The sequence below is a fragment of the Pseudomonas sp. DE0157 genome (assembly GCF_007678615.1).
Lineage (GTDB): Bacteria > Pseudomonadota > Gammaproteobacteria > Pseudomonadales > Pseudomonadaceae > Aquipseudomonas > Aquipseudomonas parafulva_B.
The window spans coordinates 228,536-285,558 of record NZ_VEJN01000001.1 but is presented as its reverse complement, the minus strand read 5'-3'; the positions used below and the strand labels follow the sequence as shown (position 1 = coordinate 285,558).

The following is a 57,023-nucleotide window of genomic DNA, read 5'->3' as shown; positions in this document are numbered from 1 at the left end:
CCAGGGTTTTGGCGTCAGCGCCCGAACCCTGGGGCCACGTCTTGGGCCATCACGCCTGCAGCGGCGTGGCCAACAGCTGGCCCATGCGCACCGCCGAGGCGGCGCCCACGTGGTCGGCCCATTTGACCTGGTCGGGGCCGAACAGCACGATCGCCGTCGAACCCAGCTTGAATCGACCCAGTTCGGCGCCTTTTTCCAGGTGAATTGGCGCACGGCTGGCATCGTCGTAGCGGAAGGTCTTGAGCTCGCGCTTGGGCGGCGTGACCAGCCCTGCCCAGACGGTCTCGATGGAGGCCACGATCATGGCACCGACCAAGACAACCGCCATCGGGCCGCGCTCGGTGTCGAACAGGCAGACCACCCGCTCATTGCGAGCGAACAGTTCAGGCACGTTTTCTGCGGTGGTCTGGTTTACCGAGAACAGCCGCCCCGGCACGTAGACCATCTCGCGCAGCGTGCCTGCCAGCGGCATGTGCACGCGGTGGTAGTCCTTGGGTGAGAGGTAGACAGTGGCAAACTCGCCGCCCATGAAGGGGGCTGCCAGGGCCGGGTCGCCGCCCAGCAGTTCCTGTGCGCTGTAACTGTGGCCCTTGGCCTGGAAGATGCGGCCGTGCTCGATCGGGCCAACCTGGCTCACTGCACCGTCGGCCGGGCACAGGATGGCGCCGGGGGTCTGGTCCAGGGGGCGTGCGCCTGGTTTCAGGGCGCGGGTGAAGAATGCGTTGAAGTGCTCGTAGGCGGTCAAGTCTTCGACCAGCGCTTCACGCATGTCGACCTGGTAGCGCTTGGCAAACCAGGCGGTGAAGGCGTTCTTGAACCAGCGGGCGCGGCACTCGGCAACGCAGCCGGCCAGGCGCGACAGCAGGTGATGCGGCAGCAGGTACTGGCTGATGATGAACAGACGGGATTTCATTCAGGTTCCTTAAACTTCGACAGGCGTGTCCGGGTGGTTGCCCCACTCGCTCCAGGAGCCAGCGTACGCTTTGACTCGCGGGTAGCCCAGGGCCTTTGCCACCAGATAAGTGAAGCCGGAGCGGCGATGCGTCTGGCAGTGGGTGATCACTTCCTTGTCAGGCGTGATGCCAAGGGACTGCAGCACTTCGGCGATGTCCGGGCGGATGCGCAGATGGTCATTGAGATCCATGCCGGCGGTCCATTCGAAATTGACCGCACCAGGTATGTGCCCGCCTTTGGCCGCGAGCATTTTTTCGCCGGTGAATTCCTGTGGGGCGCGAGCATCCCAGATGGCCAGGTCATCGGCGCCCAGGCGGCTTTGCAGGTACTCGCGGGTGGCGGTGGGTTCCGGATGCAGTTGCAAACTCACCGGCCGGGTACCCTTGGCAGGCACATCGGTACTGAGCCGGTCGGCCGGCCAGGTCTGGATGCCACCGTTGAGATAGTGGTACCGGGTGTGACCGATCACATCGAGCAACCAGATGAAGCGGCCAGCCCAGCCACCGCCATCATCGTCATACACCACGTAGACCGCATCGCTGCGGTGGCCCAGTTCGCCGAACAGCTTTTCCAGGTCGCTCTGCGGCGGTAGCAGCCCAGGCGCAGGCGGCTGGCCGAGCTGGGTCCGCTTGCCCTCGACGAAATGCGCGCCCGGGATATGCCCGCTGACGTAACGATTGGCGCTGCTGAGGTCGACCAGGATCAAGTCGGGCGAGCCCAGGCGTGGCAACAGGTCGGCGGCTTCGATCACCAGCGGCAGGCCGGAAAAGTCGGTCATCCACGGTCTCCAGTGTGCAAAGGGGCGATTGTAGCGCAAGGCTCAGCCGTTGCGGTTGGCAAACACCCACAGCGCCCGTTCGATGCATTGCGAGGTTTTGCCAAAAGCCTGCACGCTGATGTCGGCCAAGGGCCGGCACCCCTGGTCGGCCACCAATAACATGACCACCTGGTCATTGACCGCCAGCGAGCGCAGCAGGACATGCTCGCCTCGGAACAGGGCACGCAAGGGCGGCGGCAACAACGAGGCGAACTGCGTGTGGTTTTCGGGCGTGATGCGCAGTTGCCCGGCCTTGGACATCAGCTTTTGCAGCAGCTTGTTCGCCGCCACCGGCAATACCAGGCTGGTCGCCTCTTTCGCTAGCCCGGCCGCCTGTTGCACGCGCAGGCAGTCATTGGCCCGGTCCAGGCCAAGCAGCAGCAGGCGTTGCATGCCGCACGCCAGTACCGCCTCACGGGCTTGGGCCGCCAGGTGCACGGTATTGGTGAAAGGGCTGGGCTGGGCCAGCAAGTCCTGGCAGAGCGACCGCCAGCGCGCCAGTTCATCGGCGGTGGGGGGCGGGGGCGCCAGCATTTCCGGGTGGGGGCGGCGTTGATGCCATGGCCAGATCAAGGCCTCGGCTGGGTGGAACAGTGCCAGGCGCGCATGGCGCCTGGCACTGGCCGCGGCTTGCTGGTGCACCTGCTGTTGTATGTCTTCGAGCGAGGTCTGCAGGTAGAGTGCGGTCAGCAGTTGCCAGCGCAGCAGATGGGGATTGTCCCAGCCCACCTGGGCTGCCAGCGCCAGGTTATTGGCCAACAGCACGGTATTGGCCGGTTGGTTGAACCAGCGGCGCAGACCGGGCTCGGCATCGAGCCGATGTTGTTGGTTGAGCAGGTCTTCGTCCCGGGCGATGTTCAACACCTGGGCAAGCTGCTCGCGCTCTTCGAGCAGCAGACGGTAACCCTGGGTCACCCATTGCGGCAGGCGCCACTGCTGGGCAATGGCCTGGCACAGCGCCATGATGCGAACACCGAATAGCTCCTGCTCGACAATGGCGGCGTCTTCTCCTTTATGGATGACCCGCAGCTCCCAGGTGTCGAGCAGCTTCGGGTGGGCCAATGCCAGCGGCCATAATGGGGACAGAAACAGCAGGCTACCCCAGTGGATTTCCTGCCACAGCCGCGCCAGTCGGCTGGCGAACAGGCCACTGGCCTGCTGCGAGGCATGCTGGCTGATCATCTGGAACTGGCGCAGCACCGGCGGGATGTCTTCCATCGGCAGCGCTGGCAGGCGCTTGAGCAGCAGTGCGCTGCGCTCAAGGCCCAGGCGATTGAGCGCAATTTCCAGGCTTTCGGCCGGCTCGGCCTGGCTGGCGTTGGTCGGGTGGTTGGCTTCGCGCATCACCGACAGCACCAGGGCCGGGCTGTCCTGCATCAGCTCGGCGATGTCGCGCAATGAACGCCGGTTATCGTTGATGGCCGCCATGACCCGGTCGTAGCTGTGCTTGGGCACAGGAATGCGCACACTCTCCAGCAGCTTCACCCAGGCTTCTAACGTACGTGGGGCCTGGCCGGATACCTCGGTTTCAATTGGCATTTTGACATCAGTCCGAACTGGCTTTTCGCTTTTAGTGGCTATAGTCTGGCGCAGTTCTGCCGATAAGGAGAAGAAGAGTTTTGACGCTCCCGCCTCTTTCCCTGACCACGACAGCAAGTGCTTTGAATCTATGGCTAAAATTATCGGCATCATCGTCGTATTCGCGAGCGTACTCGGCGGCTACGTCCTTTCCCACGGCAAGATTGCGGCGCTGATCCAGCCGTTCGAAGTGCTGATCATCGGCGGCGCGGCCTTTGGTGCGTTTCTGCAGGCCAACCCTGGCTACATGACGATGCACGTTCTGAAGAAGTCGATGAAGATGTTCGGCTCGCGCTTCACCCATGCCTATTACCTGGAAGTGCTGGGACTGGTCTATGAAATTCTCAACAAGAGCCGCCGCGAAGGCATGATGGCCATCGAGGCCGACATCGAAGACGCCTCGGCCAGCCCGATCTTTGCCAAGTACCCGACCGTACTGGCCGATGAGCGCATGACCGCGTTCGTCTGCGACTACCTGCGCATCATGTCCACCGGCAACATGGCCCCCCACGAACTCGAAGGTCTGTTCGACATGGAGCTGCTGAGCATGAAGGAGGAGCTGGAGCATCCGTCCCACGCGGTCACTGGGGTCGCAGACGGCATGCCAGGCTTCGGTATCGTTGCAGCCGTATTGGGTATCGTCGTCACCATGGCGTCGCTGGGCGATGGTGACCAGGCAGCCATCGGTATGCACGTGGGCGCCGCCTTGGTGGGTACCTTCTTCGGTATTCTCGCCGCCTACGGTTTCTTCGGCCCACTGGCCAAGTGCCTTGAGCACGATGCCAAGGAAGAACTCAACCTGTACGAGTCGATCAAGGCCTCGCTGGTCGCCTCGGCCTCGGGCATGCCGCCGTCGCTGGCCGTGGAGTTCGGGCGCAAGGTGCTGTACCCCAAGCATCGCCCCAGCTTCTCCGAGCTCGAGCAAGCGGTACGCGGTCGCTGAGTCATGGAGAACAATCAGCCCATCATCGTCAAGCGCGTAAAGCGCTTTGGCGGCGGCCACCACGGTGGCGCCTGGAAGATCGCCTTTGCCGACTTCGCCACGGCCATGATGGCGTTCTTTCTGGTGCTGTGGTTGCTGTCGACCGCAACCCCTGAGCAGAAGATCGCCATCGCCGGGTACTTCAAGGACCCGATCGGCTTCTCCGAGAGTGGTACACCCTACGTCATCGACCTGGGCGGCTCGCCCGAGCTGGCGCCGGAGAAGACCATCAACCCCGAGGTGAAATCGGAGCCGACCCCAGACACCAGCATCGAACTGAACAAGGACCAGGTGGAAACCATGGCCGAGCAGGTCGAGCGCGAGCGCCTCGAGCTGCTGCTGCAGGAGTTGCAGAACAAGGTGGAGGAGAACCCGCAGCTGCAGAAGTTCAAGGACCAGATCCTGTTCGAGATCACCCAGGACGGCCTGCGCATCCAGATCATGGACGCCGAGAACCGGCCCATGTTCGACATCGGCAGTGCACGCTTGCAGCCCTATTTCGAGGACATCCTGCTGGCCATGGCCGATACCATCAAGACCGTGCCCAACAAGATCAGCGTCAGTGGCCATACCGATGCCAAGCCGTACGCAGGCGCTGGCGAGTTCGGCAACTGGGAGCTGTCGGCCAACCGTGCCAACGCTGCGCGGCGGGCCCTGGTGGCAGGGGGTTATCCAGATGGCCAGGTGGCACGGGTGGTGGGGTATGCGTCTTCGTCGCTGTTCGATCGCAAGAACCCGTTCAACCCGGTAAACCGTCGGATCGACATCATCGTGCTGACCAAGAAGGCCCAGCGTGATATCGAAGGCGAGCAGGGCGCCGCGCCACCGCCGGCGCAAGCCCCTACCGGGGCGCAGCCACCTTCAACGACTGCACCGGCACCCTCGGCGGCCGATGACCATACGCCCATGCAACCACGTGAGTTGCGCCAGAAGCTCAACATCTTCGAGGACGGCACGTTGAAGATGGATGAGGCCAAGGAACAGTAAGGGCTTGGCAGCCCCGTTGGGCTGCCGGTCACTGCCGGGGCGGACAAGGTACCCCGCCTGCATTGGGCATGCAGGGTTGATCAGTAGGTTTCTTCCGGCAGGCTGGCGATGATCGAGCGGTAGCTGTTCATCCGCTGTGGCTTGATTCGCCCGTCTTCCAGGGCCTTGAGCAGCGCGCACCCAGGCTCGCGATCATGTTTGCAGTCGCGGAAGCGGCAGGTGCCGAACAGGTCGCGGAACTCGATAAAGCCCTCTTCCACATCGGTGCGGCTGACATGCCCCAGGCCGAACTCACGGATGCCCGGCGAGTCGATCAGGTCGCCCCCGTTGGGGAAGTGGTACAGGCGGGCGGTGGTGGTGGTATGGGTGCCCTGGCCTGACCATTCCGACAGGTCACCGACCCGGGTACCGGCCTGTGGCAGCAGGCTGTTGACCAGCGACGACTTGCCCACCCCCGACTGACCGACGAAGACGCTGATGTGTCCATCCAGTGACTGCTGCAGGCGCTGCATGCCATCCCCTTGATGCGCCGACACTTCCAGCAGCGGGTAGCCCAGTTCACGGTAGACGTCCAGGAGCGCTTGCAGGCCTGGCCCGTTCTCGTCATTGACCAGGTCAGCCTTGTTCAGCAGCAACAGGGGCCGCAGGCCGGCATGCTCGGCGGCCACCAGGTAGCGGTCGATGAGGTTGGGGTGCGGTTCCGGCGCCGGTGCGAAAACGATGACGATAAGGTCGACATTGGCCGCCACTGGCTTGAGCTGGCCATGGTTGTTGGGCCGGCACAGTTCGGTTGCACGGGGCATCTGCGCAACGATGACGCCGATCCCCTGGTTGCCGGCACGCCAGACCACGCGGTCGCCAGTGACCAACGCAGGAAGGTTGGCGCGCAGGTGGCAGCGAAACACCTGGCCTGCGGTGTCGCCATCCTGGGCTTCGACTTCAACTTGTACACCGAAGTGCGCGATCACCAGCCCCAGCTGCTCGGGCCCAAGGTCGCCGCCTTCCAGTTCCTGCAAGGCATGCTGCTCGCGCTTTGCCGCACGTGCAGCGCGCTCGTTCTGAATCTTTTCGATACGCCAGTTCTGGCGACGGTTGAGCTGGCGTTTGGCCATGAACGCTCCGTAGAAGGCCCCGTGCGGGGCGTAGAAAACGACTGGCAGTCTAGCATGCCGGGCCTGAACGCTGTCCGCTTCACTTTGGTTCGTGGGGGTGCACTGCGCTAATATAGGCCTCCATCGGAGGAGTGCCTGCATGCAAAACCCACAGAACCTGATCTGGATCGACCTGGAGATGACCGGGCTGGATCCGGACAGCGATGTCATCATCGAGATGGCCACCATTGTCACCGACAGCGACCTCAATACGCTGGCCGAGGGCCCGGTCATCGCCATCCACCACAGTGATGAAGTGCTGGCGCGCATGGACGACTGGAACACCCGCACCCACGGCGCCTCCGGCCTGACCCAGCGTGTGCGTGAAAGTCAGGTGAGCATGGCCCAGGCCGAGGCCCAGACCATCGCCTTCCTCGAGCAGTGGGTACCTAAAGGCAAATCGCCAATCTGCGGGAACAGCATCTGCCAGGACCGTCGATTCCTGTACCGGCACATGCGTCAGCTGGAAAATTACTTCCACTACCGCAATCTCGACGTCTCCACCCTCAAGGAACTGGCAGCGCGCTGGGCCCCCGAAGTGCGAGACAGCTTCAGCAAGGGCAACACGCACCTGGCGCTGGACGACATTCGCGAATCCATCGCCGAGCTGCGCCACTACCGCGAACACTTCATCAAATTCTAAAAAAACGCAGCTCACGCGCTTCACGCGGCCATTGGCGCACGGCCCCCGGCACTTCTGCCCGGGGCCGTACGCTGATGGTCGCTTGAGCGGGTGATCGGTGTGGGTCTTGCTCATGTTGCTGATGCTTTATCTGATCGCCATCACCGCCGAAGCGATGACCGGTGCGCTGTCTGCCGGCCGTCGTGGCATGGACTGGTTCGGGGTGGTGCTGATCGCGTGCGTGACCGCATTGGGCGGTGGCTCGGTGCGTGACGTGCTGTTGGGGCACTACCCGCTGACCTGGGTCAAGCACCCGGAATACCTGGTGCTGACCAGCTGTGCGGCGCTGTTGACCATTTTCATCGCGCCGATGATGCGCCGCCTGCGCTCCCTGTTTCTGGTACTCGACGCCTTGGGGCTGGTGGCCTTTACCCTCATTGGTTGCATGACCGCGCTGGAGATGGGGCAGGGCATGCTGGTGGCGTCCATCAGCGGTGTGATCACGGGGGTCTTCGGCGGGATTTTGCGGGATATCTTCTGCAATGACATTCCGCTTGTGTTCCGCCGGGAGCTTTACGCGAGCGTGTCGTTCGCTGCGGCCTGGTTCTACCTGGGCTGCGACTACTTCAAGGTGCCCGCAGAGCAAGCCATGCTGCTGACCTTGTTCGGTGGCTTTCTGGTGCGGTTGCTGGCTATCCGCTTTCACTGGGAGATGCCCAAGTTTCATTACAATGACCAGCAGTGAGGTTGGGCGCCCGCACCAGGCTAGCGGGCCCTGGCTTTGTGCTACACCGCAAAGGTGCAGAGGCAGCTATGCGGCCTATCGCGACCTCCCCTTTAGGGTCATGCCACCCCGTGCCGGGCAAGCGCCCATTCCACGTGTTCCCTCACCAGTGGCGAGGCATCGTCGCGTCGCGCCTTGAGGGCTTCGATGACCGGGATCGTGGAGGGGGCGTTGCCCAGACCAACGGCCAGGTTGCGCAGCCAGCGCTCATAACCGGCACGGCGCAGAGGTCCGCCTTCGGTCTTGCGCAGGAAAGTAGGCTCATCCCACCGAAACATCTGCGCCAGTTCCGCATTCTCCAGGCCGTGGCGGGGCTGGAAGTCCTGCTCGCGGGTGGGCTTGGCGAAGCGGTTCCAGGGGCAGACGATCTGGCAGTCATCGCAGCCGAACACCCGGTTGCCCATCATCGAGCGCAACTGCACCGGGATCGGCCCCTTGAGCTCGATGGTCAGGTAGGAGATGCAGCGGCGGGCATCGAGCACGTACGGGCCGACGAACGCCTGGGTTGGGCAGATGTCCAGGCAAGCCGTGCAGCGGCCGCAATGTTCGCTGGTGGTGGCCTGGTCCACCGGCAGGGGCAGGTCGACGAACAGTTCAGCCAGAAAGAAATAGCTGCCGGCCTTGCGGTTGAGCAACAGGGTGTTCTTGCCGATCCAGCCAAGCCCGGCTTGTTCGGCCAGCGCCTTTTCCAGCACCGGCGCGCTGTCGACGAAGGCTCGGTAGCCAAAGGGGCCGATGGCCTGCTGGATGCGGTCGGCCAGCGACTGCACACGCTTGCGCACCAGCTTGTGGTAGTCCCTGCCCAAGGCATAGCGGGATACGTAGGCCTTTTCCGGTTGGGCCAGGCGCTGCGCCATTTGCGTGTCGCCGGGCAGATAGTCCATGCGCAGCGAGACGACGCGCACGGTGCCTGGAATCAGCTGCTCTGGGTGGGCGCGCTTGCTGCCGTGTGCCCCCAGGTATTCCATCTCCCCCTGATAACCGGCGTCCAGCCAGCGCTGCAGGTGATGCTCGTGTTCGCCCAGGTCGATACCGGCGATGCCGACGTGGGCAAAGCCCAGTTCCTGGCCCCACAGCTTGATGTTATGGGCCAGTGCGTCGAGGTCAGGAGTGAAGGCGGACATGGATGGGCAAGCAATACGGGCAGAGGTGCGTATAATTCTGCCAGACATTGGAGCTTTTGACCCCATGCAACAGACCAGTAACCCCGTACACGCCCCCACAGTGCTGAGCAGCCTGACCGTTGCCCGCCTGCCGCCACGCCCTGCTCAGGCCCATAAAGGTGACTTCGGCCATGTGCTGGTGGTCGGCGGCGACCTTGGCACCGGCGGCTCCGTCCTGCTCAGCGCCGAAGCCGCGTTGCGCTGCGGCGCGGGGCTGGTGAGCGTAGCCACGCGGCCGGAGCACGTGGCCGCCGGGCTGACTCGCATGCCCGAAACCATGTGCCTGGGCGTGCAGTCGGCCAACCAGTTGATGACCGTGCTGGGCCGCGCTTCGGTGGCGGTCGTGGGGCCTGGCCTGGGGCAGGCGGCATGGGGGCGCAGCCTGCTGTCCGCTGTGGCCAACGCCGAGGGCGCGCAGGTTTGGGATGCCGATGCCCTGAACCTGCTGGCAGCCTCGCCCCTTGCGCTGCCCAGTGGCAGTATCCTGACCCCGCACCCAGGCGAAGCTGCACGGCTGCTGGGTATTTCCACCGAAGCGGTGCAGGCGGACCGCCCGGGTGCAGCGCGCAAGCTGGCACGCCGCCACAACAGTGTGTGCGTGCTCAAAGGCGCAGGTACCTTGGTCGCCGACCCCGAAGGGCGGTTGGCGCGCTGCGACCGTGGCCATCCAGCCATGGCGGGCGCAGGCCTTGGAGATGTGCTCAGTGGTGTGTGCGGCGCGCTGCTGGCCCAGGGGCTTGGCGCCTGGGACGCCGCAGGCCTGGGCGTCTGGCTGCATGCCTGTGCTGGCGAGCGCCTGGGTAGCGGCGGCCGGGGGTTGGCGGCCAGTGATCTGATACCTGTGATTCGTGCGTTGTTGGAGGAGCATTCAGCGTGTCTGGCTTAAACCTGTTTCTGGCCGATGAAGCGGCCATGGTTGCCTTTGGCGGCCAACTGGCCGGTGTGACCGGTGGGCGCGGGATCATCTTCCTGGAAGGCGACCTCGGCGCTGGCAAGACAACCCTGTCTCGCGGCCTTATTCGTGGGTTGGGCCATACGGGTGCAGTGAAAAGCCCTACGTTTACCGTGGTAGAACCCTACGAGATTGGTGATGTCCGAGCTTTTCACTTCGACCTCTATCGGCTGGTCGATCCAGAGGAGCTTGAGTTCATGGGCATTCGTGACTATTTCGAGGGTGATCCACTGTGCCTGTTCGAGTGGCCACAAAAGGGTGCGGGCGTTTTGCCAAAGCCTGACCTGACCATTACCATAAGCCCCCAGGCGAGCGGACGCTCGCTTGTACTTTCGCCGCAGGGGGCTCGCGGCGACGCCTGGTGCGTGGCACTGGCCGAATACTATAAACAGCAAGCGGGGTAGGTATGCGCATACGCGCACTGGTCGCCATCGTTGGGCTTTTGCTGACAACGGTGACCGTTGAGGCTCTGGCCGTCACTCAAGTCAAGAGCGTGCGCCTGTGGCGTGCGCCGGACAACACCCGGCTGGTCTTCGACCTGTCTGGCCCTGTGCAGCACAGTGTCTTCACATTGAGCGCACCCGATCGGCTGGTCATCGACATCAACGGCGCAACCCTGGGCGCACCCTTGAAGGTGGCGACGTCCAATACGCCGATCAGCAGCGTGCGCTCGGCCCAGCGCACGCCGACCGACCTGCGGGTGGTCGTGGACCTGAAGAAATCGGTCACGCCCAAGAGCTTCACCCTGGCGCCTAACGCGCAATACGGCAATCGCCTGGTGGTCGACCTGTACGATCAGGAGGCGGACGCCATTGCCGCCAGTGCCCCACCGCCTGCGCCGCCACCGGTGCAAACGCCAGCCACCACGCCAGCGGTGCCCGTCACGCCAACCCAGCCAGCCATCAAGCTGCCACCGGTGCCCAGTGGCAAGCGCGATATCGTGGTGGCCATCGATGCCGGTCACGGTGGCGAGGATCCAGGCGCTTCGGGCTCCAGCGGGCAGCATGAAAAAGACATCGTCCTGCAGATCGCCCGCGAACTGCAGCGCCAGATCAACAGCGAGAAGGGCTTTCGCGCCGAGCTGACGCGCACCGGCGACTACTTCATCCCGTTGCGCAAGCGCACCGAGATCGCCCGCAAGAAAGGCGCCGACCTGTTCATCTCCATCCACGCCGATGCTGCCCCGTCGCGCGCTGCCTTCGGCGCCTCGGTGTTCGCCTTGTCCGACCGCGGTGCCACCTCCGAGACCGCACGCTGGCTGGCCGATACGGAAAACCGCTCTGACCTGATCGGCGGTGCCGGCAATGTCAGCCTCGATGACAAGGACCGCATGCTGGCCGGGGTGCTGCTCGACCTGTCGATGACGGCCACGCTCAGCTCCAGCCTCAACGTCGGTCAGAAGGTGCTGGGCAACATGGGGCGTATCACCTCGCTGCACAAGCAGCGCGTGGAACAGGCCGGCTTCATGGTGCTCAAGTCCCCGGACATTCCCTCGATCCTGGTAGAGACCGGCTTCATCTCGAACAATGCAGAAGCCGCCAAGCTGGCCACACGCAGCCACCAGCAGGCATTGGCGCGCTCCATTCACACCGGGGTTCGCCAGTACTTCCAGCAGAACCCACCGCCAGGCACTTACGTGGCGTGGCTGCGCGACAGCGGCAAGATCGCCCAGGGCCCGCGTGAACATACGGTGCGGCCCGGCGAAACCCTGGCCATGCTTGCGGTGCGCTATCAGGTCAGCGTCACCAGCCTGCGCAGCACCAATAGCCTAAAGACCGATGAGCTGAAGGTCGGCCAGCGCCTGGACATTCCTGCCACCACGTTGGCTTCACAATGAGCGGCGGCTCACGTATCCAGCTGCTCAGCCCGCGGCTGGCCAACCAGATTGCGGCTGGCGAGGTGGTGGAACGGCCGGCATCGGTTGCCAAGGAGCTGTTGGAAAACAGCCTCGACTCCGGTGCTCGCCGAATCGACGTCGACGTCGAGCAGGGTGGCATCAAGCTGCTGAAGGTGCGCGACGATGGCAGCGGCATCTCTGCCGACGACCTGCCGCTGGCGCTGGAGCGCCATGCCACCAGCAAGATCCGCGAGCTCGAAGACCTTGAAGGCGTCCTGAGCCTGGGGTTTCGCGGTGAAGCCTTGGCCTCGATCAGCTCGGTCGCCCGGCTGACCCTGACCTCGCGCACGGCCAACGCCAGCGAAGCCTGGCAGGTGGAAACCGAAGGGCGCGAGATGACTGCGCGGGTGCAGCCTGCTGCGCACCCAGTCGGCACGTCCGTGGAAGTGCGCGACCTGTTTTTCAACACGCCGGCGCGGCGCAAGTTTCTCAAGGCCGAGAAAACTGAATTCGACCACTTGCAGGAAGTGATCCGGCGCCTGGCACTGGCCCGGTTCGACGTGGCCTTCCATCTGCGGCACAACGGCAAGAGCATTCTGAGCTTGCACGAGGCACGCGAGGAAGCCGACCGTGCCCGGCGGGTGGGCGCCATTTGCGGTCCGGGTTTCATGGAGCAGGCCCTGCCCATCGACGTGGAGCGCAACGGCCTGCGCCTGTGGGGGTGGGTCGGGTTGCCGACCTACTCGCGTAGCCAGGCAGACTTGCAGTACTTCTTCGTGAACGGGCGCGCGGTGCGCGACAAGCTGGTGGCCCATGCCGTACGCCAGGCTTACCGGGACGTGCTGTTCAACGGTCGTCACCCCACCTTCGTCCTGTTTCTTGAGCTTGAGCCCAATGGCGTGGACGTCAACGTTCACCCGACCAAGCACGAAGTGCGCTTCCGTGAGGGACGCAGCGTCCACGACTTTCTGTACGGCACCTTGCACCGTGCCCTGGCCGATGTGCGTCCCGAAGACCAGTTGGCTGCCCCGGCTGCTTTGCCTGAGGCGACCCGCCCGACGGGGCAGCAGGCAGGCGAGTTCGGGCCCCAGGGCGAAATGCGCCTGGCTGCGGCCGTGCTCGAGCAACCGCGTGCTGCGCCGTCTCCTGTTGCCGGCAGTGGCAGTGGCGCGGGTTACCAGTATCAATACACACCCAGGCCGTCGCAGCCATTGCCGGCTGCCGAGGCCCAGGCGGTCTATCGCGAGTTCTACAAGCCCTTGAGCGAAGGCGCCGCTGCGCTGCCGGAAAGCCAGGGCGACATCCCCCCGCTTGGCTTCGCGTTGGCCCAGCTCAAGGGCATCTACATCCTGGCCGAGAACGCCGCAGGCCTGGTGCTCGTCGACATGCATGCCGCCCATGAACGGATCATGTACGAGCGGCTGAAGGTGGCCATGGCCAGCGAAGGTCTTAGCGGTCAGCCATTGCTGGTGCCCGAAACGCTCGCCCTGAGCCAGCGCGAGGCCGATTGCGCCGAAGAACACGCCGCCTGGTTCCAGCGCCTGGGCTTCGAGTTGCAGCGCCTTGGCCCGGAAACCCTGGCGATTCGCCAGATTCCTGCGTTGCTCAAGCAGGCTGAAGCCAACCGCCTGGTACAGGATGTGCTGGCGGACCTCATGGAGTACGGCACCAGCGACCGTATCCAGGCACACCTGAACGAATTGCTCGGCACCATGGCCTGTCACGGTGCCGTGCGTGCCAATCGGCGCCTGGCGATCCCGGAAATGAACGCCTTGCTGCGCGACATGGAAAACACCGAGCGCAGCGGCCAGTGCAACCATGGCCGTCCCACCTGGACCCAGATGGGCCTGGATGATCTGGACAAACTATTCCTGCGCGGTCGATGAAATGAGTGGCAAGCCCCCTGCAATATTTCTGATGGGCCCGACGGCATCGGGCAAGACCGACCTCGCCATCGAGCTGAGCAAGGTCTTGCCTTGCGAGCTGGTGAGCGTCGATTCCGCCCTGGTCTATCGGGGCATGGACATCGGTTCGGCAAAGCCTTCCAAGGCTGTGCTGGCTGCCCATCCGCACCACCTGATCGACATCCGCGACCCGGCCGACGCTTACTCGGCTGCGCAGTTTCGTGCCGACGCCTTGCGCGTGATGGCCCAGATCACCGCCCGCGGCAATATCCCGTTGCTGGTGGGCGGGACCATGCTTTATTACAAGGCGTTGACCGAAGGGCTGGCCGACATGCCGGCGGCCGATGCCCAGGTCAGGGCCGAGCTCGAGGCCCTGGCCGAGGCCGAGGGCCTGGTGGCGCTGCACCAGCAACTGGCTGAGGTCGATCCGGAGTCGGCCGCGCGCATCCATCCCAACGATCCGCAACGGTTGATCCGGGCGCTGGAGGTGTACCGGGTCAGCGGGCAAAGCATGACGGCCCATCGACAGCGTCAATTGGCTGAAAGTAGCTGTGCAGACGCAAGCGCCTGCGGTCATTTGTCCTATACTGTCGCCAGTCTTGCGATTGCGCCTACAGATCGTCACATTCTGCACCAGCGAATTGCGTTACGATTTTCACAGATGTTGGAACAGGGCTTTGTCGACGAGGTCCGATTGCTGCGAGCCAGAAGTGACTTGCACGCCGGACTGCCGTCTATACGGGCAGTGGGCTATCGGCAGGTCTGGGATTACCTGGACGGCCAGCTGACTGAGAATGAGATGCGTGAACGCGGTATCATCGCGACCAGGCAGTTGGCCAAGCGGCAATTCACCTGGCTGCGTGGCTGGCCAGACGTGCATTGGCTCGACAGCCTGGCCTGCGACAATCTGTCCCGCACCTTGAAATACCTTGGGGCCATCTCCATATTGAGCTGAGTCCCTGCTGATTGCCGTCTATCCTTGTGAAAGCCGGCCTTACTTATCGTTTTTTCAGATTTTCCAATTATTTATCCTTACAGGAGTGCGGCATATGTCAAAAGGGCATTCGCTACAAGACCCTTACCTGAATACCTTGAGAAAAGAAAAGGTCCCGGTTTCGATCTACCTGGTAAACGGCATCAAGCTGCAAGGCTCGATCGAATCGTTCGACCAGTTCGTGGTGCTGCTGAAGAACACCGTCAGCCAGATGGTCTACAAGCACGCCATTTCCACTGTTGTACCTGCCCGCCCGGTTCGTCTGCCAAGCCCGTCCGATTCCGATCACGGCGACAGCGAGCCAGGCAACGCCTGATAGGAGCCTGCATTGTTCTTTGAGCGCCACGGTGGTGGTGAACGCGCGTTGCTCGTTCACTTGGAAGGTCAGAACCCTGAGGCGCGCGAAGACCCGCAGGAGTTTCAGGAACTCGCGTTGTCGGCCGGTGCCGACATCGTCTCGCTGGTAACGGTCTCGAGGCATCAGCCCTCGGCCAAGTACCTGATTGGCAGTGGCAAGGTCGAGGAGTTGCACGACCGTGTCCATGCCGAGCAGGTAGACCTGGTGATTTTCAATCACACCCTCACGCCCAGTCAGGAGCGCAACCTCGAACGCGTGTTCGAGTGCCGTGTGCTCGACAGGACCGGGCTGATTCTGGATATCTTCGCCCAACGGGCACGTACCCACGAAGGCAAGCTGCAGGTCGAACTGGCCCAGCTTGAGCACATGAGTACGCGGCTGGTACGCGGTTGGACCCACCTTGAGCGACAAAAAGGGGGTATTGGCCTGCGGGGGCCGGGTGAAACCCAGCTCGAAACCGACCGTCGCCTGCTGCGCGTACGCATCCGGCAGATCAAGTCCCGCCTCGAGAAAGTACGCAGCCAGCGTGAACAGGCGCGTCGCGGGCGCAAGCGCGCGGACATTCCGTCGGTCTCGCTGGTGGGCTACACCAACGCCGGCAAGTCCACGTTGTTCAACGCCCTGACCCAGTCCGAGGTGTACGCCGCCGACCAGTTGTTCGCAACCCTCGACCCGACGCTGCGTCGGCTTGAGCTCAACGACCTGGGGCCTATCGTGCTGGCCGATACCGTGGGCTTCATTCGCCACCTGCCGCACAAGCTGGTCGAGGCGTTTCGGGCTACGCTCGAGGAGTCGAGCAACTCCGACCTGCTGCTGCACGTGATCGATGCCCATGAGCCTGAGCGCATGGAGCAAATCGAGCAGGTGCTGGCCGTGTTGGGCGAGATTGGCGCCGAAGGCTTGCCGATCCTCGAGGTGTATAACAAACTCGACCTGCTCGAAGAGGTCGAGCCGCAGATCCAGCGCAATGCCGACGGCAAGCCCGAGCGGGTCTGGGTTTCGGCACGTGACGGGCGTGGCCTGGAGTTGGTTGGCCAGGCGATTGCCGAGCTGCTGGGTGATGATCTGTTTGTCGGCACCTTGTGCCTGGAGCAACGTTTTGCCCGCCTGCGCGCGCAATTCTTTGACCTGGGCGCGGTGCAGAGTGAAGCGCATGATGAAGAAGGGCGCAGCCTGCTGAGCGTGCGTCTGCCCAGGGTAGAACTCAATCGCCTGGTCAGCCGTGAAGGCATGGAGCCGCAAGTGTTTGTCGAGCAACACACTTTGCAATAAATGCCCTACGAGGTCGTCGGGCAGCAGTGACAGGCATTCTGTAGCATTGGACGGCGCGCCGTGGGCGCGTCTTTGCTTTATCAGATGGAGAGCGCTATGGCTTGGAACGAGCCGGGTGGCAACTCGAACAATCAGGATCCCTGGGGCGGCCGCCGCGGTGGCGGTGGTGGCGGCGACAAAAAAGGTCCGCCGGATCTGGACGAGGCCTTCCGCAAACTGCAGGACAGCCTCAACGGCATGTTCGGTGGTGGCAAGAAACGGGGTGGCGGTGACCGCAATGTCGGCAAAGGCGGCGGCCTCGGGCTGCTTGCCATCGGCCTGGCAGTGCTGGCGGCCATCTGGCTGTACAGCGCCGTGTATGTCGTCGACGAGCAGGAGCAGGCCGTTGTGCTGCGCTTCGGCAAGTACTATGAGACGGTCGGTCCCGGCCTGAACATCTACTTCCCGCCGATCGATCGCAAGTACATGGAAAACGTCACGCGTGAGCGGGCCTACACCAAGCAGGGCCAGATGCTGACCGAAGACGAGAACATCGTCGAGGTACCGCTGACCGTCCAGTACAAGATCAGCAACCTGCAGGACTTCGTGCTCAACGTTGACCAGCCTGAGGTCAGCCTGCAGCATGCGACCGACAGCGCCCTGCGTCACGTGGTGGGCTCTACGTCCATGGACCAGGTATTGACCGAAGGTCGTGAACAGATGGCCGTGGACATCCGCGAACGTCTGCAGCGTTTCCTCGACAACTACCGCACCGGCATTACCGTTACCCAGGTCAACGTGCAGAGCGCGGCAGCCCCGCGTGAAGTGCAGGAAGCCTTCGATGACGTGATCCGGGCGCGCGAAGACGAGCAGCGTGCCCGCAACCAGGCCGAGTCCTACGCCAATGGCGTGGTGCCCGAAGCCCGTGGTCAGGCCCAGCGCATCATCGAAGACGCCAACGGCTACCGCGATGAAGTCATTGCCCGGGCCAAGGGTGAGGCCGACCGCTTCACCAAGCTGGTCACCGAGTACCGCAAGGCACCTGATGTGACCCGCGAGCGCTTGTACCTGGAAACCATGCAGGCGGTGTACAGCAATTCGAGCAAGGTCATGGTGGCAACCAAGGATGGGCAGAACAACCTGCTCTACCTGCCACTGGACAAGATGGTCGAAGGCAGCCGCAACTCGTCCGCACCTGCGAGCGGTGTATCGTCGGCCAACGACGCTGCCGCCGCGCGCTCGGCGCAGGACACGCAACAGCAACAGCAGCCGCTGCGCACTAGGGAGAGCCGCTGATGAGCAACCGATCGCTGATCGCCCTGATCGCCGCCGTGGTTCTGGCCATCGTGGCCTGGAACAGCTTCTACATCGTGGCCCAGACCGAGCGGGCAGTATTGCTGCGCTTCGGCAAGGTGGTTCAGGCCGATGTCCAGCCAGGGCTGCACGTGAAAGTGCCGTACGTGAACCAGGTACGCAAGTTCGACGCCCGCCTGATGACCCTCGACGCCCCTACCCAGCGGTTCCTGACCCTGGAGAAGAAAGCGGTGATGGTCGACGCCTATGCCAAATGGCGCGTCAAGGATGCCGAGCGCTTCTATACGGCCACTTCCGGCATGAAGCAGATCGCTGATGAGCGTCTGTCCCGTCGTCTGGAAAGCGGCCTGCGTGACCAGTTCGGTAAGCGCACCCTGCACGAAGTGGTGTCCGGTGAGCGTGACGCGTTGATGGCCGACATCACCGCTTCGCTGAACCGCATGGCCAACAAGGAGCTGGGTATCGAGGTCATCGACGTCCGCGTCAAGGCCATCGACCTGCCCAAGGAAGTCAACCGCAGTGTGTTCGATCGCATGAGCACCGAGCGTGAGCGCGAGGCGCGCGAGCACCGGGCCAAGGGTAATGAGCTGGCCGAAGGTATTCGTGCCGACGCCGATCGCCAGCGCCGTGTGCTACTGGCCGAGGCCTATCGCGAATCTGAACAGACCCGCGGTGAGGGTGATGCCCAGGCGGCGGCTATCTACGCCAAGGCCTACACGCAGGACGCTGATTTCTACGCGTTCTACCGTAGCTTGCAAGCCTACCGCGAGAGCTTCTCCAGCAAGAGCGACGTGCTGGTCCTGGATCCGAAGAACGAGTTCTTCCGCTTCATGGACAAGAGCAAGCCCTGAGGCGAATTCAGGCAGGCGCCCCGCCTGGCAGCTAAAACGCCAGGCAGGGTGCATCCCGAATCAAAAGGGGTGTATGATGAGTCAGCCGGGAAATTTCCCGGCTTTTTTGCGTCTGCAAGGTTGATCGGCTTGGTGTCGGTTCGCCTTTGACACGTTTGCAAGGCAATTCGAGGGTATCGGGTACGGTGGCTGCGCTGGGATCAGTGCTGCCCGTTGCTGTGCGCGATACCTGCTTTACTGACGGCCGGCTTGCTGGCGGCCGCCCGGACCAGAGGGGAAAAGGCGTAATGGCAACGGTAGACCGCTGGCTGCTGCCAGATGGCATCGAGGAAGTACTGCCACCTGAGGCCGCGCGCATCGAGATCGCGCGTCGCCAGGTGTTGGACCTGTTCCAGAGTTGGGGTTACGAACTGGTCGTCACCCCGCATATCGAGTACCTGGAGTCGCTGCTTACCGGCGCTGGCCAGGACCTGGATCAGCGTACCTTCAAGGTAGTGGACCCGCAGTCCGGCCGCTTGATGGGCTTTCGTGCCGACTTCACGCCGCAGGTCGCGCGCATCGACGCCCATACCCTGCGCCGTGAAGGCCCAAGCCGGTTGTGTTACGCCGGCAGTGTGCTGCATGCCCAGCCGCGTGCTTTGTCTACCTCGCGCAGCCCTATCCAGCTGGGTGCCGAACTGTATGGCGATGCCAGCCCCACCAGCGATGTGGAAGTCATCAGCCTGATGCTCGCCACACTGCAGTTGGCCGATGTGCCTGATGTTCACATGGACCTGGGCCATGTGGGCATCTACCGTGGCCTGGCTCGGGCCGCCGGCCTGTCGGGCGCGGTCGAGCAGCAGCTGTTCGACGCCCTGCAGCGCAAGGCGGTCGACGAAGTGCAGGCGCTGACGGCCGACTTGCCAAAGGATGTGGGCAACATGCTGCGAGCCCTGGTCGAGCTGTGCGGCGGCAGGGAAGTTCTGGCCGAGGCCCGCGTACGCCTGGGTCGTGCACCTGCCAGCGTGCTGGCGGCCCTGGACGATTTGCTGGCCATCGCCGACCGGTTGGCCGCTCGTTATCCGCAGTTGCCGTTGTACTTCGACCTGGGTGAACTGCGCGGTTACAACTACCACACGGGCGTGGTGTTTGCGGTGTTCGTGCCAGGTGAAGGGCAGTCGATTGCCCAGGGCGGACGCTATGACGACATCGGCGCCGACTTTGGCCGGGCGCGCCCGGCTACCGGTTTCTCCACGGATTTGAAGACCCTGGTCACACTGGGGCGAGCGGAGGTCGTACTGCCCACGGGCGGCATCTGGATGCCGGACAGTGGCGATGCGGCCCTATGGCAGCATGTCTGCCAGTTGCGCAACGAGGGCCAGCGTGTGGTCCAGGCCCTGCCTGGTCAGCCGCTGAGTGCTGCCCTTGAAGCGGATTGTGATCGTCAATTGATTCAGCAAGACGGGCGCTGGCAGGTTCTGCCGCTGGCCCAGTGAGTTTCTGCGTCGGCAACAGGCCGGCAACCAAGTTTGCGTGAATGAGGACCAATGTAATGGGTAAGAATGTCGTCGTCCTGGGCACCCAGTGGGGTGATGAGGGCAAAGGCAAGATCGTCGATCTGCTGACCGAACATGCTGCCGCCGTCGTGCGCTACCAAGGTGGCCACAACGCGGGCCACACCCTGGTGATCAACGGTGAAAAGACCGTTCTGCACCTGATTCCATCCGGCATCCTGCGTGAAGGCGTGCAATGCCTGATCGGCAACGGTGTGGTCGTTGCACCCGATGCGCTGATGCGCGAGATCACCAAGCTGGAAGAGAAGGGCGTACCGGTGCGCGAGCGCCTGCGCATTTCCCCGGCTGCGCCGCTGATCCTGTCGTACCACGTCGCGCTGGACCAGGCCCGTGAAAAAGCCCGTGGCGAAGCCAAGATCGGCACCACCGGCCGTGGTATCGGCCCAGCGTACGAAGACAAGGTCGCCCGCCGTGGCCTGCGCGTGGGCGATCTGTTCCACCGCGAGCGTTTTGCCGCCAAGCTGGGCGAGCTGCTGGACTACCACAACTTCCAGCTGGTCAATTACTACAAAGAGCCTGCCATCGACTTCCAGCAGACGCTGGACGAGTGCATGGCCTATGCCGAACAGCTCAAGCCGATGATGCTCGACGTCACTGCCGAGCTGCACAAACTGCGTCGTGCCGGCAAGGACATCATGTTCGAAGGCGCGCAAGGCTCGCTGCTGGACATCGACCACGGTACCTACCCGTACGTCACCAGCTCCAACACCACCGCTGGCGGTATCTCGACCGGTTCCGGCGTGGGCCCGATGTACCTGGACTACATCCTGGGCATCACCAAGGCCTACACCACCCGCGTAGGTTCGGGCCCGTTCCCGACCGAGCTGTTCGATGACACGGGCGCCACCCTGGCCAAGCGTGGCCATGAGTTTGGCTCCACGACCGGGCGTGCCCGTCGTTGCGGCTGGTTCGATGCCGTCATCCTGCGCCGCGCCATCGACGTCAACAGCATCTCGGGCATCTGCCTGACCAAGCTCGACGTGCTGGACGGCCTGGAGACCATCAACATCTGTGTAGGTTACAAGGATGCCAATGGCGAAGTGATCGAAGCCCCGACCGATGCCGACAGCTACATCGGCCTGCAGCCTGTGTACGAAACACTGCCGGGCTGGAGCGAGTCGACCTTGGGTGCCAAGACCCTGGAAGCGCTGCCTGCCAATGCGCGTGCCTACATCACCCGTATCGAGGAGCTGATCGGCGCTCCGATCGACATCATCTCCACCGGCCCGGACCGCAACGAGACCATCGTGCTGCGTCATCCGTTCGCCTGATCTGCCCTGCAGGCTGATCTGACGCCGTGGCCCTGAACAGGGGCCGCGGCGTTTTTCATTGTGGGTATGAAACGCGCATTGCTTGGACTTGGCGTTTATCCCCGCTGCTACCGGCATAACCCTTGCTGTAAGAAGTGTCTATCGATGCCATCAAAGTAATGGCGCCAGAAAACACGAGGGTTTCACCGTGTCTGCCATCCTTTCGCTGTTACGAAGCCGCCTGTTGCGGCCTGTTTTTGTGGCCTTGGGTATCGCCCTTTTGGTGCAAGTGCTGGTGGCCGTTGCCCTGACACGAAGCACCGTTTCGGCCCTTGAGCGCGAACTGGCCGAACGCCTGGGGCATGACAGCCAGCAACTCACGATCGATCTGGAGCAAGCCGGCCAGGAGGTGCGCGCAGGCCTCGATGGCCTGTCTGCCAGCACGCGCCAACGCTTGAGTGCAGGGCTCTCGACGCGCCTGCAGGCCGAGCAGCAGCAACTGCGCGAAACTCTCGAAGGCACGCTGAAGGAGTCCGCCAACGACATGGCAGAGTTGCTGGCCTCGGTGGCGCCGCGCGCCATCTGGGACAAGGATGTGCCGGTGCTGTCGGATTTCGCCCGACGGGCGCAGCGCAATCCCAACGTTCTGTTCGTGATTTATGACGATGCAGAAGGCCAGCACCTGACCCGCTACCTGAACCGACAGAACCCGATCAACCAGGCATTGCTCGAGAAGGGCCAAGGGGAGCGCGCGCTGGACAAGGTGATCGAGGCCGCTCGCCGTGATCCTGCCGTGTACATGGTCGAAGCGTCGATCAACCCAAACGGGGCGGAAATCGGCAAGGTTCTGCTGGGCGTGTCAACCGCCGGTATCGATCAGCAACTGGCCGCGCTGGATCAGCGTTTCGCAGCCTTGATCACCAGCAGCGAACAGCTGGTTGGCGACAGCCTGGTAGGGGCGGCTGCCGATAGTGGCAAGACCCTGCGTGAACGCCTTGAGGCCGCGCAAGGCAGCGCCGCGGCCATGCAGAACAATACAGCGCAAACCGTGCGCGATGCGGCGGCTGAATTGCGTTGGCGCATCGGGCTGGGCCTGGTGCTGGTAGGGTTGGGCGTGCTGTTGGTGGTGGCCGTGGTGCTGGGCCGGCGTGTAGTGAGCAAGTTGCGCCTGTTGATCGCGGCGCTCGATGACCTGGCGGCGGGCGAAGGCGACCTGACCAAGCGGGTACGGCTGGACAGCTGCGACGAGATTGGCGACATGGCCTCTGCAGTCAACCGCTTCGTCGACAAGCTGCAACCTATCGTGCGCGAAGCCGGTGACGTGGCCCAGCGCACCGGTGTGGAAATCGACGCCATGGCCCAGCGCAACGCCGGCGCCGATGCCGCCGCTGCGTTGCAACGTGATGAAGTGGCGGCCAGCCTGAGCGACCTGTCGAGCATGGCTGAAGAAGCCCAGGCCGAGAGCTACGCCATGCAGGCCGCCTTGCAGCAAGTGGTGGACATCCGCCAGGCCACCGACGAAAACAGTCGAACCTCGACGCAACTGGCCGGGCTGATCGAAAACCTGGCTGGGCAGGTGGACGCAGGCTCCCAGGTCATTGAGCGCCTGGCCAAGCAAAGTGAGCAGATCGAGATGGTACTGACGGTGATCCATGGCATTGCCGAGCAGACCAACCTGCTGGCCCTCAATGCCGCCATCGAAGCCGCCCGTGCCGGTGAGACGGGGCGTGGCTTTGCCGTAGTGGCGGACGAAGTGAGGGCGTTGGCGAGCAAGACGCAGCGCTCCACCGGTGATATCCAGGCGCATATTGCCGCGCTGCAGGCAGGGGCCAAGGAGGCGGTAGCCACGATCAGCCAAGCGGGTGCAAAGGCCAGCGAAGGGCTGCTGGTGCTGCGTGACAACGAGCGTCGCCAGCAGTCGGTACAGGCTGCCGTCGAGCAGGTGCATGCGGCGATAGGCCTGGCTACCCGTGCCGCCGAACAGCAAGCCAACGGCGCGCAAGCGGTGCGCGGCAGGGTGCAGAACATACATACCCAGGCCGAGCGTTCAGCCGAAGTGGTGATGCAGACCACGGCAAGCAGCAAGGTACTGGACGATCTGGCGGCGCAGCTTCGGGCGAGTCTAGGCCAGTTCCGGGCTTGATGCGTTTGAGGCCATCACGCCCGGTTCAGGTACATCCGCGTTGTCAGCAGGTACACCGGCAACCCCGACACCACAATCAACAACGCCGCATACGGGGCTGCGGCCGCGAACTCCACATTGGCCGTGTGTGCCCAGACTTCGGTGGCAAGGGTCGTCATGCCGGTCGGGCTGAGCAGCAACGTTGCCGTCAATTCCTTCATGGCGTCCAGAAACACCAAGGCGAAGGCCGCTGCCATCGCCGGGAAGATGATCGGCAGGGTCACTTTGCAAAACGCGGCAAAGCTGCTTGCTCCCAGGGTGCGGGCCGCTTCTTCCAGCGTAGGGGAGGCCTTGTTCAAGGCCGTGCGTACAGGGGACTGGGCCAGAGGCAGGAACAACAGTGCATAGGCCAAAAGCAGTAACGCCGTGGTCTGGTACAGCACCGGCACGTAGTGCAGGGCGAAGAACACCAGCGTCAGGGCAATGACCAGGCCGGGCAGGGCATGCAGCAGGTACGGCAAGCGTTCTGCCCAAATGGCCAGGCGCCCCTTGTAGCGCACCACCAGGAAGCTGATCGGCAGAGCTAGCACGACGCAGAAGCCGGCGCCGCCTAGCGACACGGACAGCGAGGTGAGCAGTGCACTGGAAATATCCGCAATGGGGAACGCTGCGGAGGAACCCACGCTGAGCCAGTAACCGAGCATGGCCAATGGAATACCGCTGCCCAATACTGCCAGGCCCAGGCAGAACAACTGAGCAGGTATTGCCCAGCCACGCAGCTTTATAGGCTGAGCGCGGCGTGCCACGCCCTGGCCGATGCGCACATGCCGGGCCTTGCCGCGTACCCGCAGCTCCAGCCAGAGCATGACCAGGCACATGGCTAGCAGTACGGCAGAGAGCATGGCCGCGTTGGCGTTGCTGAACTCCAGCTCGAACTGTTGGTAAATGGCGGTGGTGAATGTCTGCAGGCCTAGAATCGACAGCGCGCCGAATTCCACGAGCATGTGCAGGGCAATCAACAAGGCGCCCCCGAGCATCGATGGCCACAGCAGGGGCAGGGTGACTTTCCGGTACACGCTCCAGCGGCTACAGCCCAGGGTGCGCGCCGACTCCTCGAGTGAGGTGTCCAGGTTGCGCAAGGTGGCGGCCACTGGCAGGAAGATCAGCGGGTACTTGGACAGGGCCATCACCAAAATGGCGCCGCCCAGGCCCTCGAAGTCAGCGCTCAGCGAGACCCAGGTGAAGCTGCTGACGAACGACGGCACGGCAAAGGGCAGGCACAACACCACCCCCCACAGCCTGCGACCGGGCAGGTCGCTGCGTTCGAGCAACCAGGCCAGCGCCAGGCCCACCACCATGCAAGTCAGGGTTACCCCGACCATCAACAACAAGGTATTGCGCATCAGCCCCCATACATAGGGGCGCCACAACAGATACAGCGCCTCTCGCCAGCCGGCTTCCCAGGCTTTGATGGCCACGTAGAGCAATGGCAGCACGCTCATCGCCACCAGGAAAAGCACGGGCAGCACCACCCAGATCGAGGGGCGCCTGCGGCGCGGTACGAAACGTACCGGCACCGGCTGGGTCAGGGCGGCAGTCATTAGAGCAGACCGACCTCACGTTCCAGTTCGATGGCTTCCTCGGCATTGCCCAGGTCGGCAGGCGAGATCTTGGGCGGGCGCAGGTCTTCAAACGGCTTCAGGCCCCGGTCGGAGACCATGCCCTTGTGCAGCGGGTACTCGGCTGTCGTCTGGGTGATGACGCGCTGACCTTCTTCGCTGGCCATCCAGTTGAGCAGGGCCTGGGCTTCCTTGGGGTGCTTGCTGGCCTTCACGGCCGCGGCACCCGAAATGGTCACCAGGTTGCCGGCATCGCCGTCGGCCAGGTAGTACAGCTTGGAATCTAGCTTGCCACGCTCGCGCTCCAAGGCGTACCAGTAGTAGTTGTTGACCAGCACCGCGTCCACTTCACCTTTCTCCACGGCCTTGAGGGCGACCATGTTGTTGGTGTAGGTCTTGCCGAAGGCCTTCAGGCCGGTCAGCCATTCTTCCGTTGCCTCGCGACCATGCATCTTCAGGATGGCTACCGCCTGCTCCTGGAAAGCCCCGCTGGTGGGCACGAAGCCAACACGCCTGTCCCATTCAGGGTTGGCGAAGTCCATCACCGTGGTCGGCAGGTCCTTCTCGTCGATTTTCTTGGGGTTGTACACCACCACCCGGGTCCGCGCGGTCACGCCCATCCAGGTGCCGTTGGCGGCGACGTATTCCTTGGGCAGCATGTTGAGCGTGGCATCATCGATCTTTGCCAGCAGGCCCAATTCACCCAGGTTGTTCAGGGGTGGCGACTCTTCGGTATAGATGATGTCGGCCGGCGAGCGCTCGCCTTCTTCGATGATCTGGCTGGCCAGCTGGTTGCTGCTGCCCTTGCGAATATTGATATGGATGCCGGTCTTGGCTTCATAAGCCTTGGCGATGGCCTCGCCGATTTCCTTGTGCTGACCGTTGTACATGGTCAAGGTGACCGGCGCGTCTGCCATGGCGGCCGGAGCGCCGATGACCAGGCTCAATACGGCGGCGGCCAGGGTGCGCATCAGCGGTTGCGGGCGGATCGTCATGCGGGTACTTCCTCGCTTACGGCTACATATTCGGAAACAATGGTAAACGAAATCGTTTCTCATGTGGCGAGGTGACGATAAATTCATTGAGCGGGTTACGTGGGCTTATGCATGCATCGAAAGGGGCGGGGCGTTGGGTCTTGTGCACCGTCTTGCAGAAGGCCGAAAGCACGGGAGGGCGCGGCCAAGGTGCTGAATTTCAGGCAAGAAAAAACCCACTAGCAAGCTAGTGGGTTTTTGTATGGTGCCCAGGAGAAGACTCGAACTTCCACGACCGTTAAGTCACTGATACCTGAAACCAGCGCGTCTACCAATTCCGCCACCTGGGCAAAGCTTTACATCATCTGATGAAGGCGACTATTGTTCGCTTCACACAGTAGTAACAGATCCTTGGTCATCTATTACTTGAAAATTTTGGTGCCCAGGAGAAGACTCGAACTTCCACGGCCGTTAAGCCACTGATACCTGAAACCAGCGCGTCTACCAATTCCGCCACCTGGGCACACATTCGAGATAAAAGATGCTTTACAGCGCCGCTCATCTCTACTACAACTTCGGGGTTGTCCGTCGTCGTGGTGCGCACTATACGGATGCTCCCAAGGGCTGTAAAGCCCTCGATCAAAAAAAATCTCAAAAAATTCAACTTGTTGATTTCATGGGCCTATTGCCGATTGCCGAGCGCTCCTCAGGGGGCTGTCCAAGGCTGACATTTCCGGTTTCAATACGCCTATGCCAGAATTCCTATCTATATACCCCAAGGTGAACCCCTTCTGATGGCCGATTGGCAATCCCTCGATCCCGAGGCCGCTCGCGAAGCGGAAAAATACGACAACCCCATTCCCAGCCGTGAGCTGATCCTGCAGCGCCTTGCCGACCGTGGCGAACCGGCCGCGCGCGAGGAGCTGGCGGCAGAGTTCGGTCTGCACGAAGAAGACCAGATCGAAGCACTGCGTCGCCGCCTGCGGGCCATGGAGCGCGACGGCCAGCTTATCTACACCCGGCGCGGCACCTATGCCCCGGTGGACAAGCTGGACCTCATCTGCGGTCGCGTCTCCGGCCACCGCGACGGCTTCGGCTTCCTCATTCCCGACGACGGTAGCGAAGACCTGTTCCTGAGCCCGTCGCAGATGCGCCTGGTATTCGATGGCGACCGCGCCCTGGCTCGCGTATCTGGCGTCGACCGCCGTGGTCGCCGCGAAGGCGTACTGGTAGAGGTTGTCTCCCGCGCCCATGAGAGCGTGGTCGGCCGCTACTTCGAGGAGGGCGGCATCGGTTACGTGACCCCCGACAACCCGAAGATCCAGCAGGAAGTGCTGGTCACGGCCGGGCGCAACGGTGGCGCGAAGATCGGCCAGTTCGTCGAGATCAAGATCACCCATTGGCCGACGGCGCGGTTCCAGCCACAAGGCGATGTGGTGGAAGTGGTCGGCAACTACATGGCGCCGGGCATGGAAATCGACGTTGCCTTGCGCAGCTACGATATCCCACACGTTTGGCCCAAGGATGTGATCAAGGAGGCCCGCAAGTTCCGCTCCGAAGTCGAAGACAAGGACAAGGAAAAGCGCGTCGACCTGCGCCACCTGCCTTTCGTGACCATCGACGGCGAGGACGCGCGCGACTTCGACGATGCCGTTTACTGCGAACCGCTGGGCAAGCTGCGGATGTTCTCCGGTGGCTGGCGCCTTTATGTGGCCATCGCCGACGTGTCGAGCTACGTTCGCCTGGGCTCGGCGCTGGATGTGGAAGCCCAGCAGCGCGGCAACTCGGTGTACTTCCCCGAGCGCGTGGTGCCCATGCTGCCCGAGGAGTTGTCCAACGGCCTGTGCTCGTTGAACCCGCATGTCGATCGACTGGCCATGGTCTGTGAAATGACCATGAACAAGGCCGGGCAAATGGTCGACTACCAGTTCTATGAAGGGGTCATCCACTCCCACGCCCGCCTGACCTACAACAAGGTCAGCAGCATGCTCGAGCATTCACGCACCCGTGAAGGCAAGGCGCTGCGCGAGGAATACAAGGAAGTCGTCCCGGACCTGAAGAACCTCTACAACCTGTACAAAGTCCTGCTCGAGGCCCGTCACACCCGCGGTGCCATTGACTTCGAGACCCAGGAAACTCGCATCGTCTTCGGCGAAGACCGCAAAATCGCGGAAATTCGCCCGACCGTGCGCAACGATGCGCACAAGCTGATCGAGGAATGCATGCTGGCCGCCAACGTGGCCACGGCAGAGTTCCTGCAAAAACATAACGTGCCGGCCTTGTACCGCGTGCACGACGGCCCACCACCGGAGCGCCTGGAAAAGCTGCGCGCGTTCCTGGGCGAGCTGGGGCTGTCCCTGCACAAGGGCAAGGATCCGTCGCCCAAGGACTACCAGGCACTGCTGGCGAGCATCGCCGCCCGCCCGGACTTCCACCTGATCCAGACCGTGATGCTGCGCTCGCTCAGCCAGGCGGTGTACAGCACCGACAACAACGGCCACTTCGGCTTGAACTACGAGGCGTACACTCACTTCACCTCGCCGATCCGCCGTTACCCTGACCTGCTGGTGCACCGCGCCATCCGCAGCGTGATCCGCTCCAAGGTCGATACCCCGCACGTCAAGCGTGCCGGTGCCATGAGCATTCCCAAGGCGCGTATCTACCCGTACGACGAGAACACCCTCGAGCAACTGGGCGAGCAGTGTTCGATGACCGAACGTCGGGCTGACGAAGCCACCCGTGACGTGGTCAACTGGCTCAAGTGCGAATACATGAAGGACCGCGTGGGCGAGACGTTCCCGGGTGTGATCACTGCGGTGACCGGTTTCGGCCTGTTCGTCGAGCTGACCGACATCTACGTCGAGGGTCTGGTGCACGTCAGTGCGCTGCCGGGCGACTATTACCACTTCGACCCTGTGCATCATCGCCTGTCGGGCGAACGCACCGGCCGCAGCTTCCGGCTGGGTGACACGATCGAGGTCAAGGTCATGCGCGTGGACCTGGACGAGCGCAAGATCGACTTCGAGGTGGCCGACGCCACTTTGGCCGCTCCGATCGGTCGCAAGCAGCGTGGTGCAACGGCTGCGGCGGCCCCGACCGAGCAAGCTCCGGAGCAAGTGAAGGCCAAGGCCACGCCCAAGCCGCGCAGCCGCAAGAGCGAAGCCTCCGAGGCGTATTTCCCCAAGGACGCCGTGCAGCGCAACGCCGAGGTGCGCAAGAGCCGCGAAATGAAAAAGGCGCTGATGACCGAGGCCCGCACTACCGGCCACGGCAGCAGCAAGTCGGACAAGGGCAGCAAGACGTCCGGCAAGCCTACCAAGCACCGTAAAGGGCCGTCGAAATCCGGCGCCTCACGCAAGAGCAAGAGCAATTCATGAGTCAGTTGGAAAAGATCTACGGCGTTCACGCGGTACAGGCGCTGTTGCAGCACCATCCCAAGCGAGTCAAGCAGATCTGGCTGTCAGAGGGTCGCAGCGAGCCGCGCCTGCAAGCGCTGCTGGCCTTGGCCGCCGAGAACCGTGTGGCCGTGGGTCAAGCCGAACGCCGTGAGATGGACGCCTGGGTCGAGGGCGTGCACCAGGGTGTGGTGGCCGAGGTGAGCCCCAGCCAGGTCTGGGGCGAGCTTATGCTCGAGGAGTTGCTCGAACGCACTGAAACGCCGCCGCTGATCCTGGTGCTGGACGGGGTGACCGACCCGCACAACCTCGGTGCCTGCCTGCGCACCGCCGATGCGGCGGGGGCCACGGCTGTGATCGTGCCCAAGGACAAGTCAGCGACCCTTACGCCTGTAGTGCGCAAGGTCGCATGCGGCGCAGCCGAGGTGATCCCGCTGGTGGCCGTGACCAATCTTGCGCGTACGCTTGAGAAGTTGCAGCAGCGGGGCCTATGGGTGGTCGGCACCGCTGGCGAAGCCGAGCAGGAAATCTACCAGCAGGACCTGACCGGCCCGCTGGTGATGATCATGGGCGCCGAAGGCAAGGGCATGCGCCGGCTGACCCGCGAGCACTGCGATTTTCTGGTGAAGCTGCCGATGAGCGGCAGCGTCAGCAGCCTGAACGTGTCCGTGGCCACTGGCGTATGCCTGTTCGAGGCCGTGCGCCAGCGTCAGGCCAAGGGTTGAGCCCAGGGCCGTGCCGGTCTTGTGGCCGGCGCGGCGTCAGCCTGACCTGACCACGTGAACTGATCCTATGCAGGCAGCTGCACCCGTGGAGCGACAGGCGCCGCGTCGAAGTGTTTCCGGTTGTTCAAATAATCGCCAATTGCCTTGCTTGTCTGTCTGGCCTTCTCTACAATTGCGCCCCTTGCCGAGCTGGCAGGTGCGCATGTGCCTCTACTCCCTGGCAAGACACACCAGTGTCATTCACTCCTTGTCTGACCAGATTCGCTGGCAGACTACTAACCCGTAAGGAGCATTCATGCGTCATTACGAAATCATCTTCCTGGTTCACCCGGACCAGAGCGAGCAAGTCGGCGGCATGGTTGAGCGTTACACCAAGCTGATCGAAGAAGATGGTGGCAAGATCCACCGCCTGGAAGATTGGGGCCGTCGTCAACTGGCCTACGCCATCAACAATGTTCACAAGGCTCACTACGTGATGCTGAACGTTGAGTGCACTGGCAAGGCCCTGGCCGAGCTGGAAGACAACTTCCGCTACAACGATGCCGTTATCCGTAACCTTGTCATCCGTCGCGACGAAGCCGTTACCGGTCAGTCCGAGATGCTGAAGGCTGAAGAAAACCGCAGCGAGCGCCGTGAGCGTCGTGAGCGTCCTGAGCATGCCGAGTCCGCCGAAGGCGACGACAGCAATGACAGCGACTCCAGCGATAACGCTGACGAGTAATCCACGGACCTTTAGAGGAGCCTATTAAATGGCACGTTTCTTCCGTCGTCGTAAATTCTGCCGCTTCACTGCTGAAGACGTGAAAGAGATCGACTTCAAAGATCTCAACACCCTGAAAGCTTACGTATCCGAAACCGGCAAGATCGTTCCAAGCCGTATCACCGGTACCAAAGCTCGTTATCAGCGTCAGCTGGCTACCGCTATCAAGCGCGCCCGCTTCCTGGCCCTGCTGCCCTACACCGACAGCCACGGCCGCTGAGACCGGGTCGTCGACAAGCAGTAAGGGATTAGCATGCGAGCGTTAGCAAGTTTCATCATGCGCGGTCGTGTGCAGGCCACCCTCGTGGTGGTCATCAGCGCGGTATTGCCGCTGCTGTTCTGGTTGAGTGCCGCTGCCGGCAGCCTTGTGCTGCTGCGGCGCGGGTCCAAGGATGCTTCAACGGTCATCGCTGGCGGCTTGCTGGCAGGGTTGGCCGTTTGGGTCATGGGCGATCCGATCACCTTCATGGTGATCGCGGGCGCCCTGGCACTTGCCGGCCTGTTGCGGGCCGAGCATCCCTGGAGTCGGGTGTTGGTGGTCAGTGCCGTGTTCGCCGTGGCGTTCAGCCTCGTGCTCGATCTGGCGCTGGCCCCTACCTTCGATGCGCTGGCCAAGGCGTTTGCCGAAGCCATGCCGCAAGTAGAAGGGCAGCCGGTGCTCTCCGGTGAAGTGATCCGCCCATTGCTGGTCACTTCCACAGCGGTGACAGTGCAGTTGTTCTGCGTGCTGGCCTTGGTGCTAGCGCGCTATTGGCAGGCAGCGTTGTACAACCCTGGAGGCTTCGGTCACGAGTTTCGTGCCCTGAAGCTGCCGAAACAGACCATGGTGGCCCTGGTGGCAGTGATGGTGGTGGCCCCGTTCATCGGGCCGCAGTTCATCATCCTGGCATCGGCTTCGAGCCTGGTACTGGTGCTGGCCGGCATCGCTTTGATGCATGGGCTCGTGGCGCAGGGCCGACTGGCCGGTTTCTGGCTGGTAGGGATGTACGTGACGCTGCCGCTGATCATGCAGCTGATTTACCCGTTGCTGGTGGTCCTGGCCATTGTCGACAGCCTGATTGATTTTCGCGGTCGCAAGTCCCCCAAAGGGAATGACTCCGCGAACGGTGAAGGTTAAAAGTTAAGAGGTTTTACCAAATGGAACTGATCCTGCTGGAAAAAGTCGCCAACCTGGGCAACCTGGGCGATAAAGTAAAAGTTAAGGCTGGTTACGGCCGTAACTTCCTGCTGCCATTCGGCAAGGCTACCGTTGCCAACGCCGCCAACCTGGCTGCGTTCGAAGAGCGTCGCGCCGAGTTGGAAAAAGCAGCTGCAGACCGTAAATCGTCGGCTGAAAGCCGCGCTGCCCAACTGGCCGAGCTGGAAGTGACCATCACTGCCACCGCTGGCGACGAAGGCAAGCTGTTCGGTTCGATCGGCACCCACGACATCGCTGACGCCCTGACCGCCTCCGGCGTTGAAGTGGCCAAAGCTGAAGTTCGTCTGCCGAACGGCACCATCCGTCAGGTTGGCGAATACGACGTAGCCGTGCACCTGCACAGCGACGTTGAAGCCACCGTACGCGTGGTCGTCGTAGCTGCCTAAGCTGCGCTGACTGGCTGGCCCCTCAGGTGTCAGCCGGTTAACATCGGGCACGGTCCTGTCTTCGACAGGCCGTGCCCTTTGTCTTTTTCATCCTCCAGAATTCTTTCGTGGCCATGAACGAGATCACTACCTCCGAACAGCTCGACCTGCAAACCGCAGCCCTGAAAGTGCCGCCGCATTCCATCGAGGCCGAACAGGCCGTGCTCGGTGGTCTGATGCTGGACAACAACGCCTGGGAGCGGGTGCTGGATCAGGTGTCGGACGGTGACTTCTACCGGCATGACCACCGGCTGATCTTCCGTGCCGTGCACAAGTTGGCCGACGCCAACCAGCCGTTCGATGTGGTGACGCTGCACGAGCAGCTCGACAAGGAAGGCTTATCGACGCAGGTCGGTGGCCTGGCGTACCTGGCCGAACTGGCCAAGAACACGCCTTCGGTGGCCAACATCAAGGCCTACGCCGCGATCATTCGCGAGCGGGCCACGCTGCGGCAACTGATCAGCATCAGTACCGACATCGCAGACAATGCGTTCAATCCGCAAGGCCGTGATGCGGCGGAAATCCTCGACGACGCCGAGCGGCAGATCTTCCAGATCGCCGAGGCGCGACCCAAGACCGGCGGCCCGGTAGGGGTCAACGACCTGTTGACCATGGCCATCGACCGCATCGATACCTTGTTCAACTCCGACAGCGACATCACCGGTATTTCCACCGGTTATACCGACCTGGACGAGAAAACCAGCGGCCTTCAGCCGGCCGACCTGATCATCGTGGCGGGCCGGCCTTCGATGGGTAAAACCACGTTCGCCATGAATCTGGTGGAAAACGCCGTGCTGCGGACCGACAAGGCCGTGCTGGTGTTTTCGCTGGAAATGCCAGGCGAATCGCTGGTCATGCGTATGCTGTCCTCACTGGGTCGTATCGACCAGACCAAGGTCCGCTCCGGTCAATTGAGCGACGACGACTGGCCACGCCTCACCTCGGCGGTAAACCTGCTCAACGACCGCAAGCTGTTCATCGATGACACCGCTGGCATCAGCCCATCAGAGATGCGCGCGCGCACCCGGCGCCTGGCACGCGAGCACGGCGAGATCGCCATGATCATGGTCGACTACCTGCAGTTGATGCAGATTCCCGGATCTTCCGGTGACAACCGCACGAACGAGATTTCCGAAATCTCTCGCTCGCTCAAAGCCCTGGCCAAGGAATTCAATTGCCCGGTCATTGCCCTTTCGCAGCTCAACCGTTCGTTGGAGCAACGTCCGAACAAACGTCCGGTGAACTCCGACCTGCGTGAATCGGGTGCAATCGAGCAGGACGCCGACGTCATCATGTTCGTGTACCGCGACGAGGTGTACCATCCGGAGACCGAGCACAAGGGCGTGGCGGAAATCATCATCGGTAAACAGCGTAACGGGCCTATCGGCTTTGTGCGCCTGGCGTTTATCGGCAAGTACACCCGCTTCGAGAACCTCGCGCCGGGCATGTACAACTTCGACGACGACGAATAGCACCTGTTTCTGCTTCACCAGACGTACCTCATCACCTGCACCGTGGGGCGAACGTGCCCCGCGAGGTGTCACGCCCCAATCATCGCACGCCTGTCAATTCCCACGAATCCAGTCGGATTTGGTTAAAATTTGTGCTATTCTCCGCGCCCGCGATTTCCCTGCACACCAGAGCCGGTCACTGATATGCAAGCAGCCAAACCACTTTACGATTATCCCAAGTACTGGGCCGAATGCTTCGGGCCAGCACCTTTCCTGCCGATGAGCAGGGAGGAGATGGATCTGCTCGGTTGGGATTCCTGCGACATCATCATCGTGACTGGCGACGCCTACGTCGACCATCCGTCGTTCGGCATGGCCATCATCGGCCGGTTGCTGGAGGCCCAGGGTTTTCGCGTAGGCATCATTGCCCAGCCGAACTGGCAGTCCAAAGACGACTTCATGAAGCTTGGCGAGCCCAACCTGTTCTTCGGTGTGGCTGCCGGCAACATGGACTCGATGATCAACCGCTACACCGCCGACAAGAAAATCCGTTCCGACGACGCCTACACCCCGGGCGGCCTGGCGGGCAGCCGGCCTGACCGTGCCAGCCTGGTGTACAGCCAGCGTTGCAAGGAAGCCTACAAGCACGTGCCCATCGTGCTGGGCGGCATCGAGGCCTCCTTGCGCCGCATCGCGCACTACGATTATTGGCAGGACAAGGTGCGCCACTCGATCCTGATCGACGCCAGCGCCGACATCCTGCTGTTCGGCAATGCCGAGCGTGCCGTGGTCGAGGTGGCACAACGGCTGTCCAACGGCGAGAAGATCGAGTCGATCACCGATGTGCGTGGCACGGCCTTCGTGCGGCGCGACACCCCGGACGGCTGGTTCGAAATCGACTCCACCCGTATCGATCGTCCGGGGCGTGTCGACAAGATCATCAACCCGTACGTCAACACCCAGGACACCCAGGCCTGCGCCATCGAACAAGCCAAGGGCGACCAGGAAGACCCGAACGAAGCCAAGGTGGTGCAGATACTGGACAGCCCGCGCGTGACGCGCGAGAAGTCGGTAATTCGCCTGCCATCGTTCGAAAAGGTGCGTAACGACCCGGTCCTGTATGCGCATGCCAACCGGGTGCTGCACCTGGAGACCAACCCAGGCAACGCCCGCGCCCTGGTGCAGAAACATGGCGAAGTGGACGTGTGGTTCAACCCACCGCCCATTCCCATGAGCACCGAGGAAATGGACTACGTGTTCGGCATGCCCTATGCGCGCGTGCCGCACCCTGCCTATGGCAAGGAGCGCATCCCGGCCTACGAGATGATCCGCTTCTCGGTCAACATCATGCGCGGCTGCTTTGGCGGTTGTACGTTCTGCTCGATCACCGAGCACGAAGGGCGCATCATCCAGAACCGTTCGCACGAATCGATCCTCAACGAGATCGAGGAGATGCGCGACAAGGTGCCAGGCTTCACTGGCGTGGTGTCGGACCTCGGCGGCCCTACCGCCAACATGTACCGTATCGCCTGCAAGAGCCCGGAAATCGAGAAGCACTGCCGCAAGCCCTCGTGCGTGTTCCCCGGTATCTGCGAGAACCTGAACACCGACCACAGTTCGTTGATCGAGCTGTATCGCAAGGCCCGTGCGCTGCCAGGCGTGAAGAAAATCCTCATCGCCTCGGGCCTGCGCTACGACCTGGCGGTGGAATCGCCGGAGTACGTCAAGGAGCTGGTGACCCACCACGTGGGTGGCTACCTCAAGATTGCCCCGGAGCACACCGAGCGTGGCCCGCTGGACAAGATGATGAAGCCGGGCATTGGCAGCTATGACCGCTTCAAGCGCATGTTCGAGAAGTTCTCCAAGGAGGCGGGCAAGGAGCAGTACCTGATCCCGTACTTCATCGCGGCGCACCCCGGCACCACCGACGAAGACATGATGAACCTGGCCTTGTGGCTCAAGGGCAACGGTTTCCGTGCCGACCAGGTGCAGGCGTTCTACCCCTCGCCGATGGCGTCTGCCACAGCCATGTATCACTCGGGCAAGAACCCGCTGCGCAAGGTGACCTACAAGAGCGAGGGCGTGGATATCGTCAAGAGCGACGAGCAGCGTCGCTTGCACAAGGCGTTTCTGCGTTACCACGACCCCAAGGGCTGGCCGATGCTGCGCGAGGCGCTGCAGCGCATGGGGCGTGCCGACCTGATCGGGCCAGGCAAGCATCAGCTGATCCCGTTGCACCAGCCGCAATCCGATACCTACCAGAGCGCCCGACGCAAGAACTCGACGCCTGCCGGTAGCCACAAGGTGGGCAAGGACCAAAAGATCCTGACCCAGCACACCGGCCTGCCGCCGCGTGCCAGCGATGGCAGCAAGCCATGGGACAAGCGTGAGAAGGCCAAGGCGGAGGCGTTCGCCCGCAACCAGCAGGCGGCCAAGGAGCGCAAGGAGTCGGCCAAGGGTGGCAAAGGCGGGAAGAAGCCGCGCCAGCCAGTCATCCCACGCTAAACCCCGGGCCGCCTGGCGGCCCCTTCCTCAGCAACAAAGGGTTACTCGATCACTGCACAACGGCATCACTCGGGGCGCGAGAACTCGCAGATCGCGCCTGTGGCAGCGTGGGCATAGGCAGCGAGCAGGCTGTTCAAGAAACTGGACATGGGCATTTGGTACTGCTCCTAAATGAGAGGTTGTCCCATCGTCTATTAAAAGGGCATGATGTGCCCTTAGATTGGTTGTATACAATCCATTGAACAATTCAACTGACTGCCCATTGACATCCCCTTGACGCACGTCACCCAGGGGCTGGACGGTTTCAGGCAGTCTCGCTGTTGATAAAACCCTGCCAAGGAGATTCACGATGTTTGCGAAAGCTGTAGCGGTATCCCTGCTGACCCTCGCCAGCGCCTCTGTCTTCGCAGCCGAGTGTTCGGTAACTGTCGATTCGACTGACCAGATGTCCTTCAACACCAAGGAAATCACGGTCGACAAGAGCTGCAAAGAATTCACCGTCAAACTGACTCACTCCGGCAACCTGCCGAAGAACGTCATGGGCCATAACCTGGTCATCAGCAAGACGGCCGACATGCAGGGCATCGCCACCGAAGGCATGAGTCAGGGTCTGGAAAAGGACTACATCAAGGCCGACAACGCCGCCATCATCGCCCACACCAAGATGATCGGCGCGCCAGAGAAGGAAACTGAAGTGACGTTCGACACCGCCAAGCTCGAAGCCGGCGGTGACTACAGCTTCTTCTGCACCTTCCCAGGTCACATCGCGATGATGAAAGGCAAAGTTGTGGTCAAGTGATGTCACCACGCGGTAGAACACGAATTGGGGCCGCAACGCGGCCCCAATTGCGTATTCAAGGGGCGAACGGCAGTTCGCGCTTGTGCTGGGTCTTGCGGTAGTTGGCAACGATGACATCGAACGCAGCTTGATCGATTTCCTGGCCATGCAGGAATGCGTCGATTTGCTGGTAGGTAACCCCGTGGGCCGCTTCGTCTGGCTTGCCCGGGTCGAGGTCTTCGAGGTCGGCGGTAGGCACTTTCTCCACCAGTGACTCCGGCGCCCCGAAATGGCGCGCGATGGCGCGTACCTGATGCTTGACCAGGCCACTGAGCGGCGCCAGGTCGCAGGCGCCGTCGCCGAACTTGGTATAAAAGCCCATGACCGCCTCGGCTGCGTGGTCGGTCCCGATCACCAGGCCTGCGCGCGCGCCTGCGATGGTGTACTGGGCAACCATGCGCATCCTGGCCTTGATGTTACCCACCACGAAATCCACGAGCGTAGGCGAGCCGTTTTTCAACGCCTGCGTTTCGCCTGCCAGTGCCTTGACGGCCGGGGCAATGTCGATGGTATGCGTCTCGTCCGGCTTGATGACGTCCAGGCACGCCTGTGCATCATGCTCATCGTGCTGGACATGATAGGGCAGGCGCACGGCGATGAAGGTATAGCCCTTGTCACCGGTTTCATCACGCAACTCATTGATGGCGCGCTGGGCGAGCAGGGCTGCGGTCAGCGAATCGACGCCGCCGCTGATGCCCAGTACCAAGGTCTTGAGCCTTGCATTGGCCAGGCAGTCCTTGATGAACGCTACCCGCCGGGTCACTTCGGCCTCGAGGGCGGCAGCGTCGGCGAACGGCGGTTGTACCTTGAGTGCCTGGGCAATCTCTTGCTGAACCGCTTGCATGGGGTTACTCCTTGCTGGGGACTTTGAAAACGTGACGTAGGTAGGTGACGAAGTTCTCGTCACGACACTGGGTCTTGGCCGCTTCGTCTGAAATCTTGGCCACCGGTGCGCCGTTGCAATCGGTCATCTTAAGCACGATGCTCATCGGCGTTACGCCCGGAATGTCGCAGGTCAGGTTGGTGCCGATACCGAAGCTTACGTTGATGCGACCGCGCAGGGCACGGAAGATTTCCAGCGCCCGGGGCAGGTTCAGCCCATCAGAGAACACCAGCGTCTTGGTCATCGGATCGATGCCCAGGTGCTGGTAGTGAGCAATGGCTTTCTCGGCCCAGAGCACAGGGTCACCGGAGTCGTGGCGCAGCCCATCGAAGAGCTTGGCGAAGTACAGGTCGAAATCGCCCAGGAAGGCGTCCATGGTCACGCAGTCGGTCAAGGCGATGCCCAGCAACCCCCGGTACTCACGCACCCAGCAATCGAGTGCGGCGATCTGGCTGTCGATCAACCGCGGGCCCAACTGTTGATGGGCCATGATCCATTCATGAGCCATGGTGCCCAGCGGCTTGATGTCGAGTTTCCAGGCCAGGTCCACATTGCTGGTGCCGACGAAGCGGGCCGGGAAGTCATCGCGCAACACGCGCACCACGTCTTCCTGCACACGGCTGGAGAAACGCCGGCGGGTACCAAAGTCAGCGACCTGCATTTCGGCCAGTTCATCGGTGCTGGCGTTGGCGCGCAGCCAATCGAATTTACGGTAAAGCTGATCACGGGCATCGGCCAGGCGCATGTGCGGGTGCAGCGAACGGTTGCGCACCTCGCTGACGATCGCCAGCAGCGGCACCTCGAACAGGATCACATGTAGCCAGGGCCCTTTGAGGCGCAGCACCAGCTGACCGTCGTCGATACCCAGGTGCACGTAACGCAGGTTGAAGCGGAACAACCTCAGAAAGCGCAGGAAATCAGGCTTGAGAAAGCTGATGCGCTCCAGGAAGGCAAGTTGGCCGTTATCCAGCGTCAGTTCGGCAAGCTGCTCGAGTTGCTGGCGAATGTCGTGCAGGTAGGGGCGCAGGTCCTCGCCATTGCGGCAGCGAAATTCCCATTCGACATCGGCGTCAGGGTAGTTGTGGAGCACGCCCTGCATCATGGTGAGCTTGTAGAAATCGGTGTCGAGCAGGTTATGCACGATGCGCTCGGCGAATGCGCTCTCGCTCATCAAGGTGGCTCCAGAAACGGCAATAGGCGGTCATTGTGCCAGTCTTTGCCAAGCCGATGTGATTGCGACGCCGATGGAGAGGTAAGGCAGCGTGAAACCCTTCAGAAGAATCTGACTACGGTGTCGTACCTGCCAAACCAGGCGGCGTTACATCACGTGCCGAGTGTAGTTAAGGTGCGGGCTGTAGCAGTCATGCACCAGCTGTGTGCAGTTCGGTGACGTTAATTGTTACAGGTCGGTTGCCCATCGGCCCGTGCACCAGTTGCAACGCCCTGCCGTTACGGTTGCCCTGCGCCGCGATAATCGGTGTCACCTGAGGTGGAATAGACGGTTGCACGCTCAATAAAGAAACGGCCAACGCCGGCCCGCCACCCTACGCACGATGGTGTTTGGAGATGATGCGAATCTAATGGCACGGCCCTTGCTCAGAGCACAGGGCTGAGTCGTTGTAGTGCCAATCAAAAAAACTCTAGGAGCACCACCTCATGTCGCAGACGTTTTACAGGAAAGGTTTCCTCGCCCTGGCCGTTGCCACGGCCATGGGTGTTTCTTCGTATGTACAGGCCGACGTCAAGATCGGTGTTGCAGGCCCGATGACCGGTGCCAACGCAGCGTTTGGCGAGCAATACATGAAAGGTGCGCAGGCAGCGGCCGACAAGATCAACGCAGCCGGAGGAGTCAATGGCGAGAAGATCGTGCTGGTCAAAGGCGACGACGCGTGCGAACCCAAGCAGGCCGTGTCTGTAGCGAACCGGCTGGTGGATCAGGACAAGGTCATTGGCGTGGTAGGGCATTTCTGCTCCTCCAATACCATCCCGGCATCCGAGGTGTACGACGAAGCAGGCGTCATTGCCATCACGCCCGGCTCGACCAACCCGCAGGTCACCGAGCGCGGGCTGTCGGCCATGTTCCGCATGTGTGGGCGTGACGACCAGCAGGGCGTCGTCGCCGGCAACTATATCGTCGATGTACTCAAGGGCCAGAAAGTAGCGGTGTTGCACGACAAGGACACCTACGGCCAGGGGCTGGCCGACGCGACCAAGGCACAGCTGGAAAAACGCGGCGTCAAGCCTGTGCTGTACGAGGGCCTGACCCGCGGCGAGAAAGACTTCAGCGCCATTGTGACCAAGATCCGCTCCACCGGCGCCGACGTGGTCTATTTCGGTGGCCTGCACCCTGAGGCCGGCCCCCTGGTACGCCAGCTGCGCGAGCAAGGGCTCAAGGACGTGAGGTTCATGTCCGATGACGGCATCGTCACCGACGAACTGGTGTCCACGGCAGGCGGGGCGCAGTACGTCGATGGCGTCTACATGACCTTCGGCGCCGACCCGCGTCAACTGCCCGACAGCAAGGCGGTGGTCGAGGAATTCCGTAAAGGCGGCACCGAGCCTGAAGGCTACACCCTCTACGCCTACGCCTCTTTGCAGGCACTGGCTGCCGCGTTCAACGGCGCCAAGTCCAACAAGGGCGAAGAAGCGGCCAAGTGGTTGAAGGCCAATCCTGTGCAGACGGTGATGGGCGAGAAGAAGTGGGACAGCAAGGGTGACCTGACGGTGTCGGACTATGTGGTCTACCAGTGGGACAAGGACGGCAAGTACCACCAGCTGGAAAAACAACAATAACAACGGCTCCAGGGCCCTGGGGCGCGAGCCCTAGTGCCCGGCCCTGCGGTACCCGTCTTTATCCGAAGATCAGCACAGTGCTGCAGCGCCATGGCTGCCTGGTACCGAGCCCTGCGTGGGCAGCACCGGTGCGATCTCGATCAGGTGAGATTGCGTTATGGATGGTATTTTCCTGCAGCAACTGGTCAACGGCCTGACCCTCGGGTCGGTCTACGGCCTGATCGCCATCGGCTACACAATGGTCTATGGCATCATCGGCATGATCAACTTCGCGCACGGCGAGGTGTACATGATTTCCGCCTACCTAGCGGCGATCAGCCTGGCATTACTGGCCTATTTCGGCGTCGAGCCCTTCCCCCTGCTGATGTTGGGCACCTTGTTGTTCACCATCGTGGTGACCGGGGTATATGGCTTCACCATCGAGCGTATCGCTTACAAACCCTTGCGCAACTCCACCCGCCTGGCGCCGCTCATCAGTGCCATCGGCATTTCCCTGATCCTGCAGAACTACGCGCAAATCAGCCAAGGTGCGCGGCAACAGGGGGTACCAACCCTGCTTGAAGGCGCCTGGCGCGTCGAGGTGGGCAGCGGCTTCGTGCAACTGACCTACACCAAGATCTTCATTCTGGTGGCGGCCTTCGTTGGCATGGGCCTGCTGACCTATGTGATCAAGTACACCAAGCTGGGGCGCATGTGCCGGGCCACTCAGCAGGACCGCAAGATGGCGTCGATCCTGGGCATCAACACCGACCGGGTGATTTCCTACGTGTTCGTCATCGGTGCCGTGATGGCGGCGCTGGCCGGCGTACTGATCACCATGAACTACGGCACCTTCGATTTCTATGCCGGTTTCATCATCGGCATCAAGGCCTTCACTGCCGCGGTGCTCGGCGGTATTGGCTCGCTGCCTGGCGCGATGCTTGGCGGCATCATCCTGGGCATCTCCGAATCGCTGTTCTCCGGGCTGATCAACTCGGACTACAAGGACGTATTCAGTTTCTCGCTGCTGGTGCTGATCCTTATCTTCCGCCCCCAAGGCCTGCTGGGTCGCCCACTCGTGGCTAAGGTGTGACCATGTCCATTGCCAAATCCGTATCCGTTCCCCAAAAGACAGGCTTCGATCTCAAGCGCAGCGTAGTGGAAACCCTGGTGGCAGGGCTGCTGGCGCTCATCGTGTTCGGCCCGGTCGTCGGTGTGGTGCTCGACGGCTACAGCTTCAACGCCGAACCGCGGCGTGTGGCGTGGCTGGTCGGCGGTGTGATGCTTGGGCGCTTCCTGCTCAGCCTCTACCTGCAAACCGCTGCCGGCCGGCGCATGCTGCAAGGCTTCGACAATGGCGGCTCGGGCGTGCATGTGAACCCGCCAGATTACAAGTCGCGGCTGCGCTACATCATTCCTGCGCTCATCGTGATCGCCATCATCTTCCCGATCTTTGCCAACAAGTACTTGCTGACGGTGGTGATCCTTGGGCTGATTTACGTGCTGCTGGGTCTTGGCCTGAATATCGTGGTTGGCCTGGCCGGGCTGCTGGACCTGGGCTATGTCGCGTTCTATGCCATCGGTGCCTATGGCCTGGCGCTGGGCTACCAGTACCTGGGGCTTGGCTTCTGGAGCGTGCTGCCCTTGGCGGCCATTGCCGCGGCCCTGGCCGGGTGCATCCTGGGCTTTCCGGTGTTGCGCATGCACGGCGATTACCTGGCCATCGTTACCTTGGGCTTTGGCGAAATCATTCGCCTGGTGCTCAACAACTGGCTGTCGTTCACTGGCGGCCCCAACGGCATGCCGGCCCCGGCGCCGACGTTCCTCGGCCTGGAGTTCGGGCGGCGGGCCAAGGACGGGGGCGTGCCTATCCACGAGTTCATGGGTATCGATTACAACCCCAACCTCAAGTTCGTGTTCATCTACGCGGTACTGTTCCTGGTGGTGCTGGCCGTGCTGTACATCAAGCACCGGCTGACGCGCATGCCGGTAGGTCGCGCCTGGGAGGCCCTGCGCGAAGACGAGATTGCCTGCCGTTCCATGGGGCTCAACCATGTGCTGGTCAAGCTCTCGGCGTTCACCCTGGGCGCCTCGACGGCGGGGCTGGCGGGGGTGTTTTTCGCCACCTACCAAGGCTTCGTCAACCCGTCCTCGTTCACCTTCTTCGAGTCAGCGCTGATCCTGGCCATCGTGGTACTGGGCGGCATGGGTTCGACCGTCGGCGTGGTGATTGCCGCGTTCGTGCTCACTGTTGCGCCAGAACTGCTGCGCAGCTTCTCCGAGTACCGGGTGCTGCTGTTTGGCGTGCTAATGGTGCTGATGATGATCTGGCGACCGCGCGGGCTGATCCGCATCAGCCGGTCCGGTGTGACCCCGCGTAAAGGAGTGGCGCCATGAGCGACGACATCATTCTCTCGGTAGACCACCTGATGATGCAGTTCGGTGGCATCAAGGCGCTCAGCGATGTGAGCCTGAAAGTCAGGCGCAACCAAATCTTCGCCCTGATCGGCCCCAACGGCGCAGGCAAGACCACGGTGTTCAACTGCCTGACCGGCTTCTACAAGCCCAGCGGCGGGCGGATCGAGCTTAACGCGCGGGGTAGCCATACCAACGTCATCCAATTGCTGGGCGAACGCTTCCAGGCGGCGGACTTCGTCTCGCCATCACGGTTCGCCAGCCGGCTGTACTACAAGATGTTTGGCGGCACCCACCTGGTCAACCGGGCCGGCCTGGCCCGGACGTTCCAGAACATCCGGCTGTTCAAGGAAATGTCCGTCGTCGAGAACCTGCTGGTGGCCCAGCACATGTGGGTCAACCGCAACCTGTTGGCTGGCGTGCTCAACACCAAGGGGTATCGCAAGGCCGAGAGCGACGCGCTTGACCATGCGTTCTATTGGCTGGAGGTGGTGGACCTGGTCGACTGCGCCAACCGCCTGGCCGGCGAACTGTCCTACGGCCAGCAGCGACGCCTGGAAATCGCCCGTGCCATGTGCACCCGCCCGAAGGTGATCTGCCTGGACGAACCTGCCGCGGGCCTGAACCCTCAGGAAACCGAAGCGTTGAGCCGCATGGTGCGGGTCCTGCGTGACGAGCATGACATCACCGTGGTGCTGATCGAGCATGACATGGGCATGGTCATGAGCATTTCCGACCACATCGTCGTACTGGACCACGGCAACGTGATCGCCGAGGGCGCGCCCCAGGATATCCGCAACAACCCGACAGTGATCGCTGCCTATCTGGGTGCCGACGAAGAGGAGCTGATATGACTGCACCCATTCTGGAATTGAAGGACCTGGATGTATTCTACGGCCCCATCCAGGCCCTGAAGCAGGTGTCCATGCACATCGACGAAGGTGAGACGGTCAGCCTGATCGGTGCCAACGGGGCGGGCAAGTCCACCTTGTTGATGTCCATTTTCGGGCAACCTCGCGCCGCTTCCGGTCAGATCCTCTACCGGGGCACCGATATCACCCGCAAGTCCTCGCACTACATCGCCGCCAATGGCATCGCTCAATCGCCGGAAGGGCGGCGGGTGTTCCCGGACATGAGTGTCGAAGAAAACCTGATGATGGGCACCATCCCCATCGGCGACAAGCATGCTGACGAGGACATGCAGCGGATGTATGCATTGTTTCCACGCCTCAAGGAGCGACGCAACCAGCGCGCCATGACCATGTCGGGGGGTGAGCAGCAGATGCTGGCCATCGCCCGCGCCCTGATGAGCCGGCCTCGACTGCTGCTTCTGGATGAGCCTTCGCTCGGGCTGGCGCCCATCGTCGTCAAGCAGATTTTCGCCACCCTGCGCGAGCTGGCCAAGACGGGCATGACCATCTTCCTGGTCGAGCAGAACGCCAACCATGCGTTGAAGCTGTCCGACCGGGCTTACGTGATGGTCAACGGGCAGATACGCATGACGGGTACGGGCCAGGAGTTGTTGGTCAATGAAGAGGTGCGCAGTGCTTATCTGGGCGGGCACTGAGCCCTGATGGTCGTCCAGCCTTGAGCCAATCGGGGCTGGTCAGCGCTCGAAAGCATCTTCCTGCACGTCTCAACAGGCCAGTCCTCATGTGGACAACTGCCATGACCTCGGGCTTATGCACAGGCGCGAGGCGACAGGCCGCCCTCGGTTACCCACAACTTGATTTAGTCCACCATTCGTGTGGAGGTGCCTGTGGAAAACATGGTGGCATCTTTCTGCAGGCCCTTGAATCAAAGGCTTTCATAGATTTGATCATTTTTTGACCATGGGCGTGCTGGGTGGTGCTATGCCTATCTGACTAGTACTTTTTAAGTGTGATGTCATAAGGTCAGATGTCTGTGGATAAAATTGTGGAAAAGCATTGGACAGACGTCTGGAAGCAGCATGTGGCCAAGGATCTGGCGCTAGTGAAAAAGTCAGACGAGACCGTGGTTCGCTGAAAGGGTTCCGCCGGGTGCGGCAGTTGCCCCCAATTGGCGGGGAAAGGCTTGTGGATAAGGTGCGCATAGGTGGCTGCAGCCCAGTGCATACGCGGCCTTCAGCGGTGTGGTCAAAAAACGATCAGTGCGTATGGCGACTTGCCCGGCGCATCGAGCACGGGCATGCTTCGGGTTAACCCAGGATCTCTTACGTGAGGAACACTGCATGACTTCGACCGTCTTCATCACAGGCGCCACGTCCGGATTTGGCGAGGCCACTGCCCGCCGGTTTGCCGAGGCGGGCTGGAAGCTGGTGCTCACTGGACGCCGCAAGGACCGTCTGGATGCCTTGTGTGTCGAATTGTCAGCGCAAACCGAAGTCCATGGCCTGGTGCTGGATGTGCGTGATCGCCAGGCGATGGAACAGGCCATCGCCAACTTGCCAGCGGGTTTCGACACGCTTCGCGGGCTGGTCAACAACGCCGGGTTGGCGCTGGGGGTGGACGCGGCACAGAATTGCAGCCTCGACGACTGGGAAACCATGGTCGACACCAACATCAAGGGGCTGATCTACACCACGCGCTTGCTGCTGCCGCGCTTGATTGCCTACGGGCGGGGGGCGTCCATCCTGAACGTGGGGTCGGTGGCGGGTAATTATCCCTATCCGGGCAGCAACGTCTATGGCGGTACCAAGGCGTTTGTCGGCCAGTTCTCGTTGAGCTTGCGCTGCGACTTGCGCGGCACTGGCGTGCGGGTGAGCAACATCGAGCCTGGCTTGTGCGAGAGCGAGTTCTCGTTGGTGCGTTTTGGCGGTGACCAGGCCAAGTACGATGCTACCTACGCGGGTGCCGAGCCGATTCAGCCACAGGACATTGCCGAGACCATCTTCTGGATCCTCAACCAGCCGGCGCATATCAACATCAACAGCCTGGAACTGATGCCGGTAAGCCAGGACTGGGCTGGGTTCTCCATTGATCGCTCGGCGAAGGGGTAATTTGGTGTCTTTCTCGGTGGGAATGATCTCGTCAACTGGCGAGTTCCCCGCGCAACCCTGCCGTATTCGGACGTGCTGTTCGCGAACCTGAATGGCCGTCGTCGTTGTCGTTGCCGTTGCCGTTGCTTTTGCTTCTAAGCGCGCGGTAGTTCAGGCGCCTCAGATCGCGACTTCAGGAGGCCGAGCGCAGGGCTTGCGGAGGGAGGTGACGGGCATGGATGCCCGTCAAGCGCTGGGCCCCAGGATGGGGCCTGCAGCGCGGTCCTCCCGGGAGCGAGCCCGGAGCGAGGGGACCCCGAAGCGCAGCGCAGGGGCCGGATGACAGGAGCAAGCGGTTTTTGCTCACTTTTTGACAAGACAAAAAGTGAGCCGCCGTAAGGGCGGAAAGGTGACTGTGCGCCACCCGCGCCAATGAATACCAACTTGCTGTGCGCGCCCACGCTTTCAAGTTTCAAGTTTCAAGTTTCAAGTTTCAAGTTTCAAGTTTCAAGTTTCAAGTTTCAAGTTTCAAGTTTCAAGTTTCAAGTTTGGATTGCTTTGGCGTGGGTATTGAAAGAGAGCATAGTCCATTTGCGATGGCGACGCTTATTCACCTTTTCGCCATTACGGCGAGTCACTTTTTGTCAAACGCGACAAAAAGTAACCAAAAAACGCTGCGCTCCATTCATACGGCCCCTACGCTGCGCTTCGGGGTTCCCTCACTCCGGTCTTGCTCCCGGGAGGACCGCGCTGCAGGCCCCATCCTGGGGCCCAGCGCTTGACAGGCATCCATGCCTGTCACCTCCCTCCGCAAGCCCTGCGTTCGGCCTTCTGAAGTCGCGAAGATCAAAAGCAAGATCAAAAGCCACAGCCACAGCCACAGCAACAGTGTCTATAGTAGGAGTGATAACTTCTAAACTTGCCGCGATATATATCCCGTGTAGGAGCGGCTTTGTGCCGCGATGGGCCGCGCAGCGGCCCCAGTCATAGCGATATTGCTCAAGTTTTGGGGCCGCTGCGCGGCCCATCGCGGCACAAGGCCGCTCCCACACGGTAATTGAGTCGTCTTCAAAGAATGTACAGGCGTAACAAGGATTTTGTATTTACATATGCTGTTGCTGTTACAAGAGTAGTAGCAATGTGGATATAACTACGCCAGTAAATCAGGCACTCGATACTGTAGCAGTCCTGACAACGCTCGCCATTGAACGTATTTCAATGGCGCAAGCTTCTCAGCGCGCTGGACGGCTCCAGAATCTAGGCCTAACCACGCATTACGGTAACAACGCTAGCAGCGTCCGCCTTCACCCACCCAATCGCTTCAACCCTTCCAGACAGGTAGCCAGATGATAAGGCGTAGTCGACGGCATATCATGCCGGCTGACATCGCCCTGCCCATCCCGGCACTCATACCATCCCGCCTGCCGCAAGAACCGCCCCTGCAGGGCCTGCAACAGCTGGGGCAGCTTCACGTCTGCGTCAGGGCGCAATGCCAAGGCCCTGGCGTATTCGGCCTGTGCCCAGATACGCTGGGTCGCATCCAGCACGTGCCCTTGCACATCCAGCATCGCCAGCACCGCCATGTTTTTCACGCCATGGCGCTCGGCAAAGGCGAACCCCCGCTCAATGGAAGCATGCAACGCCGTCTCACGCAGCAGCGGCGAGGTGTGCAGCAAATAGAACCACTCGAACTGATGACCCGGCTCGAACCAGTTATCCACAGTGCCCCTGGGCTTTTCCAGCATCAGGCCGTGGGCAGGCTCGATGAAGTGGGCCTGCATCGCGGTGCATAACTGCAAAAGTGACTGCTGCACAGCCTGGTCATCACGCACGGCCAACACCTGCAGGAAGGCTTCCGCCAAATGCATCTGCGGGTTCTGCAGCGCGCCACTGCCCAGGTTGCCCCAGTCTTCACCCAGGCTGGCCTCGTACAAGCCATCATCCCGGGCAAAGCGATGCTCGATGACGTCCAGCGCAGCAGCCAGGGCGGAGACCACCAGGTTGTCGCGGACCTGGCCCCAATAGTGCGCGCAGGCGAAGACGATGAACGCGTGGGTATAGAGGTCCTTGCGCCGGTCCAGCGGCTTGCCCTGGGCGTCGATGCTGTAGAACCAGCCACCGTGCTCGGGGTCATGGAAGTGCTTTTGCAAGGAGCGGAACAATGCCGCGGCGCGTTCGGCCGCACCCGGTTGATCGATGCGGCTGCTGAACAGGTACAACTGGCGTGCGCACGCCATGGCCCGATAGCGCTGCACAGGCAGCGGCTGATGTTCGGCGTCGAGCGCTTCGTAGGGCAGTGCCAGTTCGGTGTTCCAGCCTGGCCCCTGCCATAGGGGCACGATGCACGTGGCAAAGTGCTGATTGAAGCGGGTCAGTTCGGGCAGGGTGGGGCGGGGGTTGGACATCTTGGCGCTCGTCGCTGTCGGGCAGGGCGCCATGGTAGCAGAAGTCGGGTTTACCGAGCCCGTCAGCCAGGGTTGCCAAGGCCTTGCCAATGCCGCGCACCGACGAAGATGAAGCGCAATTGCTGGGTGATCTTTTCCTGAGGGGTCAACGCCTGGGGTTCACCCCTTTCTGGCCTGTCGATCAATTCGGGCAAGGTGGCGAACACGGTCTTGACCACCAGGTCCGCCATGACGGTAAGCGCAGCATTGTCCAGGTGCTGCCAACGCTGCATCCGGCCCAGGTCGGTGGCCAGGTCAGCGGTGATGTTTTCACGCAGTTGGGCGATGGCCTGGCGCACGAGGTGCGAGCCTCCGTACTGCTCACGCGCCAGGAATAGAAACTGGGCACGGTGGGCAGCGACCACGTCGAGGAATATACGGACCGACGCATCCGTGATACCGCCCAGCTCGAATTCGTTGTGTCGCACCAAGCGGATGGTCTGGCGGAAGGTATCGTCCACCTCGTTGACCAGTGCCAGGCCCAGTGCATCCATGTCCGGGAAATGTCGGTAGAAGCCGGTGGGCACGATGCCGGCCGCCTTGGCCACTTCGCGCAGGCTGATGCTGCCAAAACCGCGACCACTCTCCATGAGCAGGCAGGCGGCGTCGAGCAGGGCCTGGCGGGTCTGTAGCTTCTGTTCGGCACGCGGCAACATGATGCAGGTTTCTATAGAGGGTGGCTGGGCACTCTAGTTAAAAAAACGAAGCCCGGTCAATGGACCGGGCTCGAAGGGGTAGGTCAGGCAGACGACAGCGCGGTGCGTCTTGCATAAGGTCAGCTCACCCGTGCCGTTTGCGACAAGCGATCTGCACCGCCTTCGGCAACACGGCCGCTGCGCTCGATCAGGCGATCGGAGCCACCTTCGGCAACACGGGCGCTACGCTCGATCAGGCGATCGGAGCCGCCTTCGGCAACACGGGCGCTACGCTCGATCAACCGGTCTGAACCGCCTTCGGCAAGTGTTTCAAGCGGTTGGATGTTTTGAACAGCGCTCGAACGTGATTCGGCGGTCAGGTGCTGCTCGGCACCTGGCAGGGCGAACGCATTGGCTGCAAGCAGGGAAAGGGTGAGGGTCAACAGGTGGCGTTTCATGATTCAGTGCTCCTCTGCGGGGCTGGAAAGTGGGTGTGTAGCCAATGCTACGCCGCGCACCGGCACAGAGAAGTTCATCCGGGTAATGGTAAAAATCGACCTCATTGATATCAGCCGCCAAAGGCTCTATTCAGAGCCCTGGCAGGGTCGCAGGTGGCTTGATGGCATGGGTGCGCACGGGATGCACCAAGCGAACCGGACGCGCCAGGCGCACCCAGGCACGGGAAATTCTTGGCTATCCTCCCCCTGAGATAAAACCCTCACGCCTTTCATCAGTCCCAGATACATGACCCCTCACCGCTACGCTTGTTTTCGCCTTGCCGCATGGAGACTCACGCAATGACGCGCCCCGCCAGAATCATCCTCTGGACCCTGACCACACTGCTGACCGTGCTGGCAATCCTGGTCGTGGTGATTGCCACCTTCGACTGGAACCGCGTCAAGCCCCTGCTCAACGAAAAGGTGTCCGAGGCCTTGCATCGGCCCTTCGCCATCAATGGCAACCTTGCAGTGCACTGGCGCACCGAGCCTGAAGAAGGCGGTTGGCGGGCGTGGATACCCTGGCCGCATTTCACGGCTGAAGATCTTACCCTGGGCAACCCGGACTGGCTCAAAGAGCCGCAGATGGTTGCACTGGAGCGCGTGGAGTTTCGCCTGTCGCCGCTGCCGCTGTTGTTCCACCAGGTCAGCATCCCGCGTATCAACCTGACCAAGCCGACTGCCAGCCTGACGCGCCTGGCGGACGGCCGGGCCAACTGGAATTTCGACTTCGGCCCGAAGGACGAGAACGAAGAACCGTCCAAATGGCAGATGGACATCGGCGCGATCGGTTTCGACCAAGGCAATGTCAGCTTTGACGACCAGACGCTCAAGGCTCGCATGAAGGTCCAGATCGATCCTCTGGGCAAGCCCATTGCATTCAGCGACATCGTGGGCAAGGCCACGGCCGAGAAGTCGGCGCCTGCACAGGACTATGCGTTCGGCCTCAAGGCGCAGGGACGCTACAAGGATCAGCCCGTGTCCGGCACCGGCAAGATTGGCGGCCTGCTGGCACTCAAAGCGTCCGATCAACCCTTCCCGCTGCAAGCGGATGTGCGCATCGCCGATACCCATGTGGTATTGGCTGGTACCCTGACCGACCCGCTCAACCTGGGTGCGCTCGATCTGCGGCTGCGCCTGTCAGGCGCCAGCCTTGGCAATCTGTTCCCGTTGACCGGCGTGACATTGCCTGACACTCCAGCGTATTCCACCGATGGTCACCTCAACGCCAACCTGCACGCCGAGCAAGGCGCTACCTTCGAATACCAAGGGTTCAATGGCAAGATCGGTGACAGCGACATTCACGGTGACCTGGCGTATGTCGCCAGCAAGCCTCGGCCCAAGCTCACGGGCAAGCTCGTTTCCAACCAGCTCCTGTTCAAGGACTTGGCACCACTGATCGGCGCTGACTCCAATGCCGAGCAAAAAGCCCGTGGTGGTGCCAGCAAGCAGCCGTCCGACAAGGTCTTGCCGGTCGAGGAATTCCGTACCGATCGCTGGCGTGCCATGGATGCCGATGTCACCTTCACCGGCAAGCGCATCGTGCACAGCGAGCAGCTTCCTTTCAACGACCTGTCGGCCCACGTGATCCTGGAAGACGGCCTGCTGCGCCTGGAGCCGTTGAGGTTCGGCGTAGCGGGCGGCAACCTGGCATCACGCATTCGTCTGGACGGCCGCAACGTTCCGTTGCAGGGGCGTGCACGGCTTACTGCGAGGGGGTTCAAGCTCAAGCAACTGTTCCCTACCTTCGCACCGATGCAAAGCAGCTTTGGCGAGCTCAATGGGGATGCCGACATCGCCGGTCGCGGCAACTCCGTGGCAGCACTGCTCGGTAGCGCCAATGGCGATCTGCGCATGCTGGTCAACGATGGCGCGATCAGCCGCAGCCTCATGGAAATCGCAGGTTTGAACGTGGGCAACTACATCGTCGACAAACTCTTCGGTGATGAGGACGTGAAGATCAACTGCGCCGCAGCCGATGTCGGTATCAAGAATGGCCTTGCCAGTACGCGCCTGTTCATTTTCGACACCGAGAACGCGATCATCTATATCAACGGCACCGCCAACTTCGCCAACGAGCGCCTGGACCTGAAGATCACGCCGGAATCCAAGGGGTTGAGGCTGTTCTCCCTGCGCTCGCCGCTGTATGTGCGGGGGGCTTTCGCCAAACCTAGCGCCGGGGTACAGGCCGTACCGCTGGCACTGCGCGGCGCCGGTATGGTTGCCCTTGGGGTGGTCGCGGGGCCTGCGGCCGGTCTCTTGGCGCTGATCGCACCCAGCAGTGGGGATGATCCCAACCAGTGCACACCCTTGTTGCAGCAGATGAAGGAAGGTAAGGCGCCGGCGGCCGTCAAAAGCCGCAAGTGATGGCGGGGCATGGGCCTGCGAGCTGAACCTTGGAGCGGCTGCGCAGCCCATCGCGGCACTAGAGCGCTCCTACCTAGAAATCGGTTAGCCTTCGGGGCGGCCTTAGGCATTTGCTTCTGCAAAGTCCAGGCCCCGCTATCTCAGCCAATACAGAACCAAGGTAGGAGCGGCCTGGTGCCGCGATGGGCCGCAGCGCGGCCCCGGCATTATGCGCTGCGAAGCTAAGATCCTGGGGCTACTGCGCAGGCAATTGCAGCCAGTCCAACGCTCCGGCGGAGCCGGTCGTGGGCTTGAGTAATCCAGAGTCAAATGAAAGATCGCCAGTGCTTCACGATCTCCGAGGTGGAATGGTCCGGTCAGGGCACCGGACTGGCCGCAATGGGCTGCGAAGCAGCCCTGCGTGAACAGCGTGACCGCATCAGCGGCCTTGTCGGTTGCTACTGGTCTTACAGCCCATCGAGCAGGTCGGACATGTCGTCGGCGTGCTCTTCTTCCTGCGCCAGAATGTCTTCGAAAATGCGGCGGGTGGTCGGGTCCTTGTCGCCGATGTACTGGATGATCTCGCGGTAGCTGTCGATGGCGATACGCTCGGCCACCAGGTCTTCCAGGACCATTTCCTTGAGGGTTGCACCTGCCACGTACTGGGCATGGGAGTTCTTGCTCAGGTTATCCGGGTTGAAGTCTGGCTCACCGCCCAGCTGCACGATACGCTCGGCCAGCTTGTCGGCGTGTTCGGATTCCTGGTTGGCATGCTCCAGGAATTCTTCGGCAGCCACGCTGGCCTTGACGCCAGAAGCCATGAAGTAGTGACGCTTGTAGCGCAGGGTGCAGACCAGTTCGGTGGCCAGCGAATCGTTGAGCAGCTTGATGATGCGCTCGCGATCGGCATTGTAGCCTTCGGTCACGGCACCGTTTTCCACATGTTCGCGCGCACGCTGGCGCAAGGTCTGAATGTCGGTCATTTCAGTCGTGTTCATGTTTCATCTCCAAAAAGCATCAGGTAGTCGTAGTCAGGTAGCGGAAGCCTTACGCGCCTTTGACGGCCTCGCGGTCTTCTTCACGTTGTTTGCAGGTCTTGAAACCCTTGGCATCCACATGGCCGGTGGCATCGAAGCGCACGTAGTACGGCTGCTGCTTGCCGTCGCGGTTGAGGATGTAGTCATTGCAGGTACCGCCATTGGGCAGGTCGATGACGTTGGACGGGCTGCCGCCGATGGCGATGACGCGCTGCATGGTCATGCCATTTTCGACCTGCTTGACCAGGGGCTCGTTGCGGTAGGTCACATAGTCCACCGGGTTTTCCGGGCGGCTGCCGCATGCCGTCAGGGTGGCGCTGGCCAGAAGGATTGCCAGAGTCTGCTTGAACATCGTCCCGCTCCTTGCACAAAAGGGTATGTGCAGGTTTTGAACCTCACGCAGCGCCAGGAGTTCGATCGAGGTAGCCAATTGCCTGCGTGCAAAAAGGTTGTCGTGCACTTGATGACGAAACGGGCCTCGCGTCAGCGCTTGTCTACACTGCAAATGTCACCGTGCGTTGGGCGCGGGCTCAGGAGAACACGACATGAAACGGCTGCACATTCCGTTAGTGATGGTTGCGCTGTTGTTCAGCGCCCAAGGTTTCGCGGCAAATACCACCCAGCAGGAAAAGATGAAAACGTGCAATGCAGATGCCACGGCGCAATCGCTCAAGGGCGACGCCCGCAAGGCCTTCATGAGTACGTGCCTGAAGAAACAGGTGCCACAGACCCAGCAGGAGAAGATGAAGGCGTGCAATGCCGACGCCACCGCCAAGGTGCTCAAGGGTGATGAGCGCAAGGCCTTCATGAGTGAGTGCCTGAAGAAGAAATGATCGGTGCCTATGCCTGCAGGCATAACGCTGGCAGACTGCGGATCTTCTTCGTTGGCTGCCGCTGAGGCTGTATGACCTTCACCCCCCGCCAAGTCACCCTGGCCAGTTTGATTATCGTGTTCGCAGGCTTGCTGTTGGCGTTGCCGTTGAAGCTGCTGCCCAGTCTGCTGGCAGGCCTGCTGGTGTTCGAACTGGTCAACATGCTCACGCCGCGCCTGCAGCCATTGATTGCCGGGCAGCGTGCGCGCTGGCTGGCAGTGGCGCTGCTGGGCACATTGGTGGTGATCAGCCTGGCGCTGCTGATCGCCGGGGCGTTCAGCTTCTTGTTGCATGAAGCGGAAAATCCTGGCGCTTCGCTGGACAAGTTCATGGCGTTGGTTGAGCGAGCGCGCGGGCAGTTGCCGCCGTTCATCGAGGGCTATTTGCCGGCCAGTGCTGCTGAGTTCAAGGTGGCGATCGGCGACTGGATCAAGAGCCATCTCAGTGATTTGCAACTGGTGGGCAAGGGCATGGCCCACATGTTCGTGACCTTGCTGATCGGCATGATCCTGGGGGCTATCGTCGCCCTGCAGCGCATACCCGACATCTCCCGGCGCAAACCTCTGGCAGCCGCCCTGTTCGAGCGCCTGAGCCTGCTGGTACAGGCGTTTCGCAACATCGTTTTCGCCCAGATCAAGATTTCCCTGCTCAACACCGCCTTCACTGGCATCTTTCTGGCCGTGGTGTTGCCGTTGTTCGGCGTGCACCTGCCGCTGACCAAGACCTTGATCGTGCTGACGTTCCTGTTGGGTCTGCTACCGGTCATCGGCAACCTCATGTCCAACACCCTGATCACCATCGTCGGGTTGTCATTGTCGGTGTGGGTGGCGGCGGCGGCGTTGGTCTACCTGATCGTGATCCACAAGGTGGAGTACTTCCTCAACGCCAAGATCGTCGGTGGTCAGATCAGGGCCAAGGCCTGGGAACTGCTGTTGGCCATGCTGGTGTTCGAAGCGGCGTTCGGCCTGCCGGGGGTGGTGGCAGGGCCGGTCTATTACGCTTATCTCAAGAGCGAGCTGCGCAGGATGGAGCTGGTTTGAAGGCGGCCACGGCGGGCCTGCTCAGGACATAACAAGGCCGGCGCAGGCTTGGTCAGGCGGTTACAGCCAGCGCTACCGTCAACGAGGGGCGACACAGGCGCCCCTTACCCCGTCGTTTCGTCACGCGCCATAACGCTTGCGTGCCTCAATGGCCAGCCCACTGCCGATGCTGCCAAAGATATTGCCTTCCACGTGACGGGCATTGGGCAACATCGCCGCCACACTGTTGCGCAGGGCTGGAATGCCGCTGGAGCCGCCCGTGAAGAAGACCGTGTCGACCTGGCCCTGGCTGACCCCGGCCTTGGCCAGCAAGTCCGTGACACTGGCCCGCACCCGTTCCAACAGGCTTTCGATGGCCGTCTCGAACAGGTTGCGAGACAGGTCCACGCCAAGGCCTGGTTCGATGCGGCCGAGGTCGACGTGACGACTCGGCTGCTCGGTCAATTCGATCTTGCTGGCTTCCACTTCCATGGCCAGCCAATGCCCGGCGCGCTCCTCGATGAGTTTGAACAGCCGATCAACGCCAAGGGTGTCCTCGATGTCGTAGCGCATGTTGCCCAGCGCCAACTGCGACTTCTGTGAGTACAGCGCGTTGATCGTATGCCAGGTGGCTAGGTTGAGGTGATAGCTGGTTGGCATCAAGGCACCGCTTTTCATGCGGCTGCCATATCCGAACAGCGGCATCACCCCTTGCAGGCTCAGCTGCTTGTCGAAGTCCGTGCCGCCGATGTGTACGCCACCGGTTGCGAGGATGTCGCTCTGGCGCTCGGCCACCGCGTGCCGCTCCGGCGACAGGCGAATAAGGGTGAAGTCGGACGTACCGCCGCCGATGTCGACGATCAGCACCAGTTCTTCACGGCTGATGCCTGACTCGTAGTCGAACGCCGCGGCGATGGGCTCGTACTGGAACGATACGTCCTTGAAGCCGATCTTGCGTGCCACCTCGGCCAGCGTGTCCTCGGCTTCCTGGTCGGCTGCCGGGTCCTCGTCGACGAAGAATACCGGGCGGCCAAGTACCACCTGGTCGAACTCACGCCCGGCCTCAGCCTGCGCGCGGTTTTTCAGCTCACCGATGAACATCCCCAGCAGGTCCTTGAACGGCAGTGCGCTGCCCAGCACGCTGGTGTCGTGCTTGATCAGCTTGGACCCGAGCAGGCTCTTGAGCGAGCGCATCAAGCGCCCTTCGTAACCTTCGAGGTATTCGTGCAGGGCCAGCCGGCCATAGACAGGGCGGCGCTCCTCGATATTGAAGAACACCACCGAGGGCAAGGTGATCTTGCCGTCTTCCAGGGCAATCAGCGATTCCATGCCCGGACGGTGCCAGCCAACCGTCGAGTTGGAGGTGCCAAAGTCGATGCCAAGGGCGCGGGCCGGGGATACGTCGGACATGGGGAAAAGGCTTCCGGAGGCAAAACGGCCGCGCAGTGTATGCCAGCTGGCGACAGAATCAAGACCGGTCGTCTGCCATGGAGCAACCCCAAGCGGGCCTTGAAAGGCTATGCTTGATCCCTATCTTCTCCAGCAACACGCACATTCACACTGGTGATCCCTAGATGGACTTCAAAGACTACTACAAGATACTTGGCGTAGAGCCCACGGCGGACGACAAGGCGATCAAGGCCGCGTACCGCAAGCTGGCCCGCAAGTATCACCCTGATGTCAGCAAAGAGCGCGACGCCGAAGACAAATTCAAGGAAGCCAACGAGGCCTACGAAGTGCTGGGCGACGCGCAGAAACGCGCCGAATTCGATGAAATCCGCAAGTACGGCGGCCAGCATGGCAGGCCGTTCCAGGCACCGCCGGGCTGGG

General features: G+C 61.9%; 50 protein-coding genes, 2 tRNA genes and 1 pseudogene (1 of these 53 cut by a window edge). 36 read left to right on the top strand and 17 right to left on the bottom strand.

All coding sequences use genetic code 11. From position 1 onward, the window contains the following. Positions 1–49: 49 nt before the first annotated feature. The 3 genes from asd to FS777_RS01290 are packed head-to-tail and all read right to left on the bottom strand — an operon-like array spanning position 50 to position 3,310. On the bottom strand, positions 50–913 hold the full coding sequence (asd, locus tag FS777_RS01300; RefSeq protein ID WP_058638926.1) for an archaetidylserine decarboxylase: 864 nt from the start codon (positions 911–913) through the stop codon (positions 50–52). Positions 914–922: 9 nt separating this feature from the next. Continuing rightward, positions 923–1,732 carry a rhodanese-like domain-containing protein gene (locus tag FS777_RS01295; RefSeq protein WP_058603990.1) on the bottom strand — a complete coding sequence of 270 codons (810 nt, stop codon included), beginning with the start codon at positions 1,730–1,732 and terminating at the stop codon, positions 923–925. Between the two features lie 42 nt (positions 1,733–1,774). Next, positions 1,775–3,310 carry an HDOD domain-containing protein gene (locus FS777_RS01290; protein ID WP_145253675.1) on the bottom strand — a complete coding sequence of 512 codons (1,536 nt, stop codon included), beginning with the start codon at positions 3,308–3,310 and terminating at the stop codon, positions 1,775–1,777. 130 nt (positions 3,311–3,440) lie between these two features. Here FS777_RS01290 and motA point away from each other — a divergent pair, with 130 nt between their 5' ends. Continuing rightward, complete coding sequence (motA, locus tag FS777_RS01285) at positions 3,441–4,292, top strand: flagellar motor stator protein MotA (RefSeq protein ID WP_058605808.1); 852 nt, start codon at positions 3,441–3,443, stop codon at positions 4,290–4,292. Positions 4,293–4,295: 3 nt separating this feature from the next. Further along, positions 4,296–5,318, top strand: a complete 1,023-nt coding sequence (gene motB, locus FS777_RS01280) for a flagellar motor protein MotB (RefSeq protein ID WP_058637983.1) — start codon at positions 4,296–4,298, stop codon at positions 5,316–5,318. Between the two features lie 80 nt (positions 5,319–5,398). On the opposite strand, the gene rsgA is transcribed toward motB, so the two are convergent. After that, positions 5,399–6,430 (bottom strand): small ribosomal subunit biogenesis GTPase RsgA, encoded by a 1,032-nt coding sequence (rsgA, locus tag FS777_RS01275; RefSeq protein ID WP_058637984.1) that lies wholly within the window; start codon positions 6,428–6,430, stop codon positions 5,399–5,401. Between the two features lie 139 nt (positions 6,431–6,569). On the opposite strand from rsgA, the gene orn reads away from it, so the two are divergent. Together orn and FS777_RS01265 are read left to right on the top strand one after the other, a co-directional pair. Next, positions 6,570–7,112: an oligoribonuclease gene (gene orn, locus FS777_RS01270; protein WP_027913960.1), complete on the top strand. Its 543-nt coding sequence runs from the start codon at positions 6,570–6,572 to the stop codon at positions 7,110–7,112. Positions 7,113–7,224: 112 nt separating this feature from the next. Next, on the top strand, positions 7,225–7,836 hold the full coding sequence (locus FS777_RS01265) for a trimeric intracellular cation channel family protein (RefSeq protein WP_023532953.1): 612 nt from the start codon (positions 7,225–7,227) through the stop codon (positions 7,834–7,836). A 98-nt stretch (positions 7,837–7,934) separates the two neighbouring features. Here FS777_RS01265 and queG read toward each other — a convergent pair whose 3' ends face one another. Next, positions 7,935–8,999 (bottom strand): tRNA epoxyqueuosine(34) reductase QueG, encoded by a 1,065-nt coding sequence (gene queG / locus FS777_RS01260; protein ID WP_145253672.1) that lies wholly within the window; start codon positions 8,997–8,999, stop codon positions 7,935–7,937. Positions 9,000–9,063: 64 nt separating this feature from the next. Between queG and FS777_RS01255 the strand changes: the two genes are divergently transcribed. The 13 genes and pseudogenes from FS777_RS01255 (at position 9,064) to FS777_RS21800 (ending at position 23,445) form a co-directional block, all read left to right on the top strand. After that, positions 9,064–9,924, top strand: a complete 861-nt coding sequence (locus tag FS777_RS01255) for an NAD(P)H-hydrate dehydratase (protein WP_078477907.1) — start codon at positions 9,064–9,066, stop codon at positions 9,922–9,924. Then, complete coding sequence (gene tsaE, locus FS777_RS01250) at positions 9,912–10,394, top strand: tRNA (adenosine(37)-N6)-threonylcarbamoyltransferase complex ATPase subunit type 1 TsaE (protein WP_058605813.1); 483 nt, start codon at positions 9,912–9,914, stop codon at positions 10,392–10,394. The genes FS777_RS01255 and tsaE overlap by 13 nt, the downstream gene beginning before the upstream one ends. Positions 10,395–10,396: 2 nt before the next feature. Beyond that, complete coding sequence (locus tag FS777_RS01245; RefSeq protein WP_058605814.1) at positions 10,397–11,827, top strand: N-acetylmuramoyl-L-alanine amidase; 1,431 nt, start codon at positions 10,397–10,399, stop codon at positions 11,825–11,827. Beyond that, entirely contained in the window at positions 11,824–13,713 is a 1,890-nt protein-coding gene (gene mutL / locus FS777_RS01240; protein ID WP_058637987.1) for a DNA mismatch repair endonuclease MutL, read from the top strand. Before FS777_RS01245 ends, mutL begins: the two co-directional genes overlap by 4 nt. 1 nt (position 13,714) lies before the next feature. Then, entirely contained in the window at positions 13,715–14,686 is a 972-nt protein-coding gene (gene miaA, locus FS777_RS01235; protein ID WP_145253885.1) for a tRNA (adenosine(37)-N6)-dimethylallyltransferase MiaA, read from the top strand. A 94-nt stretch (positions 14,687–14,780) separates the two neighbouring features. Next, a complete protein-coding gene (gene hfq, locus FS777_RS01230; RefSeq protein ID WP_015272006.1) occupies positions 14,781–15,041 on the top strand; it encodes an RNA chaperone Hfq in 261 nt (86 codons plus the stop codon). 12 nt (positions 15,042–15,053) lie between these two features. Continuing rightward, positions 15,054–16,355 carry a ribosome rescue GTPase HflX gene (hflX, locus tag FS777_RS01225; RefSeq protein ID WP_058605817.1) on the top strand — a complete coding sequence of 434 codons (1,302 nt, stop codon included), beginning with the start codon at positions 15,054–15,056 and terminating at the stop codon, positions 16,353–16,355. A gap of 96 nt (positions 16,356–16,451) precedes the next feature. After that, positions 16,452–17,630 (top strand): FtsH protease activity modulator HflK, encoded by a 1,179-nt coding sequence (hflK, locus tag FS777_RS01220; RefSeq protein ID WP_058637989.1) that lies wholly within the window; start codon positions 16,452–16,454, stop codon positions 17,628–17,630. Continuing rightward, entirely contained in the window at positions 17,630–18,499 is an 870-nt protein-coding gene (hflC, locus tag FS777_RS01215) for a protease modulator HflC (protein WP_058605819.1), read from the top strand. The genes hflK and hflC overlap by 1 nt, the downstream gene beginning before the upstream one ends. A 287-nt stretch (positions 18,500–18,786) precedes the next feature. Beyond that, a complete protein-coding gene (locus FS777_RS01210; protein WP_023532898.1) occupies positions 18,787–19,974 on the top strand; it encodes an ATP phosphoribosyltransferase regulatory subunit in 1,188 nt (395 codons plus the stop codon). A 56-nt stretch (positions 19,975–20,030) separates the two neighbouring features. Then, positions 20,031–21,323 carry an adenylosuccinate synthase gene (locus FS777_RS01205; RefSeq protein WP_058637990.1) on the top strand — a complete coding sequence of 431 codons (1,293 nt, stop codon included), beginning with the start codon at positions 20,031–20,033 and terminating at the stop codon, positions 21,321–21,323. 523 nt (positions 21,324–21,846) lie between these two features. After that, positions 21,847–22,539, top strand: a pseudogene (locus tag FS777_RS21805) (methyl-accepting chemotaxis protein); the annotation flags it as partial. Positions 22,540–22,560: 21 nt separating this feature from the next. Further along, positions 22,561–23,445: a methyl-accepting chemotaxis protein gene (locus tag FS777_RS21800; protein ID WP_372239203.1), complete on the top strand. Its 885-nt coding sequence runs from the start codon at positions 22,561–22,563 to the stop codon at positions 23,443–23,445. A 14-nt stretch (positions 23,446–23,459) separates the two neighbouring features. On the opposite strand, the gene FS777_RS01195 is transcribed toward FS777_RS21800, so the two are convergent. From FS777_RS01195 to FS777_RS01180, 4 genes are all read right to left on the bottom strand, one after another. After that, positions 23,460–25,025, bottom strand: a complete 1,566-nt coding sequence (locus tag FS777_RS01195) for an iron ABC transporter permease (RefSeq protein ID WP_058637992.1) — start codon at positions 25,023–25,025, stop codon at positions 23,460–23,462. Continuing rightward, a complete protein-coding gene (locus FS777_RS01190) occupies positions 25,025–26,038 on the bottom strand; it encodes an extracellular solute-binding protein (RefSeq protein ID WP_058637993.1) in 1,014 nt (337 codons plus the stop codon). The genes FS777_RS01195 and FS777_RS01190 overlap by 1 nt, the downstream gene beginning before the upstream one ends. A gap of 242 nt (positions 26,039–26,280) precedes the next feature. Next, positions 26,281–26,367: transfer RNA gene (locus FS777_RS01185), tRNA-Leu, on the bottom strand. Between the two features lie 86 nt (positions 26,368–26,453). Continuing rightward, positions 26,454–26,540, bottom strand: a tRNA-Leu gene (locus tag FS777_RS01180). Positions 26,541–26,811: 271 nt separating this feature from the next. On the opposite strand from FS777_RS01180, the gene rnr reads away from it, so the two are divergent. From rnr to azu, 9 genes are all read left to right on the top strand, one after another. Continuing rightward, complete coding sequence (rnr, locus tag FS777_RS01175; protein WP_058605823.1) at positions 26,812–29,394, top strand: ribonuclease R; 2,583 nt, start codon at positions 26,812–26,814, stop codon at positions 29,392–29,394. After that, entirely contained in the window at positions 29,391–30,137 is a 747-nt protein-coding gene (gene rlmB, locus FS777_RS01170) for a 23S rRNA (guanosine(2251)-2'-O)-methyltransferase RlmB (RefSeq protein ID WP_023532995.1), read from the top strand. Before rnr ends, rlmB begins: the two co-directional genes overlap by 4 nt. A 295-nt stretch (positions 30,138–30,432) precedes the next feature. After that, positions 30,433–30,858 (top strand): 30S ribosomal protein S6, encoded by a 426-nt coding sequence (gene rpsF / locus FS777_RS01165; protein WP_021783885.1) that lies wholly within the window; start codon positions 30,433–30,435, stop codon positions 30,856–30,858. A 28-nt stretch (positions 30,859–30,886) separates the two neighbouring features. Beyond that, a complete protein-coding gene (rpsR, locus tag FS777_RS01160) occupies positions 30,887–31,117 on the top strand; it encodes a 30S ribosomal protein S18 (RefSeq protein ID WP_003249563.1) in 231 nt (76 codons plus the stop codon). A gap of 33 nt (positions 31,118–31,150) precedes the next feature. After that, entirely contained in the window at positions 31,151–32,014 is an 864-nt protein-coding gene (locus FS777_RS01155; protein ID WP_145253666.1) for a hypothetical protein, read from the top strand. 20 nt (positions 32,015–32,034) lie between these two features. After that, positions 32,035–32,481 carry a 50S ribosomal protein L9 gene (gene rplI, locus FS777_RS01150; protein WP_012316464.1) on the top strand — a complete coding sequence of 149 codons (447 nt, stop codon included), beginning with the start codon at positions 32,035–32,037 and terminating at the stop codon, positions 32,479–32,481. A 113-nt stretch (positions 32,482–32,594) separates the two neighbouring features. Beyond that, positions 32,595–33,992 carry a replicative DNA helicase gene (gene dnaB / locus FS777_RS01145; protein ID WP_023532900.1) on the top strand — a complete coding sequence of 466 codons (1,398 nt, stop codon included), beginning with the start codon at positions 32,595–32,597 and terminating at the stop codon, positions 33,990–33,992. Between the two features lie 183 nt (positions 33,993–34,175). After that, a complete protein-coding gene (locus FS777_RS01140; protein ID WP_078477912.1) occupies positions 34,176–36,476 on the top strand; it encodes a YgiQ family radical SAM protein in 2,301 nt (766 codons plus the stop codon). 349 nt (positions 36,477–36,825) lie between these two features. Next, the gene (azu, locus tag FS777_RS01135; protein WP_058637996.1) at positions 36,826–37,275 is read left to right on the top strand and encodes an azurin; all 450 of its coding nucleotides are present in this window, start codon (positions 36,826–36,828) and stop codon (positions 37,273–37,275) included. 55 nt (positions 37,276–37,330) lie between these two features. On the opposite strand, the gene nadE is transcribed toward azu, so the two are convergent. After that, a complete protein-coding gene (gene nadE, locus FS777_RS01130) occupies positions 37,331–38,158 on the bottom strand; it encodes an ammonia-dependent NAD(+) synthetase (protein WP_058637997.1) in 828 nt (275 codons plus the stop codon). A gap of 4 nt (positions 38,159–38,162) precedes the next feature. Continuing rightward, complete coding sequence (pncB, locus tag FS777_RS01125; RefSeq protein ID WP_145253664.1) at positions 38,163–39,368, bottom strand: nicotinate phosphoribosyltransferase; 1,206 nt, start codon at positions 39,366–39,368, stop codon at positions 38,163–38,165. 485 nt (positions 39,369–39,853) lie between these two features. Between pncB and FS777_RS01120 the strand changes: the two genes are divergently transcribed. The 6 genes from FS777_RS01120 (at position 39,854) to FS777_RS01095 (ending at position 46,364) form a co-directional block, all read left to right on the top strand. Beyond that, positions 39,854–40,990 (top strand): branched-chain amino acid ABC transporter substrate-binding protein, encoded by a 1,137-nt coding sequence (locus FS777_RS01120; RefSeq protein ID WP_078477914.1) that lies wholly within the window; start codon positions 39,854–39,856, stop codon positions 40,988–40,990. A 157-nt stretch (positions 40,991–41,147) separates the two neighbouring features. After that, on the top strand, positions 41,148–42,062 hold the full coding sequence (locus tag FS777_RS01115) for a branched-chain amino acid ABC transporter permease LivH (RefSeq protein WP_145253661.1): 915 nt from the start codon (positions 41,148–41,150) through the stop codon (positions 42,060–42,062). A 2-nt stretch (positions 42,063–42,064) separates the two neighbouring features. Next, on the top strand, positions 42,065–43,366 hold the full coding sequence (livM, locus tag FS777_RS01110) for a high-affinity branched-chain amino acid ABC transporter permease LivM (RefSeq protein ID WP_078477915.1): 1,302 nt from the start codon (positions 42,065–42,067) through the stop codon (positions 43,364–43,366). Then, entirely contained in the window at positions 43,363–44,238 is an 876-nt protein-coding gene (locus FS777_RS01105) for an ABC transporter ATP-binding protein (RefSeq protein WP_023532980.1), read from the top strand. Before livM ends, FS777_RS01105 begins: the two co-directional genes overlap by 4 nt. Further along, positions 44,235–44,951, top strand: coding sequence for an ABC transporter ATP-binding protein (locus tag FS777_RS01100; protein WP_058638001.1), 717 nt, complete (start codon positions 44,235–44,237; stop codon positions 44,949–44,951). Before FS777_RS01105 ends, FS777_RS01100 begins: the two co-directional genes overlap by 4 nt. A gap of 645 nt (positions 44,952–45,596) precedes the next feature. Further along, positions 45,597–46,364 carry an SDR family oxidoreductase gene (locus FS777_RS01095; RefSeq protein ID WP_145253658.1) on the top strand — a complete coding sequence of 256 codons (768 nt, stop codon included), beginning with the start codon at positions 45,597–45,599 and terminating at the stop codon, positions 46,362–46,364. A 1,283-nt stretch (positions 46,365–47,647) separates the two neighbouring features. Here FS777_RS01095 and FS777_RS01090 read toward each other — a convergent pair. The 3 genes from FS777_RS01090 to FS777_RS01080 form a co-directional block, all read right to left on the bottom strand. Next, positions 47,648–48,748, bottom strand: coding sequence for an AGE family epimerase/isomerase (locus FS777_RS01090; protein ID WP_145253655.1), 1,101 nt, complete (start codon positions 48,746–48,748; stop codon positions 47,648–47,650). A gap of 62 nt (positions 48,749–48,810) precedes the next feature. Continuing rightward, positions 48,811–49,443: a TetR family transcriptional regulator gene (locus FS777_RS01085; RefSeq protein WP_145253652.1), complete on the bottom strand. Its 633-nt coding sequence runs from the start codon at positions 49,441–49,443 to the stop codon at positions 48,811–48,813. Positions 49,444–49,562: 119 nt separating this feature from the next. Beyond that, positions 49,563–49,880: a hypothetical protein gene (locus tag FS777_RS01080; RefSeq protein WP_058638240.1), complete on the bottom strand. Its 318-nt coding sequence runs from the start codon at positions 49,878–49,880 to the stop codon at positions 49,563–49,565. Positions 49,881–50,219: 339 nt separating this feature from the next. On the opposite strand from FS777_RS01080, the gene FS777_RS01075 reads away from it, so the two are divergent. Then, positions 50,220–52,286, top strand: coding sequence for an AsmA family protein (locus FS777_RS01075; protein WP_145253649.1), 2,067 nt, complete (start codon positions 50,220–50,222; stop codon positions 52,284–52,286). A 446-nt stretch (positions 52,287–52,732) separates the two neighbouring features. On the opposite strand, the gene FS777_RS01070 is transcribed toward FS777_RS01075, so the two are convergent. Together FS777_RS01070 and osmE are read right to left on the bottom strand one after the other, a co-directional pair. Further along, positions 52,733–53,263 (bottom strand): bacterioferritin, encoded by a 531-nt coding sequence (locus FS777_RS01070; protein WP_023534650.1) that lies wholly within the window; start codon positions 53,261–53,263, stop codon positions 52,733–52,735. A 49-nt stretch (positions 53,264–53,312) separates the two neighbouring features. Next, a complete protein-coding gene (osmE, locus tag FS777_RS01065; protein ID WP_058638237.1) occupies positions 53,313–53,654 on the bottom strand; it encodes an osmotically-inducible lipoprotein OsmE in 342 nt (113 codons plus the stop codon). 193 nt (positions 53,655–53,847) lie between these two features. Here osmE and FS777_RS01060 point away from each other — a divergent pair, with 193 nt between their 5' ends. Then, positions 53,848–54,135, top strand: coding sequence for a PsiF family protein (locus FS777_RS01060; protein ID WP_058638236.1), 288 nt, complete (start codon positions 53,848–53,850; stop codon positions 54,133–54,135). A gap of 71 nt (positions 54,136–54,206) precedes the next feature. Continuing rightward, positions 54,207–55,214, top strand: coding sequence for an AI-2E family transporter (locus FS777_RS01055; protein ID WP_023534518.1), 1,008 nt, complete (start codon positions 54,207–54,209; stop codon positions 55,212–55,214). Between the two features lie 120 nt (positions 55,215–55,334). Here FS777_RS01055 and FS777_RS01050 read toward each other — a convergent pair whose 3' ends face one another. Further along, the gene (locus tag FS777_RS01050) at positions 55,335–56,603 is read right to left on the bottom strand and encodes an Hsp70 family protein (RefSeq protein WP_058603496.1); all 1,269 of its coding nucleotides are present in this window, start codon (positions 56,601–56,603) and stop codon (positions 55,335–55,337) included. 164 nt (positions 56,604–56,767) lie between these two features. On the opposite strand from FS777_RS01050, the gene cbpA reads away from it, so the two are divergent. Beyond that, positions 56,768–57,023, top strand: the start of a protein-coding gene (cbpA, locus tag FS777_RS01045) for a curved DNA-binding protein (protein WP_145253646.1). Its footprint extends 701 nt past the window's final position; only the first 256 of its 957 coding nucleotides appear in the window; the start codon lies at positions 56,768–56,770; its stop codon lies beyond the right edge, outside the window.

Excerpts from the sequence above, each read along its gene's own strand:
- asd (WP_058638926.1), bottom strand. The coding sequence starts at position 913 with ATGAAATCCCGTCTGTTCATCATCAGCCAGTACCTGCTGCCGCATCAC.
- FS777_RS01295 (WP_058603990.1), bottom strand. The coding sequence starts at position 1,732 with ATGACCGACTTTTCCGGCCTGCCGCTGGTGATCGAAGCCGCCGACCTG.
- FS777_RS01290 (WP_145253675.1), bottom strand. The coding sequence starts at position 3,310 with ATGCCAATTGAAACCGAGGTATCCGGCCAGGCCCCACGTACGTTAGAA.
- motA (WP_058605808.1), top strand. The coding sequence starts at position 3,441 with ATGGCTAAAATTATCGGCATCATCGTCGTATTCGCGAGCGTACTCGGC.
- motB (WP_058637983.1), top strand. The coding sequence starts at position 4,296 with ATGGAGAACAATCAGCCCATCATCGTCAAGCGCGTAAAGCGCTTTGGC.
- rsgA (WP_058637984.1), bottom strand. The coding sequence starts at position 6,430 with ATGGCCAAACGCCAGCTCAACCGTCGCCAGAACTGGCGTATCGAAAAG.
- orn (WP_027913960.1), top strand. The coding sequence starts at position 6,570 with ATGCAAAACCCACAGAACCTGATCTGGATCGACCTGGAGATGACCGGG.
- FS777_RS01265 (WP_023532953.1), top strand. The coding sequence starts at position 7,225 with ATGTTGCTGATGCTTTATCTGATCGCCATCACCGCCGAAGCGATGACC.
- queG (WP_145253672.1), bottom strand. The coding sequence starts at position 8,999 with ATGTCCGCCTTCACTCCTGACCTCGACGCACTGGCCCATAACATCAAG.
- FS777_RS01255 (WP_078477907.1), top strand. The coding sequence starts at position 9,064 with ATGCAACAGACCAGTAACCCCGTACACGCCCCCACAGTGCTGAGCAGC.
- FS777_RS01245 (WP_058605814.1), top strand. The coding sequence starts at position 10,397 with ATGCGCATACGCGCACTGGTCGCCATCGTTGGGCTTTTGCTGACAACG.
- mutL (WP_058637987.1), top strand. The coding sequence starts at position 11,824 with ATGAGCGGCGGCTCACGTATCCAGCTGCTCAGCCCGCGGCTGGCCAAC.
- miaA (WP_145253885.1), top strand. The coding sequence starts at position 13,715 with ATGAGTGGCAAGCCCCCTGCAATATTTCTGATGGGCCCGACGGCATCG.
- hfq (WP_015272006.1), top strand. The coding sequence starts at position 14,781 with ATGTCAAAAGGGCATTCGCTACAAGACCCTTACCTGAATACCTTGAGA.
- hflK (WP_058637989.1), top strand. The coding sequence starts at position 16,452 with ATGGCTTGGAACGAGCCGGGTGGCAACTCGAACAATCAGGATCCCTGG.
- hflC (WP_058605819.1), top strand. The coding sequence starts at position 17,630 with ATGAGCAACCGATCGCTGATCGCCCTGATCGCCGCCGTGGTTCTGGCC.
- FS777_RS01210 (WP_023532898.1), top strand. The coding sequence starts at position 18,787 with ATGGCAACGGTAGACCGCTGGCTGCTGCCAGATGGCATCGAGGAAGTA.
- FS777_RS01205 (WP_058637990.1), top strand. The coding sequence starts at position 20,031 with ATGGGTAAGAATGTCGTCGTCCTGGGCACCCAGTGGGGTGATGAGGGC.
- FS777_RS21800 (WP_372239203.1), top strand. The coding sequence starts at position 22,561 with ATGGCCTCTGCAGTCAACCGCTTCGTCGACAAGCTGCAACCTATCGTG.
- FS777_RS01195 (WP_058637992.1), bottom strand. The coding sequence starts at position 25,025 with ATGACTGCCGCCCTGACCCAGCCGGTGCCGGTACGTTTCGTACCGCGC.
- FS777_RS01190 (WP_058637993.1), bottom strand. The coding sequence starts at position 26,038 with ATGACGATCCGCCCGCAACCGCTGATGCGCACCCTGGCCGCCGCCGTA.
- rnr (WP_058605823.1), top strand. The coding sequence starts at position 26,812 with ATGGCCGATTGGCAATCCCTCGATCCCGAGGCCGCTCGCGAAGCGGAA.
- rlmB (WP_023532995.1), top strand. The coding sequence starts at position 29,391 with ATGAGTCAGTTGGAAAAGATCTACGGCGTTCACGCGGTACAGGCGCTG.
- rpsF (WP_021783885.1), top strand. The coding sequence starts at position 30,433 with ATGCGTCATTACGAAATCATCTTCCTGGTTCACCCGGACCAGAGCGAG.
- rpsR (WP_003249563.1), top strand. The coding sequence starts at position 30,887 with ATGGCACGTTTCTTCCGTCGTCGTAAATTCTGCCGCTTCACTGCTGAA.
- FS777_RS01155 (WP_145253666.1), top strand. The coding sequence starts at position 31,151 with ATGCGAGCGTTAGCAAGTTTCATCATGCGCGGTCGTGTGCAGGCCACC.
- rplI (WP_012316464.1), top strand. The coding sequence starts at position 32,035 with ATGGAACTGATCCTGCTGGAAAAAGTCGCCAACCTGGGCAACCTGGGC.
- dnaB (WP_023532900.1), top strand. The coding sequence starts at position 32,595 with ATGAACGAGATCACTACCTCCGAACAGCTCGACCTGCAAACCGCAGCC.
- FS777_RS01140 (WP_078477912.1), top strand. The coding sequence starts at position 34,176 with ATGCAAGCAGCCAAACCACTTTACGATTATCCCAAGTACTGGGCCGAA.
- azu (WP_058637996.1), top strand. The coding sequence starts at position 36,826 with ATGTTTGCGAAAGCTGTAGCGGTATCCCTGCTGACCCTCGCCAGCGCC.
- nadE (WP_058637997.1), bottom strand. The coding sequence starts at position 38,158 with ATGCAAGCGGTTCAGCAAGAGATTGCCCAGGCACTCAAGGTACAACCG.
- pncB (WP_145253664.1), bottom strand. The coding sequence starts at position 39,368 with ATGAGCGAGAGCGCATTCGCCGAGCGCATCGTGCATAACCTGCTCGAC.
- FS777_RS01120 (WP_078477914.1), top strand. The coding sequence starts at position 39,854 with ATGTCGCAGACGTTTTACAGGAAAGGTTTCCTCGCCCTGGCCGTTGCC.
- FS777_RS01115 (WP_145253661.1), top strand. The coding sequence starts at position 41,148 with ATGGATGGTATTTTCCTGCAGCAACTGGTCAACGGCCTGACCCTCGGG.
- livM (WP_078477915.1), top strand. The coding sequence starts at position 42,065 with ATGTCCATTGCCAAATCCGTATCCGTTCCCCAAAAGACAGGCTTCGAT.
- FS777_RS01105 (WP_023532980.1), top strand. The coding sequence starts at position 43,363 with ATGAGCGACGACATCATTCTCTCGGTAGACCACCTGATGATGCAGTTC.
- FS777_RS01100 (WP_058638001.1), top strand. The coding sequence starts at position 44,235 with ATGACTGCACCCATTCTGGAATTGAAGGACCTGGATGTATTCTACGGC.
- FS777_RS01095 (WP_145253658.1), top strand. The coding sequence starts at position 45,597 with ATGACTTCGACCGTCTTCATCACAGGCGCCACGTCCGGATTTGGCGAG.
- FS777_RS01090 (WP_145253655.1), bottom strand. The coding sequence starts at position 48,748 with ATGTCCAACCCCCGCCCCACCCTGCCCGAACTGACCCGCTTCAATCAG.
- FS777_RS01085 (WP_145253652.1), bottom strand. The coding sequence starts at position 49,443 with ATGTTGCCGCGTGCCGAACAGAAGCTACAGACCCGCCAGGCCCTGCTC.
- FS777_RS01080 (WP_058638240.1), bottom strand. The coding sequence starts at position 49,880 with ATGAAACGCCACCTGTTGACCCTCACCCTTTCCCTGCTTGCAGCCAAT.
- FS777_RS01075 (WP_145253649.1), top strand. The coding sequence starts at position 50,220 with ATGACGCGCCCCGCCAGAATCATCCTCTGGACCCTGACCACACTGCTG.
- FS777_RS01070 (WP_023534650.1), bottom strand. The coding sequence starts at position 53,263 with ATGAACACGACTGAAATGACCGACATTCAGACCTTGCGCCAGCGTGCG.
- osmE (WP_058638237.1), bottom strand. The coding sequence starts at position 53,654 with ATGTTCAAGCAGACTCTGGCAATCCTTCTGGCCAGCGCCACCCTGACG.
- FS777_RS01060 (WP_058638236.1), top strand. The coding sequence starts at position 53,848 with ATGAAACGGCTGCACATTCCGTTAGTGATGGTTGCGCTGTTGTTCAGC.
- FS777_RS01055 (WP_023534518.1), top strand. The coding sequence starts at position 54,207 with ATGACCTTCACCCCCCGCCAAGTCACCCTGGCCAGTTTGATTATCGTG.
- FS777_RS01050 (WP_058603496.1), bottom strand. The coding sequence starts at position 56,603 with ATGTCCGACGTATCCCCGGCCCGCGCCCTTGGCATCGACTTTGGCACC.